The sequence below is a fragment of the Dendronalium sp. ChiSLP03b genome (assembly GCF_034531165.2).
In the GTDB taxonomy this organism is placed as follows: domain Bacteria; phylum Cyanobacteriota; class Cyanobacteriia; order Cyanobacteriales; family Nostocaceae; genus Dendronalium; species Dendronalium minutum.
The window spans coordinates 1-57,671 of sequence record NZ_JAVRBR020000071.1; the positions used below are offsets into that span (position 1 = coordinate 1).

Here is a 57,671-nt window from a genome sequence, read left to right on the forward strand (position 1 = left end):
CACCATATATTTTGGTCTTGTTCTCTACAATAAATATCTCAAACCCTTATTTGCTCATATAGACTAGTTGATTCGCAATGCTTGCATTTGCACCCTAAAAGCTAGTCACATAAAGGCTTTGATAGTTATTGGAAATGTCTAACTTTTCTACCAATACGCGACGGATCTATTCGTGGTTCTGCAAAGAGATTAAGAATAAGTGTTAAAGGATTGTCTGATTCAAAATCAAAATTGTCTACTTTATTAGGATCTGTATTTATCAAAGGTTCAATTGCAAAATTATCTATTCGCCTTTCACCATTTGCTTCAACAATAAATCTAGCACTATCAGAAATTTTAAATGCCATCGAGTTGTACGCCCAAACCCGATCTAAATAATCATCAACGATGTCATTATAATTTAATTGTACCATTTTCCAATAAATGACATCTGAACGCAAAATAAGATTATTTATTTCAGGTTTTGTGTAAGTTCTAGGCGAAATTGAAGTATTTAAGTTGAAAAATCTTTTTATTAGCTCAAATTGGCTTCCGACAGCAAACCTACCAGGATCCTTCATTAACTCTACTGAATCAACATTTACTCTAATAACGGTATCTTTAGGTCGGATCAAACTACTATCTAATAAATTCACAGGAGTTGTTAACTGACCATACAAATACAAATTTGTAATATCATTTTTGTTCAAAATTGCCATTATAGTTATCCAATAATTTCAGTTATGTTAGTTAACAACTATTAATCGAAAATCACTTCTTTTCCACAGTTTTGCAATGCAATGCCAGTAGTGATTTCTTGAAATCTTTCCAAGCCATTTTCATCTAAATAGCGCACTTTGAACTTAATACGTATCCCCTCGCCAGAATGAAGCCCAAGTATACGAGTCAAAAAAGAATCTGATGGAGTCTCAGTACCACCAGGAGGACTAATTGTACAACAATCAGGATTCTCTTTAATATATTCCTCAAAACTTTTATACTTGATAAATTTGCGATCTTCCATTTTACCTGCAATTTGAATACGTAGTTTTTCTGCATTATTTAGAGAATAAAAAGCCAATTTTATCTTCTCTTCATCGCTAAGATAGCGCATCTTTGCAAAGCAGAAACCTGAATAATTTAAGCTAAAGTATATGCTTAAAAAAGTTAATGGAAATCCAATTAAAAGGAAAATAGCTAAAAAACAGGTGCGGTGCATTATTGTATTTGTGGTAATCTACATAGTTCTTTAGTAAAAAATTTTACAGTTAAATCCAACTCCTAGCTAAAAGAATTTGTAGTAATCAAAACTTGCCCCTATAAATACAAGTTTATTATTAATCTCCGATACATTATAGTTGTTTACTAAGTATAGTATTTCTCGCTTTGTACGGTATAAAGACACATAGCTATACGCTCCTATAAATAAATTTCTGTACTTCCTTTAATTATGAATCTTTATAAAACGGAATGGATAATGGACGACCACAGTTCCGTAAAGTATTTCCAAAACGTACTTCTTGTACTTTCTGATTACCGTTATCATCTAAATAACGCACTTTGAAGTTAATAACTATCAAATTGCGAAAACCACGTCCGGTTATACGATCTAAAAATAAAGGCTTTTCAATAAATAAAGACTGTGCAATCTTATATGTTTCACCATGAATGATAGAACAGCAGTCTGGATTTTCTTTAATATATTCATCAAAACTTGCATACTTGATGTGTTCGTAATATTTGACTTTTTGACCTACATATACAGGTAATTCATCCTCCCTATTGTTATAATCAAAAGCTATTCGTAACTTTTCTTCATCACTTAAATAACGCATCTTTGCAAAACAGAAACCTGAATAATTTAAGCTATAGAATATGCTCAAAAAAGTTAACGGTATTCCGATGAAAATGAAAATAGCTAAAAAGAGGATACGGTTTATCATGTTTTTTAGTAATTTACATGGATTTTGATTAAAAATATATTAAAATTAAACCTAATTTTATTCTTAAGGATTTATATGAATATACAATTGTGATTTATTTTTTAAAATTTTTGAGACTCAAATTGCTTTTGTATATATAAGTTTCAACTTTCAACTGAGATATTGCATCATTTTTGTTGCTGAAATCAAATATTAAATAGCCTTAAAAATATAATCAGCTATTTTTATTTAAGCTGTATTTATGAAATTTTCAATTACTAGGCAACAAAATTTTGCAACTTGTACGCTAAAAATTTGCAGTTAATGGGTGAGCCTACATCACTTCTTCCGAAACATGTAACTTGAATCCTGATTAGCTTATACTTTTATAGTTTTCCAGAAGTATCAAGGTGAATTCCATTGGTTCAGCCACCAGAAATCCAGGAAACTTCATCGATGCAGGCAATCCGGCGGGTACTGGAGAGTTTGAGAACTTACCGCTGGACTTCGCTGGGAGCTTTAGTCAGCCTGTTGCTATTGACACTTGCCAATGCGCTGACTCCGCAACTATTTCGCTGGGGAATCGATCGCGGCATTGTTACAAAAAATTTACAAATTGTCCTTTACAGCGCTGCCTGGATGGTAGTTGCTGCGATCGCTCGTGGTTTGTTTAACTTTGGGCAAAGCTATTTAGCAGAAGCAGCGTCTCAAGGTGTCGCCTATGATTTGCGGAACAAAATTTTCAGCAAAATTCAAAATCTCAGTTTCAGCTACCACGACCAGTCACAGACTTCCCAACTGCTAACTCGCGTCACTAGCGATATCGAGCAGATCCGCACATTTATTGGCACTAGCCTGATTCAGGTCATCGGTGGAGTTGTCACATTGGTAGTTATAGCGGTGATTTTGCTGGTGATGAACTGGCAACTAGCGCTCATTACACTGACCGTAGTGCCTTTAGCTGGATGGTTGATGGCGCGATTTATCAGCCGCAATAACGGACTGTTCCGGCAGGTACAAGAGCAACTAAGTGACCTGAATGCCGTATTACAAGAAAACTTGGTAGGGGTACGAGTGGTGAAAGCCTTTGTGCGGGAGTCAGCCGAAAGGTCGCGTTACACAACCTTGAATGATACTCTGGTCAAGGCAAACATGAAGACCATTGCTGCCATCCGCAATACTTTCCCATTTATCTTTTTGCTGAGTAATTTGGTAACAATAGCAGTTTTTGGCTATGGGGGCGCACAGGTAATTGAGGACAGGTTCTCTATTGGCGAATTAGTAGCGTTTAATTCTTACCTCGTATTGATTCTCCAACCAATTTTATTGATTGGATTTGCTGCCCCAGCGATCGCTCAAGCGGCTGCTTCTGCCGAACGGGTCTACGAAGTGGTGGATGCAGAAATAGAAATTAGCGATCGCCCTGGTGCTATTCCATTTGATACTTGCGCTGGTAGAATCACTTTTGAGAATGTTTCCTTCCGTTATCCTGGCGCTACAAAAGAAGCCCTCAAAGGAGTTTCTTTTGAAACCAAGCCCAACGAACTAATCGCCGTTCTAGGAATGACAGCTTCTGGAAAAAGTACGATTATGAATTTGCTTCCCCGCTTTTATGATGTCACTGGGGGAGCGATTCGCATTGACGGTCGAGATGTGCGGGACTTCAAACTGAAAAGTTTAAGAGCGCATATTGGCATTGTCTTCCAGGAAACCACATTGTTCTCTGGCACTATCCGCGAGAATATTGCCTATGCCAAACCCAATGCAACTATGGAACAGGTGATTGAGGTTGCCAAAACTGCCCAGATTCATGATTTTATCGCCAGCCTACCTGACAGCTACGAGACAATCGTGGGTGAACGCGGCATTGGTTTGTCTGGGGGACAAAAGCAACGGATAGCGATCGCCCGTACCTTACTGACCGATTACAGTATTCTGATTTTGGATGACAGTACATCGGCTGTGGATGCCAAGACTGCCGCCCAGATTCAAGCCGAACTGGATGGTCTGATGCGTCAAAAGGCTTGTACAACCTTTGTGGTGGCTCAACGCATTAGTACCGTACAGAATGCCGATCGCATTTTGCTGATGGATAAAGGAAGATTAGTCGCCCAAGGAACTCACGAGGAATTAATGCAAACAAGTTCGCTTTATGGTGCGATTTTGGAATCTCAGGTGAAGCAAAAGGAGAACAAATGAGAGGTATTGGCCCGGTTGTGGCATCTGAGCAACAAGCAACTCAGCAACTCTCTACGCTACAACGTTTTTTACAATACTTGCGACCCTATCGCAAAGAAATTCCCATCGCCCTGACATTAGTCATGATAGGGGCTTCTACCCAGGCAATTGGGCCTTTCTTAATCGGCTGGTCAATTGATAATCTAATTGCACGGGGAAATCTGCGGGGATTGCTGCTGGTATTGGGTCTACTGGGGCTAATCTATGGACTTGGTGTCTGGGCAATTAGAGGTCAGATTATTCGCGTCGGCTGGATTATGCAGCGGTTGCTGGGGCAACTAAGGCAAGATATTTTTACTAAAATCCAGAGTTTGCCACTCAGCTTTTTCGATCGCAGCGAAGCAGGTGATTTAATGAGTCGCCTACTGAATGATGTTAATACTGTCAATCAGGCATTTGGACAGACGATTGCCCAAATGCTGGGTAACATTTTCAGTTTGGTGGGTATTGTGATTGCGATGTTTGCGATTAACCTGCGACTCGGCTTGTTAAGCAACCTAGTCGTGCCAGCGATGATTTTGACCACAAGCTTTTTTGCCCGTTGGGCAAGAGCTAAATTTCGCGTCACCCGCCAGACAATCGGCGAACTTTCTGCAAAGTTGGAAGAAGACATTGGCAGTGTCCGAGAAGCCCAAGCATTTAATCGTGTACCAATCAATATTGAAGAATTCAACATTCTCAACGCTGCCAATCGCGATGCCAACGTCGAAGCAGTGGCAATTACCGCTGCTTTTTTGCCGTCAATCGATTTTCTCAACACCCTAGCAACCGCAGGTGTGCTGGCCTATGGTGGCTATCTTGCCGTCACGGGAGCCGCAACGGTGGGTGTAGTGACATCCTTTTTACTTTACGTGCAGCAGTTCTTCCGCCCCATTCAAATCCTCAGCCAGTTTTATACTCAGGCTCAATCTGCTTTCGCTGGATTAGAACGGATTTTTCTACTGCTGGATGAACCCTCACAACTTCAAGATGCACCCAATGCCATTGAAATGCCACCGATTCAGGGTGAGGTCAAATTCGAGAATGTCACGTTTGGCTACAACCCACAGCAACTTGTTCTTAAAGGAGTGAATTTACACGCCTATCCAGGACAGATGGTGGCGTTAGTGGGGCCAACTGGCTCTGGCAAAAGTACGATTATTAACTTAATTTTGCGCTTCTACGATGTGTCTGGCGGTGCTGTAAAAATTGATAACATTGATGTGCGTAGTGTCACGCAAGCTAGTTTGCGCCGTCAGATTGGTATCGTCCTACAAGATAATATTTTGTTCAGCGGTACTGTTGCTGAAAATATTGCCTTTGGTTTACCGCACGCCACCCAAGCCGATATCGAAGCGGCTGCACAGATGGCGAATGTGCATGAGTTCATTACCTCACTACCACAAGGTTACACAACTCAATTAGGCGAACGGGGTGCGCCCCTCAGCCAAGGACAACGGCAACTAATTAGTATTGCGCGGGCAGTGTTAATTAACCCCCGAATTCTGATTCTCGATGAAGCAACTAGCAGTATTGATACCCGTACAGAAGCGATGGTACAAGAAGCGATCGCTCGTTTACTCAAAAATCGTACTAGTTTCGTAATTGCCCACCGTCTCAGCACAGTTACTCAGGCAGATCGAGTATTAGTAATTCAGCAGGGACAAATTGTCGAACAGGGAACTCACGCAGAACTAATTGCTCAACAGGGTGTATATGCGAACCTTTATGCACTTCAACTGGGTGCAACTGATGCAATGGAGATACATTAGACATCTGGTAGGAGCGAACGGTTGTTCGCCCTCACTTCATTGGTAATTGGTAATTGGCCCATTACCCATTACCAAATTTTTCATCTGCCGCCGCAGTTAAAACTTCTTTAATAGTGTTCAATAATTCTTTGATAGTGTAGGGTTTTGTTAAAAAAGCTTGCACGTCAATATGACTATCTTTTAAAAGCTTGTGATTGGATGCAAGTCCGCTGATGACAATAATTTGGACACTTGAATTGATTTGTTGCAGAACGCGAATAGCATTTAATCCATCTATTGATGGCATTTGTATATCCATCAACACTACACTGATTTCATTTTTGTTTTGGACATAGAGTGAGAAGGCATCAAAACTATCACTGGCTACTAGGACTTTGTAATTGAACTGTTCTAGTGAGGTTTTGGCAACATCTCTAACAAATGCTTCGTCATCCACAACCAAAATTAATTCGCCGTTTCCTCTAACCATCTCGGATTCATCAGTTTCTTGGGTTACTGATGTCTCAGTGGCGCTTAAGTATACCTGAAATTGGCTACCCTCTCCTACCTCGCTATATACTTTGATAAAACCACCGTGGTTTTTGATGATACCAATAACAGTTGAAAGCCCTAATCCAGTGCCTTGACCCTGTTGTTTGGTTGTGAAAAAGGGTTCAAAAATTCGCTCCAGTACCTCTTGTAGCATACCGCATCCTCTATCAGACACGGTTATAACTACGTAATTACCAACTTTTGCCTCTAAAGCCATCTTGGCATAGTTTTCATCAACGTAGAAATTTTCCGCACAAATAGTTAATATGCCCCCCTGTGGCATGGCATCACGAGCATTTACACACAAGTTCATTAACACCTGATGTATTTGCGTGGGATCTGCCGAGACTTTCCAAAGATTTGGCGTTGTGATATTAACGCAGATTTCAATTGATTTGGGAAATGTACTTTTGACAACTTGCTCAATTTCCTTGAGTATGTGTCTTGGTTGTAGAGAAACGCGCTTACCTTCTACTCCCCGTGCAAATGCTGTAACTTGCTTAACTAGTTCGCTACCACGTTTAGAGTTGTTTTCTAGGATATTCAGGAGTCGTCGATTTTGCTCATTCAGATTGGGAAGTTTCAGTGGCAGCAGTTGAGCAATTGTCAGAATGGGTGCCAGTATGTTATTTAAGTCATGAGCAATACCGCTTGCTAGAGTACCTAAGCTCTCTAAGCGTTGTACCCGATAGAATTGGGTTTCGAGTTGTTTTTTCTCGGTAATGTCGGTATTAACAGTGAGGATGGATTTTGGCTGTCCTGTATCATCGCGGATTAGCGTCCAGCGACTAGAGACAATGATTTCTTGTCCGGATTTTGTGACTTTATTAAGTTCGCCTTGCCATCCTCCTTGCTCAACAACAGTTTTGAGAGCCTCTTCCACGGATGTAGAAATTTGCTTGTATGAAAACTCACGAAAGTTTTTGCCAAGTACTTCTGCTGCTTGCCAGCCGTACATACGCTCCGCACCAGAGTTGCAGTATAAGATGCGACATTCTAAATCGCACACAAAAATGGCATCAATGGTGACATCAAGCAAAGCAGCCTGCTCTTGGATTTTCTCTTGGGCTTGTCGCTGCTCAATTAAGTCAGCAGCCTGACGCGCTAGCAAATCCAGAAAACGCAATTCGCGATCGCTCGGTTGGTGATGGTTGCGCCAATGGGTTGAAACCATACCAATCGGTTTTCCCAATCGAGAGATCAGCGGGGTTGACTGGGCACAGAGATACCCAGCGTTGAGATGCATTCGCAGATAGCCATTCGGGTCGTCGCTTTCTGGGACATCAAAATTAATCAAAGAGCGCTCGCCGATTGCCAGGGCAATACCACAGGACGTGTTGCAACGGGTGCCAACCCGATCGAAATGCTCGGTCAGCGTCTGGTTAAAGTTCTGTGATGCCAGCAGTAGCAGTTCTTGTGTCGGTTCATGCAAAATTTGGAAACTACCGCCATCCGCCCGCATCAGCGCGATCGCCGCCGCCACAATCTCATTGTAAAGCACCTGAATGTTGTCTTCGGATCGTGCGCTCACCTCACGCAACAGTTGCGTATCTTTCAGGTCTGCCGCAACGGCTGCTTCGGCGCGGGCGCGTTCTAGCCGGGGGAAAATGCGGTTGGTGACTTCACAGATTAGCTCGATTTCATCTTCGCGCCAATCGCGGGCAACAGAATCATAGACGGTGAACGAATATTTCCATTGACCGTCTCGATGAAATGGCACGCTGACAAACGACTGCTTATTAAGCGCGGCAAAGCGGTGTTTGTCGGTACGCGGGTCGGTCTGGGTATTGCGAATGGCAACGGTTTCTCCGGCCCGAACCGCTTGCCGGAGTTCCTCGGTAATAAAATCCGAGAGCCGATGAACACCGATCGCGTCCGGGGTATCTGCTGTGTGCCAGGTGTATTCAACAATCGCCCGATCCTGCACTTCATCGATCTCGATAAACGTACAGTTTGAGATGCCAAGATAACTGCCTACTTTCGCGCCAACCGCTTGCACGATCTCATCAGCGGACGACAGACGCGATAAATCTTCAGCGATTTCTGATAAAAAGGCAGCGTTGGCTTCGCGGCATTTGCGATCGCTAATATCAAAAAGCATCCCTAACATTCGCACTGCTTGACCGGAATCGTCATAGACTCCTCGACCCCTAGCCAGCAACCAGTGATGGCTACCATCAGGATGAATCACGCGGTATTCAGTTTCGTACTCAGTCTGGGTATCAAGAGCATAGTTAATTTCCTGCTCAACTCGCTCAATATCTTCAGGATGAACGCGATCGCGCCATAGTTGATAGTTAGCCTCAACAGAGTTTGGTATGAGACCGAACAAATGGTAATGGTTTTCGTTCCAGATCACTTTATTTGTAGCAAGATTCCAGTCCCAAAAACCCGTGTCAGTCAAATCTAGGACAAGCCTGCGCTGCTCCTCGCTCCTGCGTAGCGTCTCTTGTGCCTGTTTATGTTCGGTAATATCCTTAACCATCACAAAATCGGCAAGTTTTCCCGACCAGATAATCCGACTGCTGGTAATTTCGACATCAATAATCGAGCCATCCCGCTTGCAGTGTCGCCATTCTCCTTGATAAACAAATTCATAATCATTGAAGCGATATTGCTCAATCCACTCCTGGTAGTTAGGAATATCTTCAGGTGGGCGAATATCGACAAGAGTCATGGACAAAAATTCTGATTCAGAATACCCATAGTGAGCGATCGCAGCTTGATTAACTGCCAAAAAGCCCAGGATTTGGGGATCGAAAATCCACATGGGATTAGGATTGCGTTCAAATAACAGCCGATACTGTGATTCAGACATAGCCAGCCTTTGTTCAGCTAGCTTGCGATCGCTAATGTCGCAAAGCAGCCAGCGCCAGCCCACTTGCTGACCCTGTTCGTCATGTATACTAGTGACGGCAAGCATCGCCGGGAAAGGCTCTCTTGAGGGTGGTTTGAGGTAAACTTCCCAGCCCTGCGCCTCTTGCAACTGCGCTAATCGAGTCCGAAAAGCTTTGCGTTCTGGCTCGGCAATAAAGACAACCAATGGTTTGCCAATTAAATACTGCTGTTGTGTGGAAAGCAAGGTTGCTGCTGCCTGATTTGCCTGTTGGATACTTCCCCGAATGTCAGTTACTAAATAGCCATCTGGAGCAAACTCGAACAAATCATGGTAACGCTGACGTTCCAACTCTATAACTTGACGACTTTCAATCAGTTCTTCGTTTGAAGAGCGCAGTTCCTCTTCAATGATTGTCAATTCCTCTAAGGCTGTTTGCAATTCCTCATTGGCTTGCCGGAGTTCACTAGTTTGCGTTTTTACTCGTCTTTCTAACTCGTCGTAAACTTGTTGCAATACTTTGTAAGCTTGCTGACAAGCAGTGAGATCCTGAAATACCTTATTTTCACCCACTTACTTTCCTCCACGACTTTACTTGAAAAACAAAACAAGTAAACTAAGCATCGAGAATAGTTTGTTATGTGTTGACTTTTTATTCTTAAAAACTTTTTGCCACACAATCAGTTATACATTTTCTGAGAAATTACTACAATTCTGTACAAGCCTTTAGATTTATTGATTTTAGATAATAGGATGCCAAAATTAACAGTGGGTGAGGTCACCCTTATCCTGTCAGAGTTTGGCAAGAATTTTTCACAGCTTGTCAAACCAATTCGCAATTATATTCCACCCTGTTCGCGCAGCGTCTTGTAGGGAAGGCTCTAAATTTATCGCAGCTTTGTTAAGTGTTTGCAATGTTTGCTGATGCATCTGTAATCACCGCGCCAAAATTAAGGTAAGTTTTTCTAGCCAGGGGATTCGCTGATGAAACCAACTTCGCGATGGCTTATCCAGATTAAGCGTAAATTGTGGCATCAGCGAAATCGCAAAACTAGTAAAGTTTTCCTAACTATGCTGCTAATATGTTTGGTGGTGCGATCGCTTCCTTATTTTGCGCCGATTCGTGCCGCAGATATTGCCCAAAATCAATTGGCAATGCAATTTAGCGATCGCAACAATTTACCATTGGGAACATTGCTCACCCGCGACCAAGAGCATACAGCAGTAGTACCACTAAATCAAGTGTCTCCCCAGTTTATCCATGCCATTTTAGCTGCTGAAGATAGTAGCTTTTATAAGCATGGGGCGTTGGATATGAAAGCGGTTGTCCGCGCCATCAAAGAAGCCATTCACGCCAAAAGAATTGTTTCTGGTGCTTCCACAATTACTATGCAGTTGGCGCGGATGTTAGATCCTTCTCCTCGTACCCTGTTAGGTAAAGTACGTGAAATTTGGTTATCTTGGCGATTAACAGCAGGAATGAACAAAGATGAAATTCTCTTTGCATATATCAATCGGCTGCCAATGGGAGGAAATATATATGGTGTGGAAGCAGCAGCCCGTACTTATTTTTCCATCCCAGCTAGCGATTTGAATCTTGCTCAAGCCAGTCTTCTGGCGGCTATTCCCAATAATCCTACTTATTTCGACCCTTTAGCGCATTGGAAACGGTTGCAGCAACGTCAAAGATACGTTCTCAATCGTATGGTACAGGATGGTTATATCACTCGCGCCACAGCAGAGCAAACCTACACTGAAAAGGTTGTCTTTCAGTCTCGCCAAAGAGGAATTATTGCCGCACCACATTTTTTATTTTGGTTATCGACTCAGCTACCGCCACAGCATTCATCTCCCATCCGCACTACTATCAATCGTCCTTTGCAGCAATTTGTAGAAGCACAAGTGCAGCAGGTACTTTCTTCCCTGGCTGCTAACAATGTCCATGATGCAGCTGCTTTGGTGATTGATAACCACACTGGGGAAGTTTTAGCTTATGTCGGTTCGCCAGATTACTTTAATGAATTAAAACTGGGACGCAATGATGGAGTACAGGCACTGCGTCAGCCAGGATCTACGTTGAAGCCTTTTGTGTATGAGTTAGCTTTAGAAAAAGGTATGATTCGCCCGAATACTATTTTGGCAGATGTACCAGCCCACTACGCAATTCCCGGTGCGAAACTCTACAGCCCGACAGATTATACCGAAAGTTTTCTTGGCCCGGTACGGGTGCGGGTGGCTTTAGCTAATTCCCTGAATGTACCAGCAGTGCGAGTACTAGAAAAAGTAGGCGTGCAAACTTTCTTAGAACGTCTGCATCAGCTAGGATTTGCACACCTCAATCAAACTGCTGAATATTATGGTTTAGGATTGACTCTCGGTAGTGGCGAAGTCAGTTTATGGGAACTCGCCCGCGCCTACCTCAAACTAGCACGACAAGGACAAGCCATACCCCTAATACCTTGTACAGACGCGATTAATCGCGTCTCTACTCCCAACTCCCAACTCCCCAACCCCACAACATGGCAACTCATCACCAACATGCTCGGTGACAGTCATGCTCGTGCCACAGCCTTTGGTGTAGACTCGGTGTTAAACTTGCCTTTTCCCACTGCCGTTAAAACTGGCACTTCCTCAAATTTTCGCGATACTTGGACTGTGGGTTTTACTACCGATTACACAGTTGCCACTTGGGTAGGTAATTTCAATGGCGAACCGATGCGGCAGGTATCTGGTGTTACTGGGGCAGCACCATTATGGAATCGGATTATGTTACACCTGCATGAACATCAAGAACCAGCGGGTTTTCTGCCTCCAGAAGGTTTGGTGCAACTACCGATATGTGCAATATCTGGTTTACGACCAACGCCAGATTGTACCTCTGTAGTGCAGGAATATTTCTACCCGGAAGATAAAATTGCCTACGATACTCAAACCGATTTTAATTTGCCGCCAGAGTATGATGAGTGGTTGGCAAGACAGCAACAATCGAGTTTTGCTGCTAACAATTTGAGAATTTTATCTCCGCACAATGGTGATTTATTCTTGCTGTATCCTGGTGCCCAAATGCAGCAGAAATTGGAGTTTAAGCTGGCGGGAACCAAATCTGCACCTGTAGAGTGGTGGCTAAATGGTGAAAAACTAGATTCCCAGTCGGCTAATACTTTATTTTGGGATCTGCGTCCTGGTAACTGGACTTTAGAAGCCAGAAGTGGGGAAATGAGCGATCAGGTGAGTTTTCAAGTGGAGTTGGCTAATATGAAACCTACACGTCGAGGTTTTTCTATTGTTGATTCTAAAGTAAGAAGCGATCGCCAATAATGAAAAGTGGGACGATTAACAAGATAAATAGTAGTATTAGCAATCGCTCACTGGTTGTTTTGCAACTTCCCCTGATGCCTGATGAGTCTGAATAACCACTTGGAGGTTTTTGATCTTTAGGTGGTTGGTACGCCGACAATGCAGATTGAGTTACACCCAATATGATACTCAAAACACAACTTATTAATACTCTGGCGTTCAGAAGCTTGTTTAAGTACTTTTTTTTGTCTGTCATCATTATAGTCACTTCATTTTTATAGAGATACACTAAACTCCAAAGTGACAATAAAATTTTTTGTATATTTTGTCTTGCCATGTTGGCATAAGTTTAGTTTTACTTTAAATGATTACCATAACCAAAACCTTTTTATAGACCAAGATAATTCGCAAAGAGTGCCTCTAGGAGAAAGAGACACTCGCCGAAATTTCCCTTTGAATTGTCGAGCTAAATTTCTAAACTGTTGTGTTCCTCGACCTTCTGTAGATGAACTGATGCCTAACCCGTCATCTGTGATGCTAAGAGTGTACCAGCCTTCAAATGAAGAGCAATTAACTTCGAGACGGGTTACTCCTGTGGCGTGTTTGCCCACATTGCACAAAGCTTCTTCTAGAAATCGGCAGAGACTTCGTTTTTGTTCAATAGTTAAGTGTCGCTCATCTATAGGTTCAAAATTCCGAATTTTAATTCTGATGGTTTTAAAGCAGGGAAACTCTCGCTCTAAAGTATGGTTGTAAACTTGATAGAGAATTTCATGAAGAGGGTCTTGCAAATTTAAGACTAGACTTTTTCCTAAATAAAGACTAATATCTTGATTTAGTGGTTCTCTTTGCAAAAATTCATAAATTCCCCGTAACTCGTGATTCAATTTTTCTAGTTCTTGTTCTATTTCTGGCAGCAATTCGTTAATTGGCACATCCCGATCTCGAACTAATTTCAAAACTTTAGCTAGGTTTTGCTGGGGGCCATTGTGAATTGTTTCAAATGTGCGTTCAATAATAGCTTGGCGGGCTTTAATTCCCAACCGCAAAGCTTGGTCGTGTTGATATAAAGCCGTGAGTTCTACACCATTTAAGGCTAAAACGATGAGTGCTGGTATCACTGGAATCCACCAACCCCAAATCAGCAGTAAATAACTGACGAATACTAGACTAAAGCTAGCAAGACCAACAACTAAAAGATTTATCAGAGGAGATTTGGTCAGTCTCGCACTAACAATTCCTAAAAAACCCCAGGCTACAATCCAGATATATTCCCATACATCTAACCAAGTATTCAACATTGGTCTAGAGTCAAGTGCTGCACTGATAATTTGACTAACAGCATGAGCTTGAATTTCCAATCCATAAACTCGCCCTGTTGCAGGTTTAATAGATTCAATGGCTGAAGTAGTGATGAAGTCTTTACGACTGGGCGAAGTTATGCCAATAATTACGATGCGATCGCGTATCCAGTCTGGATTAAATTGCTCGTTTTTGAGAGCGTGCAAAGATAAGGTTCTAAATCTTTCTCGACCACTACGAAAATTGAGTAGTACCTGAACTCCACCCGCATCAGTTCGCACATATCCGCCGGAATTGGTCAAAAACCGAGGTAATTCAGTATTTCCGAACCTCATAGCAGCGCGATCGCGATTTCCGTTTTCTAAAGTAATTCTTTCATGAGCTAAATAAACTTCTGCTAAACGCACAGACAAAGAAAATTTGTATCCTTTAGGTGTTGGTGTTCCCAACAAGCTACGCCTTAATTTGCCATCAGTATCGATAATTTGATCTGCAAAACCAATTTGTTTGGGTGATAATTTTGGTGGTGGGGCAATTTCGTCAGGTAATACTTTTTCAATAGCGATTAAATTTTTCAGATTTGAAAAAGCTGCAACTAGTTCAGCATGTCCGGGGTTAACTGGTAAATCCCTATAAATATCAAGACCAATAACTCTAGGCTTATATGTCTGTAATTTAAATAGTAGCTGTGCCAAGTCCCGATCTGAGATGGGAGAATCTACGGCATACTTTTTGCGAGTGCGGATATCATCTTCATTAATCCCCACAAGTACGATTCTTTGCTCTATGGGTTCATCCGGACGCAGACGAAGAAAACTATCAAAAGCTAGCCACTCTAAAGATTGCATGAAACCAGTGAGACGAGCAATAATCACCAGCGTTATCACTACAATACCTGGTAATGCACCTACACGCAAAATGGCAATTTCCTCTTGAATTCTTCTCCAAAGTCTAGACCGCATAAGTGTTTGCCTTAGTTTTTAGCTACTTCCAAAAAATTAGCAAAAACTAATAATATTAATTAATAAACAATTTGCATTTATGAAAAATAGTATTTTCTAATATGAAAAGCTTACAATATCACTACTGTAGCAATTTGTGGGTAAAAAAGATATAGCAGTCCTAAATCATTCGTGACAATTTGAGATGTTGCGATTTCCCTGTAGTCCCTTTGCTAAGAGAGCGACGGCGCTAGCCAAAGGGTGAATTTTCTCATAACTTATTTAGGATTATTCAGGTAAAGTGATTAGCATTGAAGAAGAATACAGAATTCAGTAATGTTTTAGTGGTCTTATTAAAAATTATCAACCTATGTTGATATAAAAATTTAAGATATTAGTACATTATTTTGCTTAATCAATTAATCCTTCTTCTCTAGCTCGCATTTCAGTTTGGATGCGGATATTTTTACCCTCTTCAGGATAAACATTTAAAGCATCTTGCAGCTTACTCCAGTAATGACGCACCATGCGTTCAGATATACACATCCGTTCAGCAATGGTCTTATCTTGTAATCCTTCTCCAAATGCTAAAGTTAGCATCCTGAGCCACTCTGGTTTAACTTCTAATCCCGAATGGATTCCTTTAATGTCTTTTGTATGAGTTAATCCCTGTAATGCCCAATCAACTCTGGTTAACATTTCTTGGGTGGAAAGACTTTTATCTGCGACTGTAAAGCCTCCTTTATGACTATCAATATCAGGTCTAATCCTCACTAGCGTTCTGATATTAGCGCTTTGGACAACAATATTGAGAGTAGGATAGTTTTTCATCAAGGTTCTTAGTAGTTGAACACCTGTATCAGGCCTAGCTGTCGTTCCAGGGTTATTTGGAATAGAAAGATCCATAACTACCAGATCCGGCTGTGAGGTAGTAAGTCGATTGAGAGCGTTCTTAGCATTTACAGCAACAATCAACTCAGCATCAGGGTAATGTTTTTGCAAGACATTAACAGTTCCACCCAAAACTGATTCGTGGTCATCAATTACCAGAATTTTAGGCAATGCCTTATCTGTTAAAGTGTTTTGCATAATTAATATCCCACCTAGTGAATACGTAAATAACAATTTTTGAGTTGTATATGCACTAATAAGGAAATTTATTAAATTATATAGTATTTTTAATAATTCAGTAGATGATTTATATATCATTACGATTTTAAATATAATTGCTTCTAAATTTTGAGTTGTACATTTTTTTGTTTTTAACTAAACTAAATATTTATTGTTTTATATAAAAATAATAAAATTCCCTAGTATTACTAGGGAAACACAGAATTCGAGGAGAAAAAACTACATATTATGGTGACAGATGCTCACAAATCAGTGATTAATCTAGCCTTTCTTAACATAAATTGTAGTACTGTATCTTCTTGAGAAATTATATCAGCTTTTACCTCCATCCCAGATTGGATATGACACTGGCGATCGCCATTTCCAAATGTCAGGCTTTCGGGTTGGATAGTTGCTTCAAAGAAGCTAGGAGCAGGAGTTGTAGATCCTGATTTTGCTGCATCTGTATTGTTGTTTGTAGATGTAATTGCGTCTGGAGAAACAGTTTTGACAACACCTTTGAGAGTCCCATAATCAGGATAAGGACAGGCATCAATTCGCAATTGCGCTTTTTGACCAATTGTGACATTTTTGATCTCCTGAGTGGGAATCATGGCTTTAATGACTAGAGGAGCATTATTAGGAGCGATTTCAGCGATCGCCTCGCTAGCGCGCAATACTTGGCCGGGGTTTCGCAAATTGAGCTTGAGGATGATACCATCACTACTTGCTCGCAGAATAGTATCTTGCATCTGACGGGCAACTTGTAGGAGTTCTTTTTGAGATTGTCCGAGTTGGTTTTGGATTTCAACTCGCCGTTGAATTAAGGCTTGTTTTTCTTTTTTTAAGGTAGCGATAGTTGCCCTACCTCTAGCAATTTCTTGGGCAATGCGTTCAGTCGCGATCGCCACCATAGCATTGGTAGGATTAATAGCGGCGCTAGCTGCTTGCACTTTGGCTTGAGCAATATCAACCGCTTTTTTTTCAGCTTCAAGTGTGGCTTGAGTCTGGGTGACAATTAACTTTTTCTGCTCAAATTCTCGCCTACCAATTGCGCCAACTTGTGCTAGCTGCTCGTAGCGATCGCGATCGACTTGTGCAAAACTTAAATCGGCTTGAGCTTTTTGCAAATCGGCTTGAGCTTTTTGCAAATTTGCTTGGGCTACCAGTAATTCGCTCCTAGTGGTAATTTGTCGCTCTTGATACTCCCGTTGACTGCGTTCTAAATCTGCTTTAGCAGAGACAATTGTCCGGTCTGCTACTATTGCTTCAGCGAGAATTTGGGTATTTAAGGCACTGATTTGAGCATTAATTTGCATGATTTGTAACTTATCCTGTTGGATATTATCTTGCAATTGGCTCTTTTTGATTTGCAGTGGTTCGTCGTCAAGGCTAGCGATCGCCTCCCCTTGTTTTACGAGTTGATTTTCTTTAACTAAAATAGTTTTAACAGTCCCTTCAACTTTTGGTTGCACTAGCCGAATTTCTCCTGTAGGACGCACAGCAGCAGCAACTTTTACCGTCACGTTGTATTTCATCCATGAAGAGAGACTAATAGCAGTACCAACACTTACAATAATAGAAAGTCCTGCTAAAGACATCCAGGGACTAACGGGTGGAAGAAACTCTTCACTTTGAACAAATGGCAGAAGTTTTTGATTATGGGTATAGAGCATAATTACCTGAAGAATTAAGGATTTAAAAAGTCCAAATGCTCTCCAGATTGAGAGCGTAATTCCATCAAAGAACCTTGAATCTTTAACTTGCCTCGATCTAGCAACACAATCCAGTCAGCACGATTAATTACCTTGGGACGATGGGTAATTAAAATTGTCGTTTTACCATGACGATGCTTAAGTAACTGATTGAGAACTTGCGCTTCACTGACTGGATCGAGTCCGCCAGTAGATTCATCCAAAATTAGCACTGGTGGATCTGTAACAATGGCTCTTGCTATTGCCAAACGTTGGCGTTGTCCACCAGAAATATTTGCTCCAAACTCACCTAGAATAGTTTGATATTTATCAGGAAGTTTACTGATAAAATCATCAGCATCAGCAATTTGGCAAGCTCTGACAATTTGCTCGAATGTAATGTGAGGCGCACCTAGGCGAAAATTGTCAATGATAGAACGACTCCAAAAATGAGCGTCTTGAGGAACTAATACTATTTGTTGACGCAGACAATCAAGAGAAAGGTCTTCTCTGTTATAAAATCCGATACGAATATTACCTGATTGCAGTGGATATAAACCAGCAATTATTTTAGCTAAGGTGCTTTTACCACAACCAGATTTACCAATAATGGCGATAACTTGACCACCTGGAATTGTTAAAGAAAAGTCTTCTAGTAGTTCGATTCGACCAGGGTAGTGAAAGTTGACTTGGCTACAAACGATGTCAGCATCTCCAGCAATTTTTGCAACTGGCTTTTTACCCTCACCTGCATTTTCTGGAGTGGCATCTATAACTTCCGTCAGGCGTTGTGTAGCAGTTTTCGCCCGCGTAAATTCATCCACAAAAGTAATTACAGTACCAATGAAACCCAGGAAATTACTATTCATGGAGTTAAATGCTAGTAATTGCCCGATACTAAGATGTTCATTTGGGTCAATTACTAAATTTCCGCCAAACCAAAGCAAGACAATACTGCCAATAGCAGAGACAAAGCTAGAGAATGTATTGTTGATAATGCCAATCTGCATTGTACTGAGAGTCAGAGTTGAAATTTTACCAAATCTGCTTTGTAATTCGTCCCAAAATTGAGGTGATGCAGTGGTAGTTTTGAGAGTGAGTGCGCCTTTAAATGTTTCTACTAAAACTCCTTGGGCTTCTGCTTCTGTAACTAAAACATCACGGGTCTTTTGCTGTAAACTTGGTTGGAATATAACTGTAGAAATAGTCATAATTCCAGAGATAAATAGAGCTAGCGCAGTTAATTTCCAACTATAAAAAGCCATGAAAGCAAAAGAAATTACCGCAATAAAAAATTTACTGGGTAAACTAACAACGACTTGAGCCACTAACTGATTAATCTGGTCAATATCTCGTAGGCGACTCACAATTTCCCCGCTGCGGCGAGCTTCATAATAAGCTAGAGGTAATTGTAGAATTTGTCGCCCAAATTCTAGAACTAACCCTAATTGTAGGCGTTGGGCAAAGTGAGCAATTAAATTAGATTGTACCCAAGATAAACTACTAGAAATAATATTCATTACTACCACAGCGATCGCCATCGTAGTCAGCAGTTTTGTATCGCCTCGAACTAGCACATCATCAGTGAGAATTTGCAATAGAAAAGGGGAAGCTAAAGATAGTAATCCTAACAAAAGATTCAGAGGCAATGCTTGCGCGAGAATGTCTCGAAAATGCCAAATGCGCTTGAAGAAACGCCAAAAGCCACCAACTTGTTCATTCTTTTGGGCATGAAACCGTATTGGATCTGGTTCCAGTAAAAGCATTAACCAATCTACCCACCCCTCTGCCAAATCTTTAGGAGACAGATAGCGCAAACCGACAGCAGGATCGGCTACTACACATTTTTTGCCTTCTACACCATATAAAACTACCCAATGATGCCCTTGCCAATGAATAATTGCTGGTAGAGGTGCTTCATTCATTCGGTTCAGGAGTTCTGGTGAAGTTTTGACTGGACGAGCATTAAAACCGAGTGTTTCTGCTCCTCGTTTTAGCCCTAACAAAGTTGTGCCAAATTGTCCAGTACCGACAGCTTCACGAACATGATTTAGAGTTAAAGTCCGTCCATAATGTTTGGCAATTGATGCGAGACAAGCAGCACCACAATCTTCTTCACTGTGCTGTGCAACGTAATTGTATTTCATAAAGTAGAAATGCTTGTACTGATGTTTTGAACCATAATTTTTCAAAAAAAATAATTATTTAAGCTAGAATTTAAAATCAGTCTTATTCATCTATCAGTTGTAAATAATTCATCTCGAATTATGATTCTATATTTTTCAATTTTGTTTGATAAAAGTTGCAAAGGTAGGAATTATGCACAAGGCAAGTTTAATTGACTTGCCTCATCTCAGATATAGTTACACATAAATTTGATGTCGCTGTTTCAATGCCTTCTGTAGCGTCTTCTTCTAGAACGTGGTGAACTTTCAAATACAAAAGACGACTCCCAAGCAAATTGAATTTCCTCTGGAGTGAGTCCAGGATTGCCAAATAAAATCCCAGCGCCCAAGATGAACATGTAAGTATCAAGGTCAAAACCAACATGAAAGCATCCTCCGCCAACAACGGCAGATTCTTCCGGGGGAATTTCTCTAAAAAGAGGACTTTTTTCTTCCATTGCTCGCTTACTTAAACTAGATGTAAGAATGAAAAACGTGAAAAATCAAGAGTATTAATTAAACGATGAGCTTTATGAGTAGTTAGTCGTTTTCACTTTTAACTACTCATGCTGCACTCATAAATTTGGAGAAGTTTTACAATGAAGCTGGGAAGGCTAACAAAGAATAAGTAGGAGTGCTGCTGGCAGTATCAACTATTGGATAGCCATATTCATCAAACTTCACTTCTTTATCCTTACCGTCTGCATAAATAATTGTTCTAGTTTCCCAAATGAATATAGGAACTTTACCGCCACTAATAACAGCAGACTCTTCAGCAATCAGCTCTGTAAAAAGAGGGTTTTTCTGATTCATTAGCATGTTTTTTGAGCGTATTTTTTTGGGGATATTCAAGTTAGTGATATTTTTCTAAATACTGGAACATCTAAAAATGTTCCAGTATTTAGCAGGTTCATACTTACTCTGTTATCCCAGAAGGATTGTTACACAAGCCTAAAAAATTAATGCAGGCTCAAAGATGGTTCTAGGGTGTCAGATCCAATGTTTGTTCCCAAACGTACTGAACTTCTTCGGCAGTAATTCCGGGGTTGCCTAATAGTAAGGCAGCACCCAAACCAAAAGCGTATCCTACAAAATTAAAGCCAAGACCGCCGCTGACAGTTGCAGATTCTTCGGATGTAATTTCAGTGAAAAGTTTGTTATTTTCGATAACTTGCATGGTTTTTACTCCTTTTGATTAGGATGTTTGAAAGTATTACAAACTATACTGTCAGGTCTAATGTTTGTTCCCAAACATACTGAACTTCGTCGGCAGTAATTCCGGGGTTGCCTAATAGTAAGGCAGCACCCAAACCAAAAGCGTATCCTACAAAATTAAAGCCAAGACCGCCGCTGACAGTTGCAGATTCTTCAGATGTAATTTCAGTGAAAAGTTTGTTATTTTCGATAACTTGCATGGTTTTTGACTCCTTTTGGTCAGGATTTTTGAAAGTATTACAAACTACTAGTTGATTACCTCTATTTGGTCTTCAACTCCTTGTTTGGTTAATACACACAATACGTGGAAGCACCGACTTTAGTCATGTATGTTTTCGGCAAACTTAATTACCAGATTCGGAAAACTAGACTTCTGAATTACGCCACTACTATTTCCGAAAAATACATGGGGTAGTGAAATATCATCTTATTTATACTTTTGATAACTTGATGACTGCTAAATAGCTCTACCTGCGAGGGTTAGACCTGTTTGAAAACTCGCAGGTCAATCTATACCAAGTTTAATCTTTAAGCTTGGTAATTTTGATACATACCCAAAAAACAGGGTTTTATATAGTTAGTGATAGTTTATTGCCAGTGACTAAAATCTTGAAAGTGTCACTGCACAGTTAAAAGCTAAAAGTGGTACGGATAGCTCCTATGAAGATATCGTCGTTTCTAGAAATGTGTCCGGGGTCAGTAACAATAAAAAAGCCGGGAGTAATTGCAATGTTGTCGTTGACTAAGTAGCGGTAGAAAACTTCATAATGTGTTGAATTACCACTATCCACGTCTGCAACTAAAATGCCGTTATTCAACTTTGGCGGTTGACCTACTAGCAACCCCAATAAATCTCCTTTTCTGCCGAAGGGGTCATATAAACCTAGAGAAACAGTGTAGGTACTGCTGAGGACAACGGCATCTGACTGTAGGGAATTAGTCACCATTAAACCCCCCCAAGCACCAAATACGACTCGATCGCTTAATTGCCATTTCATACTGGCATTAATGCCATGAATCTGAGATGGTTCGTTAATTCCCCCAGATGTATCTGCATTACTGCTACCTGTACCTGTATCTAGTTGACCGTTACTAGAATAAGCATTTACATAAGCCAAGCCAGTAATTAACGAAGGAGTTGGTTTGTATAATAGCTGCACTCCTAAAGCACTATGGTCTGCACCAAATATACCTCGGCTACTATCGCTGCTATTTCTGGTACCATAGGCGAATTGCAAACGCAGTTCATCGGAAAGCAACCAGTCAAAGCCTAAACCAGCATCAAGACTGCCTATTTTAAAGATGGGAGTTGAACCAGCAAATAGTGAAATTGCTCCTTGACCGGCATCAGCATAGGGTGAGTTGACACTGAGAACGCTGCTTAAACTAAATCCTACAGGTTTGAAGGTGAAAACTACGCGATCGCTTAGTCCTGCAACTCGATATTCTACAGAATCTACTCTTACCTGATTATCATAATCTGCTTGCCAGGACAGCCTGGCCATATTGGTGTTAAATGCATCAGGATTGCTAAAACTATCATCAGCGGAATTTCCTGTAACCAATGCCACTCGAAAACGGTCTTTGCCTGTGAAAGAAGAAACGAGTTGCAATTGTGTTAGGTGACTGATAATTGTGTTGGCTTCTCCTTTACCTGGAGGGTCGCCGCCAAATCCTGTTGCTAGTCCAAAGATGACTTGTCCTCCTAAAATGACTGTGGTAGAAAACTGCTGTGCTTCTATGTTTGCATTCCGTGCTTCTAGAGTATCAATTCTACTTTTTATAGTGCCTAATTCACCCGCAAATTCTTCTCTAAGATTTTGCAATATTACCAAGTCTTCTTTTCTGACTTTGTCTGTTAGACCAGCAGCAATTAATTCATTAATTTTATCTAATGCTGCATTTAAACCTGCGGCAAATTCATAGCGCGTTAAGGTACGGTTGCCTTTAAAACTGCCATCAGGATAACCTGAAATTACACCATAACGTTCTACTAAAGATTGCAAAGCGGCAAAAGCCCAATCACTTGGCTGTACGTCAGATAATTGAGATACCGATGTCACTCGTTCCATGCTGCTACTAGGTGACATTTGCGTTTCTTCGTTTGTCTGAGCTAGGGTAAAATCTTGCTGAAATATTTCGCTATTTGTAGTATAAATTATTGGCGAATCGCTGGAATTGACAGATAGAAATTCTAGCGATTGCTGATTTTCTTTTGGCGTTAATTTGTCATCTAGATTTTCTGCCAATACAGGGGTAGCTAATACAAATACTGCTACCCCAGATAGGAGCAAGAAAAATTTTTTATTCATGGTCACCACTCACACCTGATATTAAAAAATATGCCAAAATATTAACTAGTACACTGCGGCGGAAATAAGAATATCATTTAAAATACTTCAAAAGCCTATAAATAGAGTATTTTTAATTTTTAATTCCGCGCAATGGTACTAGCGATCGCGTGCAACACCAGTTGTCAAACTACCACGATAGCCAACGCCTCTTTGAGGTGCTTCACCGTTGACACCAAAAACATCAATCTGAGTTATTTGACCGTTAGCATCGATCACAGAAGCACTAGCATTGTTGCCACTCAGACCAGCTTGATTCTTGACACCTGTGTTGTCATTGATTGTGACTGTACCTTTATCAAAATCTACTCCAATCGTGGTTGGGGAGTTGGGATTATTATCAGGAATAAAAATGGCAGTATTACCTTCTCTCTGTCTGAAGAATGTTCCAGTGGTGACCTGTGGGTTGCTAATTCTGATAGAAACTGATGGGCGAGGATTCAAATCGCCTTCTGTACCATTTAGTGCATCTGCCAGGAAAGTTCTAGTAAATCCCTTGAATCTTTGCGCTTGATTCTTCAATGCTGCTAAAGTTTCGATCCGAACGGCATTGAGTGTTTCCTGAACTGGAGTGGATTCTTGTGCTATTAAATTTTCTTGTCCTGGTCCAAGACCAGAAGTCAGTGAAATACTTTTATAAAATGCTGGTAAGTCAAATTCTTGTACTTTGCCCACCAACCCGTTTCTGACAGCTACTGTCTGACCACCTTGTAAGGCAACGGTTTTTTTCCCTTTTTGGTCAGATATTTTAATATCTCCATCAGTGAGAGCAAAAACTTGTGTGGTGTTGCGTGTATTGTCGTGTATTACCATCACTGCACTAGCTTTCTGTGCTGGCAGAAATAAATCGCTGTTTTGGCTGATTTTGCTGCTTTTATTAATAGCAATTAATGCAAGGTTATTCCTCATTTGAGATGCGTTGGTTGCGGGACGCGCTGCGAGGATACTAATTTGACTCTCAGGTGTTTCTACTTCAGTCCCGACACTACCCGGCGGACTCAAAATTAAGGCAGTACCATCCTCCAACTTAAATATCATCTCGTTCAGGGCTATGAGATTTCGCAACTTAAAGCGACGCAACCCTGGTTCAAACCGGAATGTACTGCTTTGATCTACTCGAATGAGAGATTTATCGTTAAAGAATAATTGAGCTTCAGAACTCGCACCCGTTCTCACTGCATCACGAGGAACTATGACATCTTTTGGTTGTGCTGGGCGGCGAGTTTGGTTTTGCAGGAGTAATTCGACAATCTTAATTAGTTTGTAGACTTCAGCACGGGTTAGCAGCTGGTCTGATTGAGCCAGTACTGGAGTCATCCAAGATAATGTTAGCAGTGTGCTAACAATTAACTTTTGAGTTAATGACCAAATCTGCTGTCTCATCACACCTTACCTTATGTAACAACGTTACATTTACTTATATTGTTCCGTTTTTATACTACATAGGCTAACAGCATTTTTCCAGAGGATTGATATGACATTTAATAAATAGCAAAGTCCTCCCAGCGATTGCTAGCAGGACTTATCTTGTCAGTTGTCAGGAGAAAAAGAGAACTCTTAACAGGGAACAGGCAAAAATAGTTATTATTTCTTCCTCATCTCCCTCTGCTCCCCTGCTTCCCCTGCTCTCTTATCCCAGCGTCCCCGCGTCCTCTTACACGAGCGGCTCACGTTTGAGTAGACGGCGCACGGCTTGTTCTATATCCTGTTCTTTAATTAAAGACTCTCCTACAAGAGCCGCATGTGTACCAGCATCGGCTACCAGTGATAAATCAGCGTGGGTGTATAATCCAGACTCACTGACAACAATTACACCTAAGTTTTGTAATTGCGATCGCCGCGCTGCCATTAGTCTTTGTGTTGTGCTGATATCAACTGTAAAATCTTCTAGACTCTGATTATTAATTCCTATTAAGCGGATATCGTCTAGTTTGAGTACCCGATCTAGTTCTGTCAAGTTATGGACTTCCACTAAAGCATTCATCCCCAAATAATGAATCACTCGCAACAAGTCCTGGAGTTCCCGATCTGTCAGAATGGCGGCGATGAGTAATACAGCGTCTGCTCCTGCTGCCCGTGCTAAATAAATTTGGCAGGGGTCGATAATAAACTCTTTGCATAAAAGAGGTAACGATATTCTCTGGCGGATTGCACGTAGTGTTTCAAAACTGCCATGATAAAATGATGCATCTGTGACGACAGATATACAACCTGCGCCACTACGCTCATAAGCTTTAGCGATCGCTACTGGGTCAAAGTCTGCTCGAATTATCCCATAAATTGGTGAGGCTTTCTGAATTTCTGCGATCAAGCTGGGTCGGAAAGGATTTTGTTGCAAGGCAGTTAAGAAATCTCGCACGGTTGGAGCAGCAGTTAACTGGCGTTGCAAAGAAGCTAAAGACATCTGTTGATGCATATGTACTACTTCTTGCTTTTTGTGCCACACAATCTCTCTGAGAAGGGGATGTAGACGGGTATTAACAGGAGTACGTGGATAAATCATAAGCTGCGACAAATCGGGAGATGGGGTGACTCAGAAAGATGAAATCAGAAATTTTTTGATTTTCAGAGTCTGAGTAAAGTTGATTTCATGTCAAAAACTTCTAATTTGTCACGTTTACTCTCAATGTCATTTGATTTTGAACTTTCAACTAGGCAGTTATTTTTTAGGAGTCGAATGTAGGTGCGGTAGGGTATGTAGTCTATGGGGTTGTAGCCAGAAAAACGTAAAATTAAAACACATGCCCAGGAATACTTGCCGGCAATAATTGCTTTAACAATTTGTTCAATTTGTTCGGTGTTGATTTTTTTTGCTGTTTGTGTATTGCAATTGCTATCGGTTTGATGCATGGTATTCTCTCTTTTATTAAACTTGTAATCCCAAGGTTAAGAATTGATTTAGTTGGGAATTGGTGTTTTTTATCTACTCTGAAAATAAGTCAGAAGGTATAAGGCATCAGGATTTTCATCTGTGTTTATCTTCAGCTCAGCGATGGCGGAAGATAGACGAAGATTGCTAAGGGTTATGTAACAGAGGAAATCACAAATCATGATTTTATTTAAGAAAATGACGCTACAACAAAAGGTTAAGAGAACATATCTGGTATTCAGTGAGACCTAAGAAGTATTGCAAGTGAACTCTGAAAGTAGGGGAGAGTTTAGCTAGTCGGCATTTTTATCTGCCTAATAAATATCTAGTTAAACCAACCCCTACAGATGAACCGTGTTGCAGAAGCAGCTTCTGTTTTAAGCCTACTCAATATTCGGCGACAGATATACGATCGATCTTTTGACGTACTTATCTTTTTTTTAGCTTTTGTGATTTATTAAATCTTGTTAACAGTGACGTATGATGCTTAGATTTTTCTCTGAACACGACAAATTATACTAAATTAAATTTAGTTGAATAAAAATGTCAAACTAAAGATTCTTTTTTTATTTTGTCTTTTTAATTTTCTAGCTTAACTGTATATTGTGTTGCCATGTGGTACTAAATTGAAGCGGAAAAAATTTGATCTACTTATGCTAACTAAAATTGTGTTGATGGAAACAATACTAATACCAAATATTAAGTACATTGCTATTTTTCTGACTCGCCTAGCGAAGCTAAACAGTTTCTACCTTTCGATAGTTGATAGTTATAGAACTTAAATTTTAAATCAGTGCTTATGTAATAAATAATACTCGTAGTTTAATTTATAAATGTATTTGTAGATATCAAAACTGGATAACACTTTGCTGATATAGATTCGCAAGACTAAGCGACAGGATTCCGCTGAGGATATAACTCACTTGAAAGTCAAAAGCCTTACACCGCATATAATATCTATTCACAACCTGTAAATAGAATTGTGATATTAGCAAGCTATTACAACGTTAATATCAAGCTGATAAAGATTTGCAGTCATAGTTTTGCTATCCAATATGTCTGGTTACACTTTGTTTGTATTTTTGAATACATATAGTCTTAACACTATACATTTCTTTTGATAGATGTCTTATCTATATATAAGATGAATATTTATGAAAATATATACCTTATGAAAGATGACTTGGTCTGTTCTTCTGTAGTTAGATCCCTCTGTAGTTAGATTACAGATAAAGCAAAAAAATAAGAAATTTTAAACTTATGAAAAATCAATTGTTTGTTTCAGCTAAAATTTATATGGCAAAATTTAAATTTAAGGTGGACAAATTATGCTATTGTGAATCATGAACAGACTGTTTTATCTTCTCTTTAACTATCTTGCGATCGCTATTCTAATATAGTGAACTACAATCAAACTAAATAAGTAATTGCGACTTAATTTTTATCTATTTTTAGAAAGATATGCAGCAAATATGACGATGATGGAAATTATACTTATTTGCAGATTCTAAAGTATATAGATATTGGATTGAATTCAATAAATTTGCACTAATTAACTCTACTAAAGAGCTAATTAACTTATAGAGTTTTATACTAATTCTTTAAAGTAAAATTAGTGATTTAGTTTCGGATATTAAATCTACTTATAGTAGCGAATAATGAAGATTAACCAATGTAATAAAATTGGTTAATATCAGGATAATCATTATTTATGAAAAACTTTAGAAATCAATAGCAAAAAAATATTGTATCTTTATGTAACTAAGCTGAAAGTGTTCACTTTTTGTTGATAAAATCATATTTAATAATATAAACATTAAGATTTTATTATCTAATTTATTCATTAGCTAAACAGTATAATCAGGATTTTTAGAAGTTCTGATTATCAACTCGTTAGTAGATATAGATTTGTCACTAGACTATTGGTCAAACTAATGGGAAAAACTTAGGATAAATTACTAAAAAGTGTATTGGGCTGTGTGTGAGAAGAGTGATGAATGAGTAGAGCGAAGTATGCAAAAGTTGATTGAAGAATTAAAGAATGCGAAAGAGCATTTACAACAGGAAGTTTCTGAACTGAAAAAGAAAACAACAGAGTTAGAAACATCCCTTTCTCTACTTCGTTCTACGCTCGAATCTACTGCTAATGGTATTGTTACAGTAAATCTTGATGGAGATGTTTTAAACTTTAATCAAAAATTTGTGGACATGTGGCAGATTCCAGATTCACTGACGCTATCTAAAAATTCTCCTCAAGCCAGCGCATTTTTCCAGAACCAATTAAAAAGCCCAAATACTTTTAGCCCAGTTATGTGGGAAGTATCCAATCAACCTGATTTGGAAAGCTATGACATTTTGGAGTTGAAGGATGGAAGAGTCTTCGCACAATACTCTCAGCCGCAGTGGTTGGATGACAAAATTGTTGGTAGAGTCTGGAGCATTTGGGACATAACCGATTACAAACAAGTAGAATTGGAACTTTGTCAAGCCCTACAACAAATACAACAACTTAGAGAACTGAAAGCTAACTTCATTTCTATGGTTTGTCATCAATTCCGCACGCCGCTGAACGCTGTTTCATTTTCAAATAGCTTACTCAAGAGGCATATTGATGAATGGACAAAGGAGAAAACACGGCCATTACTCGATCATATCCAAACAGCTGTTGAAAAGCTCAGTCGGATGTTGAATGATATTTTATTCTTTGCTAACGCAGAAGCCGCAAAGTTCAACTTTGAGACAGAACCGCTCGATTTAATTCAATTCTGTAATGAGTTAGTGACACAAATACAGATGAGTAGCAGCCATGACATCAATTTTGTGCGTGAAGGTAGCTGTGGTAGTGCTTGTATAGATCGACAACTGTTGGAGCCTATTCTGAAGAACTTACTGGATAATGCAGTTAAGTATTCTCCAAGTGATAGCCCAGTTGATTTACAACTTTCTTGTGAGTCTGGGAAAGTAATTTTCCAGGTTACAGATAGAGGTATTGGTATTGCAGTAGCAGACCGACAACAAATATTTGAGCCATTTTATCGGGGTAAAAATATCAAGAATATTCTCGGTACTGGATTAGGGCTATCTCTTGTTAAGACCCTTGTAGATTTATATGGCGGTCAAATTGCCGTGGAAAGTGAAATTGATATAGGCACTACGTTTACTGTCATACTGCCAGTGTGAAATAAAATTTCAATTTCAGTTCCCAGTTTTGTGTGTTCAAACTTCATGGTTCCTTGACAGAGTACTCAGCAGAGAGTTTAGTAATCATTCCTTGCCACAATTCCCAGTGATGAAAAAATGATGTACGAATCGACAACAATTCTCGTAATAGAAGATGATGCCGTTACTCGCAATCTCTTCTTACAGGGTCTTGAAGCTGAAGGTTTTAACACAATAGGTGCTGAAAACGGTCTTGCTGGTATCGAAGAAGCACGAAAGCATTTACCCAATTTGGTAATCTGCGATATTGCAATGCCGGATATGGATGGTTACGGAGTTTTGAATGCTTTGCGCCAAGATCGTCTCACTGCGGTTATTCCCTTCATTTTTCTGACTGGCAGTAATACTCAGGCATCTGTTCGCAAAGGTATGGAGTTGGGGGCGGACGATTATCTGATCAAACCCTCTACGGTAGAGGAATTGCTTAGAGCGATCGCAATCCGATTGGAAAAGCAAGCTATTCTCAGGTCTTGGTATGCTACTAATAGTGAAATTTCCGAATTACCAATAAATACGACTTCATCGTTAACCCCTGAATCATTTTTTCCATCAGTTCCGCAACTCAAGGAAGTTTTTGACTACATTGAAGCTAACTATCGTCAAGGGATTACTTTGTCTGATGTGGCTGTTGCAGTTGGTTATTCGCCAGCTTACTTAACCAGTAGAGTCGCAAAACAAACTGGAGAAACTGTCAACGGCTGGATTGTTAAGCGCCGGATGGCAGCAGCACGTCCTTTACTCAAGGAAACCGACCAGACAATCGAGCAGATTGCTACAGTGCTGGGCTATCAAAATGCATGTCATTTCTCCCGCCAATTTCGTCAACACCACGGGCTACCACCGAAAACTTGGAGAAAAGAAAATCAGTATCAACTCTATCAAGCTTCCAGAAACGCAAATCTGCAACTAATCAATACTCATCCGCCGATTGGAAACTATGTACCTTATAGTACTGAGTTGCAAGTTTCCGAAGTTCCAAGTAGGATGGACACTTTGCTCAAGTCGAGCCACTGCCTTTCGGGGGGAACCCGCCCACACAAGTGGCCTCCAGAAGTCGCCAGTCTGACTTCTCGCGATCGTGCTAAATAAGAAAGTAATGCGATTTTAGATTTTGGAGCCACTGCGTTGCTCTGGTTAAGAGAGTTGTAGCAAGTGGCGTGATTTTGGATTGGGAAAAAGTTAATTGATAAGCTGTTAGACACTCTATCTGTCGCAATCATTTTTAAATTGGTGTAAAAAGTAGTAATGGAAACTGGGAACTCAGGACTCAGTTTTCACTACTTTTAGGCTTTGTCAATTGCTGCATTAATACTTGCACTCCCAAAGCCAATAAACCAATCGCCACTATACCAAATATTCCACTTCCCAAAGCAACTACGCCTACAACCAGGGTACGAACAGCAGAGGTAATTCTCACCACTAGTAGATTATCTGAATGGATCGGTTTGCTTGCAAAATTGGTGGCGATTTTAATCATCAGTGAATAAAGTGCAAATCCTAGTCCGCCGGAAATCAAGGCTCCAGTTAAACAGCGTAACAGAGTCATTGGAACCGACGCTTGAGCTTCTACTTGTGGCGTTATATTTGGGTCACTCATACAACTTTTGATTTTAGATTTTGGATTACGTTAGGAGTCAGGAGTCAGAAGTTAGGAGTTAGTCAGGCATATTCTCCTGCTTCCTCATCTCCCCAGTACCCCTTCGGGTGACGCTCCTTCTCTGCGAGACGCTTACGCGTAGCTTGCTTCTCCGTAGGAGTACGTCGCTAACGCAGTCGCCTGCGGAGGAGCCAGCGCGGTCTTGGGGGTCTCCACGCCACTTGCTTTATGCCGGGGAACCCGTCCACCGCAGTGGCTCCTCCGCAGGCGACTGGCGTTGGAAACCCTCTCCGAAGTTTGCTTGGAGGGAAACCCTCTTGGCAACTTCTCTCCGCAGCACCGCAGTTTCTTTCGAAGGGAAACCCTCCTTTGAACTGCTCGCTGTCTCACCAGTCCCTACACTGACGATACTATCTGAATTCCATGTGTAGTCATTCGAGTCACAAACAATTCTAAATCCTCGTCAGGAATTATCTCTCTCATTTTTAGCTTCACTGCTTGCGCTTGTTGTTCAGACTCAAGAAGAGCAAACACTGTCGGGCCAGAACCAGACATCATTGTTCCCAAAACGCCTTCTTGAGTTGCAAATACCTCGCGCAGTTGCAAGACTTGGGGATAGGCTGGCAATACTACACGCTCTAAATCATTGTGCAGTTTTTGAGCAATTTCTGCTGTGTTTTTGGCAAAGATTGCTTTGACTATTCCTCCTGAATGGACTGCGGCTGCACGCGCTGCCAAATCTTCGGTATTTCTAATATAAGAATTACCAAACTGCTGGCGATAAGTTTTGTATGCCCAAGCGGTGGAAACTTCTAAGCTACGATATTTAGCCAATACTATATATATGTTATCTAAATTCGGTAGAGGAGAAAGTTGCTCGCCTCTACCTGTAGCAATCACTGTTCCACCCGCCACGCAAAACGGCACATCTGAGCCAAGACTTGCTCCCAGTTCTTCTAATTCTGACTGAGTTAGTCCGAGGTTCCACAATAAATCTATCCCTACCAAGACGGCTGCTGCATTTGTTGAACCTCCAGCCAACCCAGCAGCTATAGGAATGTGCTTGTTGATGGTAATTTCTATACCACCATGTTTACTAAAGGCTTCAGGAAATTGGGTTGCCATTAGTTCTGCTGCTTGGTATGCCAGATTATTTTCATCTGTAGGTACTTGTGGGTGGTCGCAGTAAATGCGAATGCTGTCAGTGCTAATGGAATGCAATTCAATTTGGTCGGCAAGGTCGATACTTTGGAGTATCATTGCTAACTCATGATAACCATCGGGGCGATCGCCGATAATTTCTAAATACAAGTTAATTTTGGCGGGGGCAGTTAATGTGTAGGAACGCATAACAGTTATCAGTTATCAGTTATCAGTCATCAGTTTACTGTTAACTGATTTGCTAGTGTTACCCATTGGTTGACGCTGAGGTCTTCGGCACGGGCTTGGGGATTTATTTCTAATTTTTCGAGTAATTGTGTCAGGCGATCGCGTTCGACAACTGGTTGTAGATTATTTCGTAACATTTTGCGCTTTGCACCAAACCCCAATTTAATTAGATTTTCTAACTGTCTAGGGTTAATTGCTGGTGTTTCTATCTGCCGGGGATGCAACCGCACGACTACTGAATCTACTTTTGGTGGTGGATGAAATGCGATCGCTGGAACTGTACAAATTAATTCACAATCAGCTAAATATTGTACCCGCACGCTCAATGCTCCAAAAGCTTTAGACACTGGTTTAGCATACAATCTTTCTGCTACTTCTTTTTGCACTAATAGTACTATTGAATCAAATGGTTCTGGATTAGGATTAGTGATTGTGCCCAGCAGTTTTTCTATAATTGGTCCTGTGATGTTATAGGGAATATTAGCTACTACTTTATTCTGCTTTTGAAAATTAGGAAATGCTACCAGCTGGGACGGTACATCTAAGGTGAGAAAGTCACCTTGTAGTAGTAGAAAATTTTCAATTTTACCTAGTTGTTTTACCAGTAGTTCGCACAAATCGCGGTCTATTTCAACTGCGACTAGAGATTCTACTAAAGGTAATAAACGACGAGTCAGAATGCCGGTTCCTGGGCCTATTTCCAAGATGCGATCGCTCGTTTGACATTCTGCTGCCTTTATTATTGCGTCCAGTACCTTTTCACTTTTGAGCCAATGCTGAGCAAATATCTTGCGCGGTCGTACCATTTATTTTCCTCGTACTGCCTAAGTTTCAGCGTTTCACTAAAAATCCATTTCTTACTTCTTTCTTACTTTTTACTACCATTTTTTGGTGCATGTTTGCCGATTTTATCTTGACTTAATATGCTTTATATGGTACTTGAGCATTATTCTCTAAGAATATAAATGGAGATTGAGGCGATCGCTTATCAACCTGCTTCCTCCCAATCTTCAATTCGTAATCCATTCACCCGACTAAATTCACTCTTATTGTGCGTAACTAATATTAAATTATGGGCTTGAGCAATTGATGCAATTTGCAAATCGTAATACCCAATAGTTATATCTAAAGTTGCCAATTCAGCACGAATTCTGCTGAGGTAATCTCAATTCCTGGTTCTTCTCTGAGTTTATCGGCAAATGCATAAAAAGCCTCTTGGTCGTCTCGATGTTCCAGCACATATGCTCTTAATTCTTGCTTGGTCATCGCTTGAAAATTAGGCTTGGTCATAAGTACCTCACGCTACCGTTTGGGAATATTTCTATTTGAACACCTCTGCGCGAACAAAAATTAACTTGCCCTAGTACTAAGAAATTTGGCAGAATAAACCCAAATCCCCCACTGCCAAGTCATAAATTATGCCTACGACTGGTACAGTCCTTCGCAACCGCTATAAAATCATCAAAATCTTAGGAAGTGGCGGATTTGGCGACACCTACCTCGCAGAAGACTTAGACTTACCCAACCATCCCAAGTGTGTAGTCAAACACCTCAAACCCAACTCCGACCCAGCAGTATTACAAATCGTTAGAAGGTTATTTGATAGCGAAGCCCAAGTTTTATATTGCCTAGGCAATGATAGCGACCAGATACCGCGACTATTTGCCCACTTTGAAGAACAAGGCGAATTTTATTTAGTCCAAGAATTTATAGATGGCGAAGACTTAAGCCATGAAATTAGTTCTGGTAAGCGATTAACCGAAAAAGAAGTCATTAAACTATTACAAGAAATTCTGGAAGTCTTAGCAGTAGTTCACAAAAAGAATATCATCCACCGCGATATTAAAACCCAGAACATTATGCGTCGCCGTCAAGATAGCAAAATTGTGCTGATTGATTTTGGCGCAGTTAAAGAAGTTAATACGCTGATGGTGAACGCCCAAGGACAAACTAGTGTTAGCGTTACCATTGGTACGGCTGGTTATATGCCAAGCGAACAAGCAGCCGGACAACCAAAATTATGCAGCGATGTTTACGCGGTGGGGATGTTGGGAATTTATGCCGTGACAGGTTTACAACCCCACGAACTACCAAAAGACCCCACCAATGGTGAAATAATTTGGCGTAATTGGGCAAATGTCAGCGAGAAGTTGGCAGAGGTGCTGAGTAAGATGGTGAGTTATCACTTTCGAGATAGATACCCTTCAGCAGTGGAGGCGTTGCAAGCACTGACACTACCACAGCCGCAACGACGACAACCACCGCCACCACCTGCACCGAAACCCCCGCAACCCACACCAAACTTGTCACGTCGTCGGACAATTCAAACTATAGGATGGACAGTTGCAGGAATTAGTTTAGCTCTTATTGGAGAGCGTTTGTTATCTTTGTTTAGTTCTGGAGAAAGCACTAATAAAACTCCGGTAACAAATGAACCTCTCACACAGACTCCGACCTCCTCTAATAGCTTACAAACTTTTCAATTTGAAACGGTGACGGTAGACGCACAGGGAAGAATTACCAACCGCCCCAAACGGGAGGCGAAATACTTTGTTGAAGACTTGGGGAATAGTGTCACCTTGGAAATGGTGCAGATACCAGGAGGAACCTTTACGATGGGTTCGCCAGCAGGGGAGGAGAAACGATACCCATCCGAAGGGCCGCAACATCTAGTAAAAGTACCTGGGTTCTTCATGGGGAAATATGAAATCACCCAGGCACAGTATCAAGCAATTATGGGGACGAATCCCTCCAATTTCAAAGGTGAGAAACGACCTGTAGAAAATGTGAGTTGGAATGATGCCGTAGAATTTTGTAAAAAATTGAGCCAGAAGACAGGAAAAACCTATAGGCTACCCAGCGAAGCCGAATGGGAATATGCCTGTCGTGCGGGAACGACTACACCGTTTTATTTTGGTGAAACAATTACTACTAATTTAGCAAACTATCAAGGGACAGATTTTACTTTCGGAAGTACAACGTACTCAGGTAATTACAGTAAGGGGCCAAAAGGTCAATATCGTAAGGAAACAACAGAAGTAGGCAGTTTTCCCCCCAACGCCTTTGGTTTATACGATATGCACGGCAATGTTTGGGAATGGTGTCAAGACTTTTATCATAAGAATTACAATGGCGCACCCACTGATGGCAGTGCATGGCTTAATGATAATGATAATAAAGCCCGTCTGCTGCGCGGTGGTTGTTGGCTCAACTCCCCAGATTTCTGTCGCAGCGCGTACCGCGTCAGGCTCGAAGCCGACCTCCGTGGCTACGTCTTCGGTTTTCGCGTCGTCGTAGTTTCCGCGTGAGGACTCCTTCCCCTTTGCTCTTTTGCACTTTTGCCCTTTACACTTCTTTACTTTTCACTCTTCTGCCGCAGGCGGATCAAAAATTTTTTTTTAAATTGAGCGGTCAAATTTGAATTTACTGTAAGCTTTTCTAAAAGGATTATAACTGGTAATACAACACATAATTCATATATGAATGAATTACCTATCATTCAAAAAACTTATGATTTAATCAAATGGTACGTTCCTATATTAAACCGTCTACCACGCGACCATAAATTTCTCTTGGGTAATAGAATTATAGAAGGATTATACGACCTTTTAGAAGGATTAATCAAAGATGTAGGTTGGGTTGAGGAACGAAACCCAACATTAGCCTTGAGTGTTGCAGTTGAAATGTTGGGTTGCGCTGCGCTTAACCAAACCTACTAGCGATAATTACTCTTTGCCGATATCAGCCTGAAATACAATTTCTTGCCCAGCACCCCATATGATGTCATACGTTCCCTGACGAACAGAACGATGAAAACTCGAATATTCCCAATCCTTTGGAGCTTTAACCAAACCATGTTTTACAGGATTGTAGTGAATATATTCAACATGATTCTTAAAATCTACCTCATCTCTAATAAAATGTTCCCAAAAACGACGTTGCCAAATAGCCCGCTCTTTTTTATTTTGCCGAGAGGTAGATAAGCTTTCTTGTGATAGGGTAATACATTGACGACTAAAATAGCTTTTAATCAAACGCCAACGGGTAGGAAAATTGCGATCGCCTTGTGGTAATGTCCAAATACAGTGCAGATGGTCGGGTAATAAAACAAAAGCATCAATGATAAATGGGTATTGTTGCATTACATAACGAAAAGCATTTCTCAATAAAGAGACGTTTGTAGGTAAACATAATAACCTTTGTCTGTTATGTGTAACGAGCGTAAAAAAGTAAGTACCACCCTCTACAGTGGCTCGGCGATATTGCATTTGTTTTAAAAATTTTTTGAAACTAAAATTAGTCTTATGTAGGTTGGGTTGCGCTACGCTTAACCCAACTTCTAGGCTGAAATAAAATGTTAAGTGATATTGAACAATTATAAAACCGAGTAAACACTTATTGACGTTGGGTTTCCTTACGTCAACCCAACCTACATTTTAAGCTACCAGACTGCATTCGAGTGCGTACAGAAAACTTACGTCGAGCGCGACGCAGATTAAGACAAATGCAAATTGATTATGCTCGTGGTAGGATTAATCGACAACAAATATCGCAAAGTTTACAAAGCTGGGTAGCACATTTAAAACATGGAAATACCCAGCGTTTGCGAAGAAAGATATTCGCTACTCTCGTATTTGCGAGAGAGTGAAGAAGGGACAGGCACTTCCGACTGCTGCGCGGTGGTTCTTGGAACAACAACCCAGAAAACTGTCGCAGTGCGAACCGCAACAGGAACGAAGCCGACAACCGTAACAACAACATCGGTTTTCGCGTCGTCCTAGTTTCCGCGTGAGCGCACCCAAAGATATCCTTGCTGATTTGGCAAAGCTGGAGGCGGAGATTCAGTAGGAGAGCAAGGACTTAGAAGAAGTATTGCGATAATAGATCGAGTTCAATGATGTTTTGAACTGAAGGTAAGGTGATTATGGCGATCGCATTAGATAAAGCTGCATCTGGAAAGATGACTCTTGAGGAGTTCTTTAATTATGACGATGGTACAGATGCAATGTATGAGTTTGAAGATGGGGAATTGTTTCTGATGCCAGCTGAGAGTGAGAGAAATCAACGAATTGCAATGTTTATCCTTGTTTGCTTCGTGCAATTAGGTATCTCATCTTCTCAGTTGCGGATGAAAACAGAAATTGTCACTACTGGTTCGCGGGTGCGCGTTCCTGATTTGGTGGTGTTTTCTGAGGAGTTGGCAACTGCGATGGAGGGTGCTAAACGATCTACGGTGATGCCAGAGATGCCACCCCCGTTATTGGTGGTTGAGGTGGTAAGTCCAAATCAGAGCAGTCGTGATTATCGCTATAAGCGATCTGAGTATGCGGCGCGGGGTATTGCTGAGTATTGGATCGTCGATCCGATACAAGAGCGAGTGACGGTTTTGGAATGGGTAGAGGGTTTCTATGAGGAGAAGGTGTATGTAGGGGATAGCGCGATCGCTTCGCTTGTATTTGCCGATCTCAAGTTGACTGCTGTTCAAGTTTTACAATGCCAATAAGTTGAGGAACGAAACCCAACATGCTTGCGATCGCACCAGAAAACAATGCCGAATTTCACTACATTCCATGCAAAAAGTTCCTTAACCACCTAATCGCCTCACTTGTTGTTTGCTCGTTTGCAATTTGGAGGCATTGCTGCACAACTTCTCTGACGTTAGGAAAATGGCTGCTTTCTGTAATTGCGTAACTTTCACCCTGTAATCTATAAACTAATAACTGCTTATTCTTTAATAGCCAAACCTCTGGCACTTTATAAGGGAAATAGTCATTAATATTGGTATAACTAGTAACATCTACCTCGATCGCTAAATCGGGTGGAGGGTCATTTTGCCAGTCGATACGGCTCTTACCTACTACGGCTCTCCAATTTTCAATATAGAAGCAAAAGTCAGGCTCAATACCGCTGACTTCTGGCAAGCTCATGGTAATGGGTGTAAATGAATCGTATCTTTGCTCTAAACGATCCAGCAAAACTTTAGCAATATCTGCCAGCAAGCTCGCATCTCTGCCATGCTCTGGTAGTGGTGCCATTAGCAAAATCTCTCCAAGTCGATATTTAATGCGAGGCGAGGCGCGATCGCCAAGTTGTTGACTCAGTACTTGATAGTCTTGCCAAGATCCCAACATCCTTACAACTGTGCCAGGTGACAACTCGATTCTTTGGGGTGTGATTACAGTATGCATATTTGCCTACCTTTAGAAACTCGGCTACACCAAAACGGTTGACTGAAGGATATTCGACTCAATTATCTCATCTTAATTGCTTTCATTCTGAATCAGAGTTAAAAGCCACCAATTACACTTTTAACTATTATGAACTTAACCAGATAGAGAAGAAAATATGTGCAGCGATCGCACATCAATTAAACTCATTTTGTATATATCTAGCTTAGAATGCTGGGTAAATAGGTCGATGCAATCTCTAATCTAATCATCATGACAGTAATTACTATTAACCTCAACCCCATCATCAAACTCACCGACGACCAATTTTATCAACTGTGTCGAAAGAACCCAGAAATCAAATTTGAGCGAAACGCCAACGGAGAATTAATTATCATGCCACCCACAGGAGGAGAAACTGGAAAGTATAATGCAGGATTGACAGCAGATTTCGTCATCTGGAATCGAAAATATAAACTTGGTGAGATATTCGACTCCTCTACCTGTTTCAAACTACCCAATGGCGCAAACCGTTCCCCTGATGTTGCTTGGATACGAAAAGATAGACGGGATGCACTTACGCCTGAACAAAAAGAAAAGTTTCCTCCCATTGCCCCAGATTTTGTTTTAGAGTTAATGTCTCCTAGCGACAGCTTGGAAGAAACTCAAGCCAAAATGCGAGAATATATGGATAATCAAATAAAGCTTGGCTGGTTAATTAATCGCCAAGCTGGTCAAGTTGAAATATATCGCCAAGACAAGCCAGTAGAAATTATAGAGTCTCCTCAAGAATTATCAGGAGAAGATACATTACCAGGTTTTGTTTTAGACTTGCAAATAGTTTGGGAATAACTTAATATTATTTGCTAGTTTTTGGTTGATTAATAGGAATCTCAATTATAAATTCTGCTCCTTGCCCAGGTGTCGAATTACAAGCTAATTTTCCACCATGTTTGTCTACCACAATCTGGTAACTAATAGATAACCCCAGTCCAGTACCTTTACCTACATCTTTGGTAGTAAAGAAAGGGTCAAATAGTTTTGAAAATATTTCTTTGGGGATACCCATAGCATTATCTGATATCCGGATTGCTATTCGGTTACTATTGATAACTTCAGTACGAATGTGAATGGTAGGATTGTCAGTTATTTTGCTAGTGGCAATTGATTCTTCTAAAGCATCAATAGCATTACTGAGAAGATTCATAAAAACCTGATTGAGTTGACCAGGGTAGCATTCTATGAGAGGAAGTTTGTTATATTCTTTAATGACCGAAATTTCTGGATGATTTGGTTTAGCTTTGAGGCGATTGTGTAAAATCATCAGAGTACTATCGAGTCCTTCATGGATATCTACCTGCTTGAATTCAGCCTCGTCAAGGCGGGAGAAATTTCGTAGGGACAGGACAATTTCACGAATGCGCTGGGTTCCTACCCGCATAGACTTAAGGAGTTTCACTAAGTCTTCCTTGAGAAAATCAAGTTCGATCGCAGCAATTACTGCTTGAATTTCGGCTGGAGGATAAGGAAAGTGTAATTGATACAGTTCTACCAGTTTCAACAAATCTTGGGCGTATTCACTAGCAGGAATAAGATTACCATGAATGAAGTTAATCGGGTTGTTTATTTCATGAGCAACACCTGCAACCATATTACCCAGTGAAGACATTTTCTCACTTTGGATTAGTTGAGTTTGAGTGCGTTGTAATTCAATTAAAGTATTTTCTAAGTCTTCCGCTTGTTGTTGCAAACGAAGTTCGGCTTGTTTGCGTTCGGTAATATCAGTTGATACACCAAGAATTTGCTTAACCTTTCCATCATTATTGCGACTGAATGGCGTTTCCCGAGTATAAAGCCAGCACCATTCACCATTCCCTCGCCTCACTCGATATTCATACTCACAAATATCGCCATCCTTGGCGGCAAGTAACCTTTGCAACTGAGTTGCTAGTTTTTCCTTTTCCTCTGGATGAGTAATAGTGGGAATCAGCTTGTCTCCCATCTGTTGAATTTCTTCAATAGAATAGCCGAGAAGAGTAATAATTTCTTGATTGGCGTAAACATTATGCTGTTCTTCTAGGTCAAAGATGTAGAGAATATTAGGAGAAGAATCGGCAATACGTTGAATGAAGTGCTGACTTTCTTGGAGTGCTTCTTCTGCTTTTTTACGTGCTGTAATATTTAAAGTTGTCCCTACCAGTCGATAAATTCGACCTTCACTATTTTTCAAGGGATTGATTGTAGTCAACCACCAAGTTTCTTTGTCATGAGCAGAGAAAGATTCCTCAAAGAAAACGCTTTTGCCTGACTTGATGCATTCCCTGTAGCGTTGGCGATAGTGATGTGCTATGTCAGGGGATAGTGCCTCTGTTATTGTTTTTCCTAAAAATGGTTCCAGAGGAATTGGACTAATTCTGAGGATAGCTGGATTGAAATTAATGTAACGAAACTCTGCCCCATCATCTAAAACATCTAGGACGTAAATGCCATAGTCTACACCTTCCCAGATGCTTTGCAAAAACTGTGTCTGGGCTTTGAGTTGTTGCTCTACTAGCTGGCGATCGCGCAACGCAGCTTGCTGTTTGCTAATATCAAATAAATAACCATACCAAATAACTTTACCTTCAGGTTGACCTTCTGGCCGGGAAATCGCCTTAACCCGTTTGTGCTGACCAGAGGGAGTTATTATCCCCCACTCATATTCATAGTTTTGCAGAGTTTGGGCTGAGCGAGCAATTGCTTGTTGAACATTTGGAATATCCTCAGGGTAAATATAGGCAAATGCGAGAGAAGCATCTTCTGCGATCTGTTCCGGTTCTAATCCTAAAATTTCTCGACATCCCGAAGAAACATAAGGAAAGGACATTGTGCCATCTGGTTGCAGATGAAATTCATAAAGCATCCCTGGCGCATTATCTGCCAGCCGCTTTAACCGTGCTTCGCTCTGACGCAGTGCTGCCGTGCGTTCTTCAACTTTAGCTTCTAACTCCTCATTCAGTCGTTTAAGTGCTGCTTCTGCCTGTTTACGAGCGGTAATTACTTCCGCAAATATGATGATTCCGCCAACTTCACCAGAGTCTTCGTACCAAGGATGTATCTCCCACTTCACCCAATCGATTGTTCCGTCTGCACGGGGAAAGGCATCTTCTTCACATTTCTCAACAGCTCCTGCCAAACAACGTTGATGGATTTCCCGCCAATGCTCTTGAATCTCCGGAAAAACCTCATAACAAGAGCGACCGATAATCTCTTCATCACCCAAGCCATAATTTTCTCTCCAGCGGCGACTCATCAGCAAGTAGCGCATCTGACGGTCAAATATAGCGATCGCAGCAGGCGTGTATTCTATAAACAAAGCCATCTGCTCTTGGCTAAATTTTAGGGTGTTTGAAGACTTCGCCTGCTCTAAACGGGCTACTACCTGACGCAGCTCTATCAGCTCTTGTTGAAGAGATTCATACGTATTTTTATCTACAGTAATGAGATTAGGAGCCATAGTTTCGGCATTTACTAGCTAGGTGTCTGAAGTTGAGTTTAGTATCTATGTTGCCCAATCTTAAGCCAACCAAATCAGTATTTTATGCTCAATTCCGCATCAAGCCTCAGATTCCTAACTTCTTTAAGAAGTCGGGAATCTTGTTGTTCACTTTATTGGCTCAAGAATTCACCTAATTGATGTTTAATTAATAGTCCTTTGAGGGTGGCATTTTCAGCTTTTAGTGCCGTATTCTCAGCTTCTAATTCACTGATTCTCTCTTTCAGCGCTTCCTTGGTTGTACCTTGTCTGTGAATTACCACTTCTTTATAAATTTCTAAGTTAGTATCTTCATTCATCCATCTTTGATACGTCTTAGTATGCTCTTGTACTGTATGTCCCATGTAATCAGCCATTGTCTTAATTGGGACTCTCAATCGATGACCACGCAGAGCATAGGCATGACGCAAATCATAAGGTCTAAAGCCGATATCAGAAGTTCTAAATTTGATATGAAGTTTCGCAGTTTTATTACTTAGTGTCCCTTCATTATATGGTAATCTAATATTCTTCAAATCAAATAATTCTATCCAATGAGGATGTAATGGAGGAATACCACAACTCCTTTCACCAGTCTTAGTACCTTCTGTCAAACTAGGATTTAAAGTAACTAAATGAAAGGTATTTAATGTATGTGTAAATGCTACTATATCCACAGCGAATAATTCATGAGGTCTTAACCCATAAGTTGCTAACATCCCATAAGCCCATTGCCATTGTTCGGGTTGTGTTAGATTCTCCTTACTAGCGTATGCTGATAAAGGCATCCCCATTTTAATAAATCCTTGGATAATTTCTTCATCTGAGGGAATTTTTCGGATGGTAGGATGAGGTTTGGGAGTCATATAAGCATAAATTGTCTTAAAATCATCAATCCCACAAAACTCACAAAACTTTTTTAGTTGCCATACCAAAAAAAACCTACCTGATGTATTAGCTTTAGTTTTTTCTAATGCTGCTGCCAACGATTGTGCAGATAATGGTACATCTTGAGGAAGTTTTTTGAGATGCCTCATATAATGAGTTTCCCAAGTACGTATTCCTTGCCGATTCTTTTCGTGGGTTTTCCAAAACTCCCGCTCATATTCCTGAATCAATTCACTGATGAGTTGCTCGGGTTTATTTTTATCTAATGCGCCTAAATTATGTGCTTGTTTACCGAGTAAATCTGGTGTCCACTGGAATTGCTTTGTCATTAATAATAAGTCTAATTCCCGCGCTTTCAATACAGCCATTTTTACTCCAGCATCATTAGCTACAAAACCGCATGAAATGGTGTACTGTTTATTAGGGCTGCCATGTTTTCCGACATCACCAGGTCTACAGGGAAACGTCCCTTGTAAAGCTATAGTTTTAGGACTAGTCAGCTTCAGTTTGACTTTGATTCTATCTAAACTTAATGCAGAATTAGCTTGCCCAATTGCGTGTTTTATCCTAAGATACTCACGCTCCATCTTGGCATTTTCATCTGATGCAGGTTGTTTAGGCTTCCACTGTTTCCATTTAGATGGTTCCCATTGGTCAATTGGTATACCATCCCACACTGATTTACGGATATCGTAAGTACTAGCTTCGCTGCTGGGCATAGGCTTTTTCTAAATTAGTTTTAAGTAATTTAACTTTAAGGCTGACAGCGCTTTTCCATTAATTAATTTTCCCTACCCTACTCCCCACTCTCTTGAGTTTGCAAAACTTCCCAATTTATGCGGAATTGATACCAGCGACACTGAAGTTGATAGCATAATTATGAGCAAGATTATGAATACCAGCAAAAGATATCTTTTACCATTTATTGTTGCGATCGCAGCCAGCCTCGGCAGTTGTAGTTCTAACCCTACTCCTCGTAATATTGCTAGTATTTCGCCAACACCCACCATTACACCCACACCCAATACATTATCTCCAACCCCAAGTCAAAGCCCTACCAAGGCTCAAATCAGAGCTAGCTCCAGCAATGTTGAGCCAGTAGCAACCACACCCGTCACGCCTGCTGCAACTACCCAAGCTGCCGCTAGCAAAACGGTCAACGTTACCCTATATGCAAGTGATGCCCAATGTCAAGAACTGATTCCTCAAAAAGTTTCAGTACCCGCTGAGGAACCTGTAAAAGGTGCAGTAGGTAAGATTATAGAGCAGCAAGATACAGGTGACTTTGGCTTTGCTGGTTATCGTGTTGGCGTGAAAAATGGCGTGGCAACAGTTGATTTGCGACTATCTCCGCAATCAAAGCGGCAATTAGCTTCTCTTTCTAGTTGCGAACAGTTTGCTTTGTTTGGCAGCCTCCGCAAAACTTTAACAAGTAACGCCCAATGGAATATTAAGGAAGTTCGCTTCACCGAACGAGGTCAGGAAATTGTGCTTTAGTCAGCAATCGTTGGGAACTCCTCACTCTCTACTCCCCACTCCCTTTAACTAAAAGCCACTGCTCAACCAACTCCGCCACAATATCGCTCATCTGTCGCTCCTGTGAAGCTGCGGCTGCCTTGAGTTGTCGATGCAATTGCTTAGGTAAATAGATTGTGGTACGGGTATAAGCCGGGTCGGTGCTTTTGCTTTGGGAAGTAGGTCGATCTTCAGTTGGCTGTGGCCGATCTCTTTGTTGACGACTGCGAGCTGCATCAATCAGCTCATCAAAACGGCTAGTTTTTTTCTTATTATTCAAAGTCAGCTCCTCCACATTTAATTTGCATACAGTCAGTAGTTTTTAGTTTTTAATTGCTTAATATTTCTTTTCCCACCCCTGCGTAGCATCGCCATGCAATTTGGGCGTAAGAGTCTTTGACAGCATTTACTGGCACACCTTCTAAAGCAGCCCGTTGGAATACAGCAAGCCGTCGAATTCCAGATTTAAACATAGGTAGTCCTGCTTGTTCTAGAGCAGTTCTAGCTTCTTCTCCTGCTTTATTTGGATTTGGCGGAATGATAGTTAGCAAAATTCGATAATTAGTCTTTAATTGTTTGAGTAAGTCAACCATTTGCAGTGTTGCAGCTAAAGCAACTGCATCCGGAGTCGTGGGAATGACCAACAAATCGCATCCTTTAGCAATAGTTTTTAGCTCATCTGAATCTGGTCGCGCTGGCGTATCAATTACTATATGCTCATAGAGTTTTACTAAATTTACCCCTTGTTTTTCATCAGCCACTTTGAATGGTAAACAACCTCGGTTTGACCAATCCAAAGCACTGCGGTTTAAGTCGCCGTCCACTAACAGAGTGTCAGCTTTGGTCTGAAGGTATGTAGCTAAGTGCAGTGCTGTCGTAGACTTAGCTACACCGCCTTTGAATGCCGCTACAGTGATAATCATTTTGGATTTAAACGCAAATAATGCCAAGATTCTACTACATGTTTAAACATCTGGATGTTTAGTTATATTTTGCATTTAAATGTTCAAACATCTAAATGTAATAAAAGCTTTGTATACAAATATTTAGCACTTATTTGTTTTATCTACTAATTATTTATATAAAAAGCAAATTAAGTAAAGTGAGTTATTAAAGCATTGAATACAACTAAGTACGATTCGTTAATTTTTATTAAGAAGTGTTATGGGGTCGATACTACTTTTTGACAATCTCATTCCAAAAGAATTGAAAAGTTTACGCCGACTGGATTTTTTAATAAAATAATTTCATCAAAAGATTCGCAGAACTATAAATGGACTGGATTACCCTACTGCGATCGCTACAGTCTGATTTTATTAAAAGGTTAAAATCTGGTTGTCTGCTTCATTGTGAAACAGAAGGTCAATATAGTGAATTAACAATAATTTCTGGAGAGAGATTAAAAATACTACGGGACTTTTGCTGGGAAATGGCTGAGAAATATAAGCGTGTTTCGCCAGTCCGTGACGTTTTTATTAGTTACCTCAAAGGAAAACTGGGTGAAGAAGTTGTCAAAGAACGTTTAGCGGATTTTATTACAGAAGTCGATTATGAAAAAAGATTCGGCGGCGATGGCAAAATTGACTTTACACTAACTTCCGATCCCACAATTGGCATTGAAGTCAAATCTCGTCATGGCGCTATAGATAAAGTCAGATGGTCAATTAGTTCCGAAGAAGTTGAAAAAAATGCAGTTGTAGTCTGCGTTTTCATTCAAGAAGAGGTGAATGAAGCGCAATCAGAATATCACCTTTTCTTGGCAGGCTTTCTCCCGACACGAATGATTAAACTGAAAACTGGTAGAATCTCATTTGGGATAGATCAACTTTTGTATGGTGGCGGTTTATGGTGTTATTTAGAACAGTGTCAATCTTCTGTAAATTATAATTCTCCCAAACAAGAAACTGCAATTAACCAATATTATTCAAAGCCACAACCGCTATCTACACAGACTACGCATCAGTTAAATAAACCTTCATTATATTTTGCGGTTGATAAGCGTTTAAATTTTCATCAAGAAGATATAAATTATGCAAATTTAGGTGATGAATGCTTTGAAAAAGGACAATATGAAGCTGCGATCGCCAATTACAATCAAGCCTTAGAAGTTAACGCAAACGATACTTATGTATATTACAAAAGAGGTTTAACTTATTATCAATTAGGAAATTATGAAGCAGCGATCGCAGATTATTCGCAAGCAATACAGCTTAATCTTAAAGATGCTAAATCTTACAATAAAAGAGGTATGGCTCGTTATCAACTAGGAAATTATGAAGAAGCAATTGCAGATTACACTCAAGCTATCAGCATTAATCCAAATGTTGCCGTGGCTTATAAAAACCGTGCAGAAGCTCGTTCTCATGTAGGAGATAACCAAGGAGCGATTGAAGATTACACTCAAGCAATTCAAATTAATCCCCATTATGCCAACGCTCATAAAAATCGAGGAATTACTCGGTATTTATTAGGAGAACCACCAGGATCTCATCGTGCAATACAGATTAATCCTCATGATGCTGAAGCTTATAAAAATCGCGGTAATGCTCGCTCTGACTTAGGCGATTTTGAAGGTGCAATTGCAGATTATACTCAGGCAATACAGATTAATCCCAATTGCGTTGACACTTATTATAATCGTGGTAATGCTTACTATGAACTCGGAAATTTTGTAGGAGCAATTGAAGATTACACTCAAATAATTAAGATTAATCCTAATTATGGTGATGCTTATTATAATCGTGGTAGTGTCTACTTTGAACTTGGAGATAAGCAGGGGGCAATTGAAGACTTTCAAAGAGCATTGGATATTTACCGTAAACAAGGTAATTTAGAAGCCCTTAAAGATACAAGAGAAAGAATTTTAGATTTAGAAATAGAAGAATCATTAGATATTTTAAAATTTTAGTAAGTTAGTAGTATTTATTAATTAGTAAGTAGGTAGACATAATTAAATGTAAGAGGTCATTGCGAGGAACGAAGCAATCGCAAAGACTGGGATTGCTTCGTTCCTCGCAATGACAGAGCATATTATATTTTTTTAAGCTTATCTACTTACTAGCGATCGCACTATTTCATACTTAAGACTAAATACTTTGATACCTATAACCTGTATGATGATTGACTGGAATCCAAAGATAATTCCAGAGTAGATTAATGGTGTCAGAAAAAAATACCATTTATCTTCTTGATTATCTACAAAATTTAGGCTGTTTCACCAATTAACATCGGCTATGACTGTAAGAAAGTTGGCAGTAACCATACTATACAGTACCGTGCTGGGCTTACTCACCACAAGCAAAGCCCAAGCCGCTTCCTTCACTTTTAAAAAAATTGTAGATACCAATAGTTCCTTCCGCATTCCTGTTTATGAATTCAATTCCCCCGCCATTAACGATAAAGGAACGGTAGCCTTTAGTGGTGCTTATGAAAATGACAATAACAGTGGAATTGGTATCTTCACTAGTAACGGCAAAAAGATTACTACCATTGTTGATACCAACGGCACTAATGGTTCCTTTAGTTTTCTGGGTACTCCTTCCTTAAACAATTTCGGAACTGTGGCTTTTCAGGGTGAGCGTACACTGAATGATGTGTCAGGTGTTGGCTTCTTTACTGGCAATGGGAGGTCACTGACTACCGTTTACTTCGACGATAACGCTAAAGCTATTCTTGTATCGCGACCCTCAATCAACGACAAAGGAACAGTGGTCTTTACCGATAACGAATTTGGCAAGACCTATATTAATATCAATGGAAAAATTACCTTTATTGCCAACACAAATGGAGGTAATCCTTCAATCAACAATCAAGCAACAGTATCATTGATTCTGCCAGATAGAGGACTTGTGACTCGCAACGGTCAAGTAACTACTATCATCGCAGATACCAATAATTCATTTACCTCCCTCTCTGGCGATGGTTCTCCTATTAACAAACAAGGAAGTGTTGCCTTTCTAGCTAATTTAAAATCAGGAGACGAAGGCATTTTTACTGGCAATGGCGGGTCACTAAAGACCATTGCTGATACTAGGGATTCATTTGATGGCTTTGGTGCTTCTCCTGCTATTAATGATGACGGAAAAGTAGCCTTTTGGGCTTTTTTGAAATCTGGAGGCGAAGGCATTTTTACTGGGTCAGATTTAGTCAAAAATAAGGTCATTGCTACTGGCGACAACCTCTTTGGTTCCAAAGTGACAGGCATTGAATCCTTTGACCTTCAGGGGCTGAATAATCGCGGTCAAATTGCTTTTGCTGCTTCACTTGCTAATGGTACTCAAGGTATCTACGTCGCCACTCCTGAAAATGCTACCTCTGTTCCCGAACCTTCCTCTTGGCTTGGGTTAGTGGTTTTTGGTGTAGGTGCTACGTGGCTGCATTTGTACAAAAATAAGTAATATAGTGATTCTCGGTTGTGTTGATTACACGTTAGGGTGCAAGGCTTTGTGCCCTTTCATTACAAATTAGGAATTAGTATTAGTAGCTAGTTTAATAGAAAAGATTTTGCTATTAGTTTTGATAGTATTCTTATTGGGTTTAATTAAATATTTTTCACAATAATTTGATTAGTTGAATTAAAACTAATAATGCCTTGTTTTTCTAATTTACCCATCAATCGTGTAATTGTTACTCTAGTAGTGCAGCAAGCATTAGCAATATCTTCATGAGTGAAGCGAACACTCAAGCGAGTTCCATTTAAAACTGGTTCACCAATTTCCTGTTTCAAAAGTCGTAATAAATTATACAAGCGCTCTTTTACCCGTCGCCTTCCACAAATGGCTAAAAAAGATTCAGTCTGCTGTAACCGCTGCTTGATTTTTGGTAAAAGAGTATAACTCAGTGTTAGAGAAGCTGCTATCTCTACTACATGAATTGAGACTAACTCGATATCACAGACGGCTGTTGCTTGGTAATTGTTTAAAGAAGTTAAACTCGAGCCAAAAACCATTCCTGCTTTTGCTAACCCTACAAGCACTTCTTCACCCGTTTCACAAAATGTACTTAGTTTAACCAAACCCTGACAAACATATAAAATTTCTTGCGGGTTGAGCGGAATATTTTCACCTTTAGTATATTTATATTTATAGCGATCTTGGAGCAAGTTACTATTATTATCGACTAATGATGATTCTGTTTTGTAAGTTACAGGAATTTTACGCATTAACCAGCGTATAGATATTGCTTTACCCTGCTGATTGCGGACAATTGCCACTCTCAAATTTGCATTGAATGACTCGCCATGACGTTGCTGTAAGCGTATTACCAATTCTCTATCTTTGTCCGATTCGGATAGCCGATTAAGAAAACTGCGAAAATGGTGACGTTCTTCTAAAGGGATAAAGTTAACGAATGCTTTACCCACCATAAAAGGTTTTGAAAGGTTGAGTAATTTAGATGCGGCAAGATTAGCTTGTAAGATAATCCCTTTAGCATTAGTTATTAAATACCCATCTGGTGCTGACTCGAATAAATCTCGGTAGTGTTCGCGTTCTACTGTTAACACATTTTGCGTTTCTATTAGTTGTTCATTTTGCTGATACAGTTCATCCACTGCTAAATGCAAATTTCTTAAGTTACTCTGGATTTCCTTAAAAGCGTCTGGGAGCAGTTCTGGCGGAATCCAAGGCAGGATATTAGCAGTTTGGGATAAATCTGCTAAACGCTTGTGCAATACTTCTGTGCGTTGGAGAAATAGCTCTATGTTCATTTTAAATCTTCTTTCTAATAGGTTAAAGGTGTGAAAAAGTTACTTCGAGGGAATGTGACTCTTTTACGGTAGAAGAAGATAAGTCAAATATTGTTAATTTAGCTTATGTCGAGATATCTTCCTCAGTTAGCCAAATCATAGTTTCATAGCCGATCTGACCCATCTCTGGCTCAGGCCCCATAGGCATTTCTATCAAATAAACCCAGCGACTTGACTCTGGTCGATAGTTTTTGATGATACCTGCCCCACCAATAAATCCTACCATTTGACCCTGACTAAATTTAGGTACTGCCAAAATATTTAGATTCATGCCTCGTAATTCCTTTGATTAATAAAAAGTCTTTATCTATTTGCAAAAACAATACCTGCTAAGCGATAAAAGCAACAAGAAAATTCTTCCTTATCCAGCCTCAAGAGTTTACACAGCAAGAGGTTGCTCCCATCCGTCAATTTTGAGTTAGTCGAGTACTAATCTGTAAATAAACTAGAGAATGGAATCCTTTAACACTCAAGAAATACTCTTTTTACGCCAAATTTTGCTTCTATCTGCTGAAAATTTCAGGTTAGATAAAATATGATTAAATGTTAAGTTCGCTAGTGATAATGGATACAAATTATCTGTGCCAGGATTAGAGCATTACTGTAGAAATACAAGCTCAAGCTAGAAAAATGATCGTGGATGGTTTTGCCATATGAGTTATAAGCATAAATTTCTAGCTTGGTGTCTAATTAACATTAATTTAGAGAATTGGTATTACCTGGGCAAGATGATGGATTGATGACTCTCGTAATACTGTCAATAAAGTATTTTTATTTACAGCAAAAATACTGTTAAGTAAAATTTTTTACTCTGAGAGACATCCTCTGAGTCAAATGTTATGGTTCCTTCTTCCGACCAGACGTATAATTTGCAAACACACAAACCAAACATACTTAAAAACTTTTTGCGGCTACGTCAATTCTGGGTACTGCTAGCTGCGATCGCTTTTATTTGCTTTTGGACATACCAGATTGATATTACTTTGCCCAAAACGCCGAGTATTAACAAAACATATACACCCCTTATACAGTCTACAGCCCAGGAAATTGGTTCTTACGATGTACTAGGTAAGGTAGTTAAAAAAGATGTCGCAGCAAGTTTGCTTAAGACAGACACAGGCAAACAACTACTATCGGAAAATAATGGTGCTGTTGTAATTACTGAAGATTTAATCAAGCTTGGACGCGATGCTTTTTATACAGAAACCTTTGGAAATGAAATTTTCATCACTGATGTGACTGGTATTCTCAACGGCCCTTTGAATATCGGTAATTTGGCAAAAGCGATCGCTTCCCTTGGTGGCAAACATACAACAAATTTACAAGTAACTTTAGATAGAGATATGACTGTGGGAAATCGCACTTTCAAACAAGGCGATATCCTCAATACCGGACTTGATGTTCCCGCAGGTTCTCTATTCCCTTTGGGAGTTATTACCCGCATTAACCACGGCAAAATTCGTGTTGGCATTACCTGTGCAGCGTGCCATGCCGCTGTTGACCGAGGTAGCGGACGCATTTTAGAAGGCGCACCCAACAACGACCTGGATACTGGCTTAATTTTGGCATTAGCAAGTAACTCAGCAGCTTGGTTTCGGCAAACAGGTGCTAATCCCCTAACAATAGCTCCTAGCGGAACTACTTACATCAACGCCGATAATCAAGAAGCACGTCTACCAGATGCCAAAGCTTTAGAAGATGCTGTAGATGAAGCACTATTAGCTTGGCCTCCCGGTAACTTTGACTCCACAGGCGACAACAAAAACAATCCATCGCAAAATCCATCTTCCTACACCTTTGCAGCATATCCCTACGGCTGGAGTGGTAACGCCTCAATTGGTTGGTTTCACGGACTCACCACACTTAACAGCAACGTCCACGCGACAAACTCAGACTTAACAACGGGTGCTGATGCCAGTCAGCAGCTATTAGGCATTGATAAAGAGACTTATTTAGGCGTGATTCTGCAAAATTCTGCTAATTCAGCCTTTAGATTACCAGCAGGTGCTAAACCATCAGAATTTTTTGAGAAAATCGATCCTACTCCCGGGACACCTGCCATGAATGAGGTGATTAAAATGCCAGGATTTCCCAAGGGTTCACCGTTTATCCTAGACGGGTTAATGGCAAATTCACCAGGACAGCCAGTTGCAGCACAACTCAATGGCATGTCCGCGTTTCAAAATACTTTAGCACCGCCGCCACATCAGTCTACCAACTTAGAAGCCCTCAAGCGAGGAGCAGCAATTTTTACAAAAGCAGGGTGCATTGAATGCCACAGCGGACGGTATTTTACTAATAATCGCGTCATCGCTCAACAAGAAATTAAATCTCAGCCTTCACGGGCAAAAGCTCAAGCAGCTTTCGCTCGCAACTTCGTCAAGCCCCAAACTTATGCTAGTAACGTGTCCGTTCCACTGCCAAACAATCCTTTGGTGCTAGATGTGCCTACAGATATTACAGCACCAGAAGACTACAACCTTGCTTACGCTATCGGGAACTCAGGCGGTTACAAAGTACCTAGTTTAATCGGACTGCATGTTACCGCACCTTATCTACACGATGGTGGCGTTGCTGTTGGCAAAGAAGCACTGCAACAGGACACAAACGAATATACAGTAGCTCGACCAGACCAATTAGGTATTGTAGGCACACTATTAAATAATATTGCACCCGATCCTAGTGCTAGTCTGCGATCGCTTTTAGACCGCAACTTACGTCAACAAGTGATTGCAGCTAATCATGCTCAACCCGACTTGCAGAAATCGAATGTAGACGGTAGCGGCCATAATTACTGGGTGGATAAACAAGCTAGTTTTACTACTCAAGACCAGTCTGACTTAATAGAATTCCTTCTGTCTTTGGACGATAATCCAGAAATTCTACCCGCACAATCTCTTTAGAACTTCCAAATAATCAAGTATTCCAGTGTAATTGTTCCAGCTTCACAATCCACATTCATCGGTCAACAAATATCCCCTGCATTGCAAGCCATCTTTGAGCAGACCGCAAAAGCAGGGGTTTTTTTAAATTTTATTTGATTTAAAAAACTATTTAACAGAGACAGCATCAACATCAATAGTGTTTCCAGTGGAGGTAGAAGGCTCTGGCTGGTTGGGGTCTTGGCTGTCCACATTACCCTTGCGAGCTTTCCAACCTTCAATTACTAGTCCAGACACCTCAGAAACTAGTAGTGTCAAAAGGAACACATCATCTATCTGTCCCACAACAGGTATAAAGTCTGGGGCGATATCAAATGGGCTGACTAGATAGACTAGTGTTCCTAAAATAACCCACCAACGGTACTTCGGGTTACGAAGCAAATTGCGATACCAAGTGTAAAGTGATTGGACTGAGAATTTCATATTTTAGCCCTCCAATTACCTTTAATTTTGACAAATTATCCTACAAACTTCTGGTGGGAATAACCGCCCACGTTAGTCTGGAAGACGCTACTCGTAAAGAGTTAGTAGGCAGGAAGCAGAGGGGCAGGGTAAGTTAATTCTCCCTCATCTCGCCAATCTCTTGACTACTTGCTCAAATACCTAACCTGCGATTCGGCACAAGAGTATGGTAATTGTGCATTAATCTCTAGAATTAAAATGCTTTGGGATATTTGCTCTAAAAATGCAGGGAGGAAATTTAAAAAATGGATATTTTAGATCTGTTTTACAAGGGCGGGCCAGCGATGTGGCCTTTGCTTGTTCTGTCGATACTGTCTTTAAGTGTGATTTTCGAGCGTCTGTGGTTTTGGTTGCGAATTTTAACTCAGGAAAAGGAAATAGTCGATCGCGTTCTTGATGCTGCCCGTGATAATTGGGAAGTGGCTGCGGAAATTGCTAAACGGGCAACGGATCAGCCTATCGGGCGGTTTCTATATGCGCCTTTAAGCCTGCCTAATAGTGATGCAGAAACCTTTCGACTGGCGCTGGAGTCCACAGCGGAAGATGAATTAGCAGGGATGCGCCGGGGTGAAAAACTTTTAGAAGCTGTGATTGCTCTGGCTCCACTGTTGGGATTGTTAGGTACGGTTTTGGGTTTGATCCACTCTTTGCGGTCAATTCGGATTGGCGACTTGGGGACTGAATCCACAGCTGGAGTGACTACTGGTATTGGTGAATCCTTAATTAGTACGGCAACAGGGCTAATAGTTGCGATCGTTAGTTTGACATTTTACCGATTATTTCAAGGTTTTTTAGTTAACCAAGTCAAAGTTTTTCGGAAGGCAGGGAATGAAATGGAATTGCTTTATCTTCAGTCACCACCTGATTTCAACAATAGTACATCAGTCGTGCAAGAAGCTTCACGGGACAGCTTTAATCCTCCCCGCAAGCGAGGCAAAAGCACTTTTCCTGAACCTCCAGCACCCCCCAATGCTCCAGATTCATTAGAGTCATAGTCAACAATTTAGAACCTAAACTATGCGTAGAGTGAGACAATGAAAGTTAATCTACACACTCCAATTGAAGAACTACAAGTTCAAATTATTCCTTTAATTGATGTCGTTTTTTGTATCCTGACGTTTTTTCTGTTGGCGGCTTTGCAATTTACTCGCCAACAGGTAATTAATGTTGATTTGCCTAAAGCCAGCACAAGTACAGTTGCTGGTGCAACCTCACAGATCGGCAGTCAAATTGTAACTATTGACGCTGTTGGCAATACTTACATAGAAAAACAGCCCGTGAAAAGAGAAGATTTAGCACAGAGGTTAAGGAAGTATCTTGAAGAAAATCCTAATGGCGTTTTAGTGCTAAATGCATCACGTACATCTACTTACAACGATGTCATTGAGACTTTGGATTTAATGCGAGAAGTGGGAGGCGATCGCGTCTCTTTGGGAATTATACCTGGGCCATCGCAATTACCCACAAATTCACCTAACCTACCTACAAACCCCAATTTCCCAGTAAATCCTGGAGACATACCTAATACTGTTCCAATTCCCGGAATTAATCCACAAGGTGAGTTTAACCCCAACTTGCCTTCAAACCCTAATCAAATTCCCTTACCCACAACACCTAATCAACCACCAACAGGGCAAGGTGTTACTCCCATTGTTCCCAACACACAAGCACCTCAAGCGCCTAGAAAAACTAATCCTGCACCTCAAAGGTGAGATAGAAAAGGAGAGAGGCAGGGAGCAAGGGAAGATAAAACAACTGACAAATAACTCTTGTATAGACGCGATTAATAAGCCAGCGCATTGCGGGGTTCCCCCCGTTGTAGCGACTGGCGTCGCGTCTCTACTCAGCACTCCCTTCAAATTTTTCCTAAATCTAAAGATATAAGAAATAAATTCTGGTTAGATAAAAAAAACTGCTAATTTACAAATAATTGGTTGAGCTTCAAAGATTTTCCTATCAATAGACTGAGTGTACTGCCAATCGCCATTTGCGTTTCAGGGATTATGGCTAATGAATGAAATTGTAACGCTGTTAATTGTTTGGATAGTAACATCTATCAGCTTGTTAATTATTAGCAAGTTGCCCTTGGGAGTTGAAGTTGACAGTCCCCAAAAAGCCTTTTTATCTGCTGCAATACTGGGTATTGTTACGGCAATCGTAAGACCGATTTTACGCCTCGTATTTGTTGTACCTAATTTGCTGACATTTGACTTACTATCCAGCATTTTCACCTTCATGATTGCCGTTGTTTGTTTTAGTATTGCGGCTTGGTTGGTAGAAGGCTTTCGCCTGCGCTTCGGTATTTGGAGTGCTGTGCTAGGGGCATTTGCACTCACTTTGATCAACAGCTTGATCTACAAATTATTAGGTGTATAAAGTTAAGCATGATGAGAGATGAGTTATGAATTGTTAATAACTCATAACGGAACTTAAACATTTTTTGGAAAGAAAGAGGTCTCAAACCTATACAGGGTAAGGAAAATACACCAAATACTCAAAAACGCCTGAAACTCAGATATATCAAGAGACTAGACAAAACAATGTCAAAGTCTCTTTATATAGACATTTGAGTTATTTTTCTGGGTATTTTTTGTCTGAGTCCCACTAAACGGCAGTTGCTACAACGGGGAGGCAGCCGCGTTGGCGGGTTTCCCTCCGCACGGCACTGGCTTTGCAACGTACTGCCTCCTCCTGTACGGGCGCAAGGTTTTGCGCCTCTACTAACTCCTAAGTTTTCACTATTCGTTAGCAGTTGGGGGAGCAACTGAGGTTGTTGATTGTTGTTTGCGCTGTTCGCGTTTTTTGCGCTCCGCTGCAAGCATATCTGCCATAACTATAAGTGCTTGTGCCATCTTGTCTAGGTTCGAGAGGTACAACTCCAAATCCTTGTTGAGTTTCTCTTCTGACAGCTTTAAGCCAGCAGCGATAGTTTTCAACGCTTCAGTGCGTTGCTTTTCATCTTTGACTAATTCCGGATTTGACAACTCCAGCAACGAGAATAAACCAATTGCAAACAAGCGACTGTATTTAAAGTTAGGATTATTAGCGATCGCTTGCAGTTGTGCTTGCAAGTCAGGATCGCGATCGAGATTTGTGCTTTGGCTGAGCCACGCTGTTAAATCATTGGCAGATAAAGTTTTAGCCAAATTTTGTAGCCGTTCAGCTTCCTGTCGATAGCGTTGCGCTTCTTGCTCTACGGACTGACACAGGGCGTTAAAAATCGATTCCTTATCCCGTTCTGGTTGGTAGCCTTGCATGAAGAGGTCAAAGGACGTAACGACACCCAAGGCATAAATAGAATTGTAGGTAAAATCAACATTTACCGACAGCAGATGCATTTCCACCATCAGTTCTTCCACAACCCGACGATAAATTGTGTTAATCGGCCGAGTGTGAAGAGAGTAAAAAGTTCGCTTTGTATCAGAGACAGTACGGACGTTATTCACAAATAAAAAGAAAATGTTAAGGGCGACGTTATAATTATTCTCTCCCTTAAAGGCTACTTTGCCAAGTTCAGGTTTCCGAACACGAGCTACTCTTGAAGAGAACTCCAAAACATAGATTAGTCCTACTTCTAGTTGCTGAGCATTCGCAGTCAACCAAAAATGGCAATGGGATATTTTTTATTTTAAATTCTTTTAACTAGTAGTATGAGGGGTATGAACCCTCTTTTTTAGAGAGCTAAACAAAAATTATAATTTTTGCGATCGTGCATTGCATTTATGAGTTTTTTGCCCAATTTAATAATCCTAGGTGAGTACCTAGCTGGTGAATTTGATAATCGCGAACAAGCATTGGCAGAGCCTGTGTGGTACGTCAACCTGCGGATGTGGCAAAGACCAGTTGACTTGTTCCGAGAAGACAGTATTACCTTGTTTGCCGAACAAGCCAATATTACTAACTTAGACCGTCCATACCGCCAGAGAATTATGCGGTTAATCCCAAGTCAAAACTCTGGTTCAACCATGATTCAGTACTATATGCTTAAAGACCCAAGTGCCTTAAGTGGTGCAGGTCGTAATCCTGCTTTA

The 57,671-nt window shown here is 40.5% G+C and carries 46 protein-coding genes and 2 pseudogenes (1 of these 48 running past the window's edge); 18 read left to right on the plus strand and 30 right to left on the minus strand.

Going from position 1 to position 57,671, the window contains the following annotated elements; genetic code table 11:
* Positions 1 to 125 precede the first annotated feature (125 nt).
* The 3 genes from RMY31_RS18310 to RMY31_RS18320 form a co-directional block, all read right to left on the minus strand.
* Positions 126 to 698, minus strand: coding sequence for a hypothetical protein (locus RMY31_RS18310; RefSeq protein WP_322660667.1), 573 nt, complete (start codon positions 696 to 698; stop codon positions 126 to 128).
* 41 nt (positions 699 to 739) lie between these two features.
* Positions 740 to 1,198: a hypothetical protein gene (locus tag RMY31_RS18315; protein WP_322660665.1), complete on the minus strand. Its 459-nt coding sequence runs from the start codon at positions 1,196 to 1,198 to the stop codon at positions 740 to 742.
* A 229-nt stretch (positions 1,199 to 1,427) separates the two neighbouring features.
* Complete coding sequence (locus RMY31_RS18320; protein ID WP_322660663.1) at positions 1,428 to 1,922, minus strand: hypothetical protein; 495 nt, start codon at positions 1,920 to 1,922, stop codon at positions 1,428 to 1,430.
* Positions 1,923 to 2,357: 435 nt separating this feature from the next.
* On the opposite strand from RMY31_RS18320, the gene RMY31_RS18325 reads away from it, so the two are divergent.
* Together RMY31_RS18325 and RMY31_RS18330 are read left to right on the plus strand one after the other, a co-directional pair.
* On the plus strand, positions 2,358 to 4,100 hold the full coding sequence (locus RMY31_RS18325) for an ABC transporter ATP-binding protein (protein WP_409878075.1): 1,743 nt from the start codon (positions 2,358 to 2,360) through the stop codon (positions 4,098 to 4,100).
* Entirely contained in the window at positions 4,097 to 5,890 is a 1,794-nt protein-coding gene (locus RMY31_RS18330; protein WP_322660657.1) for an ABC transporter ATP-binding protein, read from the plus strand. Before RMY31_RS18325 ends, RMY31_RS18330 begins: the two co-directional genes overlap by 4 nt.
* Positions 5,891 to 5,951: 61 nt before the next feature.
* Here RMY31_RS18330 and RMY31_RS18335 read toward each other — a convergent pair whose 3' ends face one another.
* Positions 5,952 to 9,830: a PAS domain S-box protein gene (locus RMY31_RS18335; protein WP_322660655.1), complete on the minus strand. Its 3,879-nt coding sequence runs from the start codon at positions 9,828 to 9,830 to the stop codon at positions 5,952 to 5,954.
* 411 nt (positions 9,831 to 10,241) lie between these two features.
* Between RMY31_RS18335 and pbpC the strand changes: the two genes are divergently transcribed.
* On the plus strand, positions 10,242 to 12,575 hold the full coding sequence (gene pbpC, locus RMY31_RS18340; RefSeq protein WP_322660653.1) for a penicillin-binding protein 1C: 2,334 nt from the start codon (positions 10,242 to 10,244) through the stop codon (positions 12,573 to 12,575).
* A 347-nt stretch (positions 12,576 to 12,922) separates the two neighbouring features.
* On the opposite strand, the gene RMY31_RS18345 is transcribed toward pbpC, so the two are convergent.
* From RMY31_RS18345 to RMY31_RS18400, 12 genes are all read right to left on the minus strand, one after another.
* A complete protein-coding gene (locus RMY31_RS18345; RefSeq protein ID WP_322660651.1) occupies positions 12,923 to 14,818 on the minus strand; it encodes a CHASE2 domain-containing protein in 1,896 nt (631 codons plus the stop codon).
* Positions 14,819 to 15,208: 390 nt separating this feature from the next.
* Positions 15,209 to 15,886 (minus strand): response regulator transcription factor, encoded by a 678-nt coding sequence (locus RMY31_RS18350; RefSeq protein WP_322660648.1) that lies wholly within the window; start codon positions 15,884 to 15,886, stop codon positions 15,209 to 15,211.
* Between the two features lie 284 nt (positions 15,887 to 16,170).
* Positions 16,171 to 17,583 (minus strand): HlyD family efflux transporter periplasmic adaptor subunit, encoded by a 1,413-nt coding sequence (locus tag RMY31_RS18355; protein ID WP_322660646.1) that lies wholly within the window; start codon positions 17,581 to 17,583, stop codon positions 16,171 to 16,173.
* A 14-nt stretch (positions 17,584 to 17,597) separates the two neighbouring features.
* The gene (locus RMY31_RS18360) at positions 17,598 to 19,748 is read right to left on the minus strand and encodes a peptidase domain-containing ABC transporter (protein WP_322660644.1); all 2,151 of its coding nucleotides are present in this window, start codon (positions 19,746 to 19,748) and stop codon (positions 17,598 to 17,600) included.
* A gap of 242 nt (positions 19,749 to 19,990) precedes the next feature.
* On the minus strand, positions 19,991 to 20,224 hold the full coding sequence (locus tag RMY31_RS18365; protein ID WP_322660642.1) for a hypothetical protein: 234 nt from the start codon (positions 20,222 to 20,224) through the stop codon (positions 19,991 to 19,993).
* Between the two features lie 136 nt (positions 20,225 to 20,360).
* On the minus strand, positions 20,361 to 20,579 hold the full coding sequence (locus RMY31_RS18370) for a hypothetical protein (RefSeq protein WP_322660640.1): 219 nt from the start codon (positions 20,577 to 20,579) through the stop codon (positions 20,361 to 20,363).
* Positions 20,580 to 20,748: 169 nt separating this feature from the next.
* Entirely contained in the window at positions 20,749 to 20,943 is a 195-nt protein-coding gene (locus RMY31_RS18375) for a hypothetical protein (RefSeq protein ID WP_322660638.1), read from the minus strand.
* A 43-nt stretch (positions 20,944 to 20,986) separates the two neighbouring features.
* Entirely contained in the window at positions 20,987 to 21,181 is a 195-nt protein-coding gene (locus RMY31_RS18380) for a hypothetical protein (RefSeq protein ID WP_322660636.1), read from the minus strand.
* Positions 21,182 to 21,610: 429 nt separating this feature from the next.
* Positions 21,611 to 23,293 (minus strand): iron uptake porin, encoded by a 1,683-nt coding sequence (locus RMY31_RS18385; protein WP_322660634.1) that lies wholly within the window; start codon positions 23,291 to 23,293, stop codon positions 21,611 to 21,613.
* Positions 23,294 to 23,431: 138 nt separating this feature from the next.
* On the minus strand, positions 23,432 to 24,715 hold the full coding sequence (locus tag RMY31_RS18390; protein ID WP_322660632.1) for a hypothetical protein: 1,284 nt from the start codon (positions 24,713 to 24,715) through the stop codon (positions 23,432 to 23,434).
* A 271-nt stretch (positions 24,716 to 24,986) separates the two neighbouring features.
* On the minus strand, positions 24,987 to 25,835 hold the full coding sequence (gene trpC, locus RMY31_RS18395; RefSeq protein WP_322660630.1) for an indole-3-glycerol phosphate synthase TrpC: 849 nt from the start codon (positions 25,833 to 25,835) through the stop codon (positions 24,987 to 24,989).
* A gap of 62 nt (positions 25,836 to 25,897) precedes the next feature.
* Complete coding sequence (locus RMY31_RS18400) at positions 25,898 to 26,182, minus strand: HetP family heterocyst commitment protein (RefSeq protein ID WP_322660628.1); 285 nt, start codon at positions 26,180 to 26,182, stop codon at positions 25,898 to 25,900.
* 2,032 nt (positions 26,183 to 28,214) lie between these two features.
* On the opposite strand from RMY31_RS18400, the gene RMY31_RS18405 reads away from it, so the two are divergent.
* On the plus strand, positions 28,215 to 29,381 hold the full coding sequence (locus tag RMY31_RS18405) for a PAS domain-containing sensor histidine kinase (protein ID WP_322660626.1): 1,167 nt from the start codon (positions 28,215 to 28,217) through the stop codon (positions 29,379 to 29,381).
* A 117-nt stretch (positions 29,382 to 29,498) separates the two neighbouring features.
* Complete coding sequence (locus RMY31_RS18410; protein ID WP_322660624.1) at positions 29,499 to 30,509, plus strand: response regulator transcription factor; 1,011 nt, start codon at positions 29,499 to 29,501, stop codon at positions 30,507 to 30,509.
* A gap of 178 nt (positions 30,510 to 30,687) precedes the next feature.
* On the opposite strand, the gene RMY31_RS18415 is transcribed toward RMY31_RS18410, so the two are convergent.
* From RMY31_RS18415 to RMY31_RS18430, 4 genes are all read right to left on the minus strand, one after another.
* Positions 30,688 to 31,017, minus strand: coding sequence for a DUF3082 domain-containing protein (locus RMY31_RS18415; protein WP_322660622.1), 330 nt, complete (start codon positions 31,015 to 31,017; stop codon positions 30,688 to 30,690).
* A gap of 396 nt (positions 31,018 to 31,413) precedes the next feature.
* On the minus strand, positions 31,414 to 32,367 hold the full coding sequence (gene ispE / locus RMY31_RS18420; protein ID WP_322660620.1) for a 4-(cytidine 5'-diphospho)-2-C-methyl-D-erythritol kinase: 954 nt from the start codon (positions 32,365 to 32,367) through the stop codon (positions 31,414 to 31,416).
* Positions 32,368 to 32,396: 29 nt separating this feature from the next.
* A complete protein-coding gene (rsmA, locus tag RMY31_RS18425) occupies positions 32,397 to 33,212 on the minus strand; it encodes a 16S rRNA (adenine(1518)-N(6)/adenine(1519)-N(6))-dimethyltransferase RsmA (RefSeq protein WP_322660618.1) in 816 nt (271 codons plus the stop codon).
* 319 nt (positions 33,213 to 33,531) lie between these two features.
* Complete coding sequence (locus RMY31_RS18430; RefSeq protein WP_322660616.1) at positions 33,532 to 33,696, minus strand: DUF6887 family protein; 165 nt, start codon at positions 33,694 to 33,696, stop codon at positions 33,532 to 33,534.
* 128 nt (positions 33,697 to 33,824) lie between these two features.
* Between RMY31_RS18430 and RMY31_RS18435 the strand changes: the two genes are divergently transcribed.
* Together RMY31_RS18435 and RMY31_RS18440 are read left to right on the plus strand one after the other, a co-directional pair.
* Entirely contained in the window at positions 33,825 to 35,714 is a 1,890-nt protein-coding gene (locus tag RMY31_RS18435; RefSeq protein ID WP_322660614.1) for a bifunctional serine/threonine-protein kinase/formylglycine-generating enzyme family protein, read from the plus strand.
* Positions 35,715 to 35,885: 171 nt separating this feature from the next.
* Positions 35,886 to 36,029: pseudogene (locus tag RMY31_RS18440) on the plus strand (four helix bundle protein); the annotation flags it as partial.
* A 102-nt stretch (positions 36,030 to 36,131) separates the two neighbouring features.
* Here RMY31_RS18440 and RMY31_RS18445 read toward each other — a convergent pair.
* Positions 36,132 to 36,674: an REP-associated tyrosine transposase gene (locus RMY31_RS18445; protein ID WP_322660612.1), complete on the minus strand. Its 543-nt coding sequence runs from the start codon at positions 36,672 to 36,674 to the stop codon at positions 36,132 to 36,134.
* A 398-nt stretch (positions 36,675 to 37,072) separates the two neighbouring features.
* On the opposite strand from RMY31_RS18445, the pseudogene RMY31_RS18450 reads away from it, so the two are divergent.
* Together RMY31_RS18450 and RMY31_RS18455 are read left to right on the plus strand one after the other, a co-directional pair.
* Positions 37,073 to 37,198: pseudogene (locus RMY31_RS18450) on the plus strand (SUMF1/EgtB/PvdO family nonheme iron enzyme); the annotation flags it as partial.
* A gap of 132 nt (positions 37,199 to 37,330) precedes the next feature.
* Positions 37,331 to 37,909 carry a Uma2 family endonuclease gene (locus RMY31_RS18455; protein ID WP_322660610.1) on the plus strand — a complete coding sequence of 193 codons (579 nt, stop codon included), beginning with the start codon at positions 37,331 to 37,333 and terminating at the stop codon, positions 37,907 to 37,909.
* A 58-nt stretch (positions 37,910 to 37,967) separates the two neighbouring features.
* Here the strand turns inward: RMY31_RS18455 and RMY31_RS18460 are convergent, their stop codons facing one another.
* On the minus strand, positions 37,968 to 38,594 hold the full coding sequence (locus tag RMY31_RS18460) for a Uma2 family endonuclease (protein ID WP_322660608.1): 627 nt from the start codon (positions 38,592 to 38,594) through the stop codon (positions 37,968 to 37,970).
* Between the two features lie 252 nt (positions 38,595 to 38,846).
* Between RMY31_RS18460 and RMY31_RS18465 the strand changes: the two genes are divergently transcribed.
* A complete protein-coding gene (locus RMY31_RS18465; protein ID WP_322660606.1) occupies positions 38,847 to 39,425 on the plus strand; it encodes a Uma2 family endonuclease in 579 nt (192 codons plus the stop codon).
* 7 nt (positions 39,426 to 39,432) lie between these two features.
* Here RMY31_RS18465 and RMY31_RS18470 read toward each other — a convergent pair whose 3' ends face one another.
* Positions 39,433 to 42,069 (minus strand): PAS domain S-box protein, encoded by a 2,637-nt coding sequence (locus RMY31_RS18470; RefSeq protein ID WP_322660604.1) that lies wholly within the window; start codon positions 42,067 to 42,069, stop codon positions 39,433 to 39,435.
* A 152-nt stretch (positions 42,070 to 42,221) separates the two neighbouring features.
* Positions 42,222 to 43,694: an integrase gene (locus RMY31_RS18475; protein WP_322660602.1), complete on the minus strand. Its 1,473-nt coding sequence runs from the start codon at positions 43,692 to 43,694 to the stop codon at positions 42,222 to 42,224.
* Positions 43,695 to 43,854: 160 nt separating this feature from the next.
* On the opposite strand from RMY31_RS18475, the gene RMY31_RS18480 reads away from it, so the two are divergent.
* Positions 43,855 to 44,472, plus strand: a complete 618-nt coding sequence (locus RMY31_RS18480) for a sporulation/spore germination protein (protein ID WP_322660600.1) — start codon at positions 43,855 to 43,857, stop codon at positions 44,470 to 44,472.
* 28 nt (positions 44,473 to 44,500) lie between these two features.
* Here the strand turns inward: RMY31_RS18480 and RMY31_RS18485 are convergent, their stop codons facing one another.
* The gene (locus RMY31_RS18485; RefSeq protein ID WP_322660598.1) at positions 44,501 to 44,770 is read right to left on the minus strand and encodes a CopG family transcriptional regulator; all 270 of its coding nucleotides are present in this window, start codon (positions 44,768 to 44,770) and stop codon (positions 44,501 to 44,503) included.
* A gap of 49 nt (positions 44,771 to 44,819) precedes the next feature.
* On the minus strand, positions 44,820 to 45,413 hold the full coding sequence (locus tag RMY31_RS18490) for a ParA family protein (protein WP_322660596.1): 594 nt from the start codon (positions 45,411 to 45,413) through the stop codon (positions 44,820 to 44,822).
* Between the two features lie 350 nt (positions 45,414 to 45,763).
* On the opposite strand from RMY31_RS18490, the gene RMY31_RS18495 reads away from it, so the two are divergent.
* Together RMY31_RS18495 and RMY31_RS18500 are read left to right on the plus strand one after the other, a co-directional pair.
* Positions 45,764 to 47,398: a tetratricopeptide repeat protein gene (locus tag RMY31_RS18495; protein WP_322660594.1), complete on the plus strand. Its 1,635-nt coding sequence runs from the start codon at positions 45,764 to 45,766 to the stop codon at positions 47,396 to 47,398.
* Positions 47,399 to 47,723: 325 nt separating this feature from the next.
* On the plus strand, positions 47,724 to 48,887 hold the full coding sequence (locus tag RMY31_RS18500; RefSeq protein ID WP_322660592.1) for a choice-of-anchor tandem repeat NxxGxxAF-containing protein: 1,164 nt from the start codon (positions 47,724 to 47,726) through the stop codon (positions 48,885 to 48,887).
* A 143-nt stretch (positions 48,888 to 49,030) separates the two neighbouring features.
* Here the strand turns inward: RMY31_RS18500 and RMY31_RS18505 are convergent, their stop codons facing one another.
* Positions 49,031 to 50,197 carry a PAS domain-containing protein gene (locus RMY31_RS18505; RefSeq protein ID WP_322660590.1) on the minus strand — a complete coding sequence of 389 codons (1,167 nt, stop codon included), beginning with the start codon at positions 50,195 to 50,197 and terminating at the stop codon, positions 49,031 to 49,033.
* Between the two features lie 103 nt (positions 50,198 to 50,300).
* A complete protein-coding gene (locus RMY31_RS18510; RefSeq protein WP_322660588.1) occupies positions 50,301 to 50,507 on the minus strand; it encodes a hypothetical protein in 207 nt (68 codons plus the stop codon).
* 568 nt (positions 50,508 to 51,075) lie between these two features.
* On the opposite strand from RMY31_RS18510, the gene RMY31_RS18515 reads away from it, so the two are divergent.
* Positions 51,076 to 53,139, plus strand: coding sequence for a hypothetical protein (locus tag RMY31_RS18515; protein WP_322660586.1), 2,064 nt, complete (start codon positions 51,076 to 51,078; stop codon positions 53,137 to 53,139).
* A gap of 147 nt (positions 53,140 to 53,286) precedes the next feature.
* Here the strand turns inward: RMY31_RS18515 and RMY31_RS18520 are convergent, their stop codons facing one another.
* A complete protein-coding gene (locus RMY31_RS18520) occupies positions 53,287 to 53,601 on the minus strand; it encodes a YkvA family protein (RefSeq protein ID WP_322660584.1) in 315 nt (104 codons plus the stop codon).
* 284 nt (positions 53,602 to 53,885) lie between these two features.
* Here RMY31_RS18520 and RMY31_RS18525 point away from each other — a divergent pair, with 284 nt between their 5' ends.
* From RMY31_RS18525 to RMY31_RS18535, 3 genes are all read left to right on the plus strand, one after another.
* The gene (locus RMY31_RS18525; RefSeq protein WP_322660582.1) at positions 53,886 to 54,635 is read left to right on the plus strand and encodes a MotA/TolQ/ExbB proton channel family protein; all 750 of its coding nucleotides are present in this window, start codon (positions 53,886 to 53,888) and stop codon (positions 54,633 to 54,635) included.
* A gap of 39 nt (positions 54,636 to 54,674) precedes the next feature.
* Positions 54,675 to 55,352 (plus strand): biopolymer transporter ExbD, encoded by a 678-nt coding sequence (locus RMY31_RS18530; RefSeq protein WP_322660579.1) that lies wholly within the window; start codon positions 54,675 to 54,677, stop codon positions 55,350 to 55,352.
* 298 nt (positions 55,353 to 55,650) lie between these two features.
* Positions 55,651 to 56,016, plus strand: coding sequence for a phage holin family protein (locus RMY31_RS18535; RefSeq protein ID WP_322660577.1), 366 nt, complete (start codon positions 55,651 to 55,653; stop codon positions 56,014 to 56,016).
* A gap of 362 nt (positions 56,017 to 56,378) precedes the next feature.
* On the opposite strand, the gene psb29 is transcribed toward RMY31_RS18535, so the two are convergent.
* Positions 56,379 to 57,086, minus strand: coding sequence for a photosystem II biogenesis protein Psp29 (gene psb29, locus RMY31_RS18540; protein WP_322660669.1), 708 nt, complete (start codon positions 57,084 to 57,086; stop codon positions 56,379 to 56,381).
* 276 nt (positions 57,087 to 57,362) lie between these two features.
* On the opposite strand from psb29, the gene RMY31_RS18545 reads away from it, so the two are divergent.
* Positions 57,363 to 57,671, plus strand: the 5' portion of a protein-coding gene (locus RMY31_RS18545; protein ID WP_322660575.1) for a chromophore lyase CpcT/CpeT. It continues 294 nt past the right edge of the window; the window shows 309 of its 603 coding nt (coding positions 1–309); it begins with the start codon at positions 57,363 to 57,365; its stop codon lies beyond the right edge, outside the window.

Bases quoted from the DNA above. Each gene is read 5' to 3' on its own strand.
- RMY31_RS18460 (WP_322660608.1), bottom strand. From the start codon at position 38,594: ATGCATACTGTAATCACACCCCAAAGAATCGAGTTGTCACCTGGCACA.
- RMY31_RS18375 (WP_322660638.1), bottom strand. From the start codon at position 20,943: ATGCAAGTTATCGAAAATAACAAACTTTTCACTGAAATTACATCCGAA.
- RMY31_RS18380 (WP_322660636.1), bottom strand. From the start codon at position 21,181: ATGCAAGTTATCGAAAATAACAAACTTTTCACTGAAATTACATCTGAA.
- RMY31_RS18495 (WP_322660594.1), top strand. From the start codon at position 45,764: ATGGACTGGATTACCCTACTGCGATCGCTACAGTCTGATTTTATTAAA.
- RMY31_RS18500 (WP_322660592.1), top strand. From the start codon at position 47,724: ATGACTGTAAGAAAGTTGGCAGTAACCATACTATACAGTACCGTGCTG.
- RMY31_RS18390 (WP_322660632.1), bottom strand. From the start codon at position 24,715: ATGAGACAGCAGATTTGGTCATTAACTCAAAAGTTAATTGTTAGCACA.
- RMY31_RS18405 (WP_322660626.1), top strand. From the start codon at position 28,215: ATGCAAAAGTTGATTGAAGAATTAAAGAATGCGAAAGAGCATTTACAA.
- RMY31_RS18490 (WP_322660596.1), bottom strand. From the start codon at position 45,413: ATGATTATCACTGTAGCGGCATTCAAAGGCGGTGTAGCTAAGTCTACG.
- RMY31_RS18400 (WP_322660628.1), bottom strand. From the start codon at position 26,182: ATGCATCAAACCGATAGCAATTGCAATACACAAACAGCAAAAAAAATC.
- rsmA (WP_322660618.1), bottom strand. From the start codon at position 33,212: ATGGTACGACCGCGCAAGATATTTGCTCAGCATTGGCTCAAAAGTGAA.
- RMY31_RS18435 (WP_322660614.1), top strand. From the start codon at position 33,825: ATGCCTACGACTGGTACAGTCCTTCGCAACCGCTATAAAATCATCAAA.
- RMY31_RS18530 (WP_322660579.1), top strand. From the start codon at position 54,675: ATGAAAGTTAATCTACACACTCCAATTGAAGAACTACAAGTTCAAATT.
- RMY31_RS18410 (WP_322660624.1), top strand. From the start codon at position 29,499: ATGATGTACGAATCGACAACAATTCTCGTAATAGAAGATGATGCCGTT.
- RMY31_RS18320 (WP_322660663.1), bottom strand. From the start codon at position 1,922: ATGATAAACCGTATCCTCTTTTTAGCTATTTTCATTTTCATCGGAATA.
- RMY31_RS18475 (WP_322660602.1), bottom strand. From the start codon at position 43,694: ATGCCCAGCAGCGAAGCTAGTACTTACGATATCCGTAAATCAGTGTGG.
- RMY31_RS18520 (WP_322660584.1), bottom strand. From the start codon at position 53,601: ATGAAATTCTCAGTCCAATCACTTTACACTTGGTATCGCAATTTGCTT.
- pbpC (WP_322660653.1), top strand. From the start codon at position 10,242: ATGAAACCAACTTCGCGATGGCTTATCCAGATTAAGCGTAAATTGTGG.
- RMY31_RS18430 (WP_322660616.1), bottom strand. From the start codon at position 33,696: ATGACCAAGCCTAATTTTCAAGCGATGACCAAGCAAGAATTAAGAGCA.
- RMY31_RS18470 (WP_322660604.1), bottom strand. From the start codon at position 42,069: ATGGCTCCTAATCTCATTACTGTAGATAAAAATACGTATGAATCTCTT.
- RMY31_RS18325 (WP_409878075.1), top strand. From the start codon at position 2,358: ATGCAGGCAATCCGGCGGGTACTGGAGAGTTTGAGAACTTACCGCTGG.
- RMY31_RS18365 (WP_322660642.1), bottom strand. From the start codon at position 20,224: ATGGAAGAAAAAAGTCCTCTTTTTAGAGAAATTCCCCCGGAAGAATCT.
- RMY31_RS18445 (WP_322660612.1), bottom strand. From the start codon at position 36,674: ATGCAATATCGCCGAGCCACTGTAGAGGGTGGTACTTACTTTTTTACG.
- RMY31_RS18505 (WP_322660590.1), bottom strand. From the start codon at position 50,197: ATGAACATAGAGCTATTTCTCCAACGCACAGAAGTATTGCACAAGCGT.
- RMY31_RS18330 (WP_322660657.1), top strand. From the start codon at position 4,097: ATGAGAGGTATTGGCCCGGTTGTGGCATCTGAGCAACAAGCAACTCAG.
- RMY31_RS18350 (WP_322660648.1), bottom strand. From the start codon at position 15,886: ATGCAAAACACTTTAACAGATAAGGCATTGCCTAAAATTCTGGTAATT.
- ispE (WP_322660620.1), bottom strand. From the start codon at position 32,367: ATGCGTTCCTACACATTAACTGCCCCCGCCAAAATTAACTTGTATTTA.
- RMY31_RS18345 (WP_322660651.1), bottom strand. From the start codon at position 14,818: ATGCGGTCTAGACTTTGGAGAAGAATTCAAGAGGAAATTGCCATTTTG.
- RMY31_RS18465 (WP_322660606.1), top strand. From the start codon at position 38,847: ATGACAGTAATTACTATTAACCTCAACCCCATCATCAAACTCACCGAC.
- RMY31_RS18480 (WP_322660600.1), top strand. From the start codon at position 43,855: ATGAGCAAGATTATGAATACCAGCAAAAGATATCTTTTACCATTTATT.
- RMY31_RS18535 (WP_322660577.1), top strand. From the start codon at position 55,651: ATGAATGAAATTGTAACGCTGTTAATTGTTTGGATAGTAACATCTATC.
- RMY31_RS18525 (WP_322660582.1), top strand. From the start codon at position 53,886: ATGGATATTTTAGATCTGTTTTACAAGGGCGGGCCAGCGATGTGGCCT.
- RMY31_RS18455 (WP_322660610.1), top strand. From the start codon at position 37,331: ATGGCGATCGCATTAGATAAAGCTGCATCTGGAAAGATGACTCTTGAG.
- RMY31_RS18415 (WP_322660622.1), bottom strand. From the start codon at position 31,017: ATGAGTGACCCAAATATAACGCCACAAGTAGAAGCTCAAGCGTCGGTT.
- RMY31_RS18315 (WP_322660665.1), bottom strand. From the start codon at position 1,198: ATGCACCGCACCTGTTTTTTAGCTATTTTCCTTTTAATTGGATTTCCA.
- RMY31_RS18510 (WP_322660588.1), bottom strand. From the start codon at position 50,507: ATGAATCTAAATATTTTGGCAGTACCTAAATTTAGTCAGGGTCAAATG.
- RMY31_RS18355 (WP_322660646.1), bottom strand. From the start codon at position 17,583: ATGCTCTATACCCATAATCAAAAACTTCTGCCATTTGTTCAAAGTGAA.
- RMY31_RS18385 (WP_322660634.1), bottom strand. From the start codon at position 23,293: ATGAATAAAAAATTTTTCTTGCTCCTATCTGGGGTAGCAGTATTTGTA.
- RMY31_RS18360 (WP_322660644.1), bottom strand. From the start codon at position 19,748: ATGAAATACAATTACGTTGCACAGCACAGTGAAGAAGATTGTGGTGCT.
- RMY31_RS18515 (WP_322660586.1), top strand. From the start codon at position 51,076: ATGGTTCCTTCTTCCGACCAGACGTATAATTTGCAAACACACAAACCA.
- RMY31_RS18310 (WP_322660667.1), bottom strand. From the start codon at position 698: ATGGCAATTTTGAACAAAAATGATATTACAAATTTGTATTTGTATGGT.
- trpC (WP_322660630.1), bottom strand. From the start codon at position 25,835: ATGATTTATCCACGTACTCCTGTTAATACCCGTCTACATCCCCTTCTC.
- RMY31_RS18370 (WP_322660640.1), bottom strand. From the start codon at position 20,579: ATGAATCAGAAAAACCCTCTTTTTACAGAGCTGATTGCTGAAGAGTCT.